Source organism: Myxococcus sp. AM009 (genome assembly GCF_013372605.1).
Taxonomy (GTDB): Bacteria; Myxococcota; Myxococcia; order Myxococcales; family Myxococcaceae; genus Myxococcus; species Myxococcus vastator.
In genome coordinates, this window is sequence record NZ_JABXEP010000030.1 from 1 (window position 1) to 55,235 (window position 55,235).

General features: G+C 70.1%; 52 protein-coding genes and 1 pseudogene (1 of these 53 running past the window's edge). 26 read left to right on the forward strand and 27 right to left on the reverse strand.

The features are described from left to right. The 3 genes and pseudogenes from HV824_RS10235 to HV824_RS10245 all read left to right on the forward strand — a co-directional run. A pseudogene (locus HV824_RS10235) lies at window positions 1–230 on the forward strand (hypothetical protein); the annotation flags it as partial. Between the two features lie 40 nt (window positions 231–270). After that, a complete protein-coding gene (locus HV824_RS10240) occupies window positions 271–1,230 on the forward strand; it encodes a ParA family protein (RefSeq protein WP_176416674.1) in 960 nt (319 codons plus the stop codon). A 5-nt stretch (window positions 1,231–1,235) separates the two neighbouring features. After that, window positions 1,236–2,492, forward strand: a complete 1,257-nt coding sequence (locus HV824_RS10245; protein WP_176423185.1) for an extensin-like protein — start codon at window positions 1,236–1,238, stop codon at window positions 2,490–2,492. A gap of 10 nt (window positions 2,493–2,502) precedes the next feature. Here the strand turns inward: HV824_RS10245 and HV824_RS10250 are convergent, their stop codons facing one another. The 3 genes from HV824_RS10250 to HV824_RS10260 are packed head-to-tail and all read right to left on the reverse strand — an operon-like array spanning window position 2,503 to window position 6,430. Beyond that, entirely contained in the window at window positions 2,503–3,471 is a 969-nt protein-coding gene (locus tag HV824_RS10250) for a M48 family metalloprotease (protein ID WP_176416672.1), read from the reverse strand. Further along, the gene (locus HV824_RS10255; RefSeq protein WP_255207912.1) at window positions 3,468–4,046 is read right to left on the reverse strand and encodes an SH3 domain-containing protein; all 579 of its coding nucleotides are present in this window, start codon (window positions 4,044–4,046) and stop codon (window positions 3,468–3,470) included. Before HV824_RS10255 ends, HV824_RS10250 begins: the two co-directional genes overlap by 4 nt. A gap of 26 nt (window positions 4,047–4,072) precedes the next feature. Then, a complete protein-coding gene (locus tag HV824_RS10260; protein WP_176416670.1) occupies window positions 4,073–6,430 on the reverse strand; it encodes an adenylate/guanylate cyclase domain-containing protein in 2,358 nt (785 codons plus the stop codon). Between the two features lie 264 nt (window positions 6,431–6,694). Between HV824_RS10260 and HV824_RS10265 the strand changes: the two genes are divergently transcribed. Together HV824_RS10265 and HV824_RS10270 are read left to right on the forward strand one after the other, a co-directional pair. After that, the gene (locus HV824_RS10265) at window positions 6,695–7,900 is read left to right on the forward strand and encodes a hypothetical protein (RefSeq protein ID WP_176423187.1); all 1,206 of its coding nucleotides are present in this window, start codon (window positions 6,695–6,697) and stop codon (window positions 7,898–7,900) included. Between the two features lies 1 nt (window position 7,901). Next, the gene (locus tag HV824_RS10270; protein WP_176416668.1) at window positions 7,902–8,675 is read left to right on the forward strand and encodes a ferritin-like domain-containing protein; all 774 of its coding nucleotides are present in this window, start codon (window positions 7,902–7,904) and stop codon (window positions 8,673–8,675) included. Window positions 8,676–8,682: 7 nt separating this feature from the next. On the opposite strand, the gene HV824_RS10275 is transcribed toward HV824_RS10270, so the two are convergent. Beyond that, entirely contained in the window at window positions 8,683–9,237 is a 555-nt protein-coding gene (locus HV824_RS10275) for a DUF924 family protein (RefSeq protein WP_176416667.1), read from the reverse strand. Between the two features lie 159 nt (window positions 9,238–9,396). On the opposite strand from HV824_RS10275, the gene HV824_RS10280 reads away from it, so the two are divergent. Further along, the gene (locus HV824_RS10280) at window positions 9,397–9,909 is read left to right on the forward strand and encodes a TspO/MBR family protein (protein ID WP_217917279.1); all 513 of its coding nucleotides are present in this window, start codon (window positions 9,397–9,399) and stop codon (window positions 9,907–9,909) included. A gap of 14 nt (window positions 9,910–9,923) precedes the next feature. Here HV824_RS10280 and HV824_RS10285 read toward each other — a convergent pair whose 3' ends face one another. From HV824_RS10285 to HV824_RS10295, 3 genes are all read right to left on the reverse strand, one after another. Continuing rightward, complete coding sequence (locus tag HV824_RS10285; RefSeq protein ID WP_176416576.1) at window positions 9,924–10,091, reverse strand: hypothetical protein; 168 nt, start codon at window positions 10,089–10,091, stop codon at window positions 9,924–9,926. A 154-nt stretch (window positions 10,092–10,245) separates the two neighbouring features. Next, window positions 10,246–11,793 (reverse strand): ATP-binding protein, encoded by a 1,548-nt coding sequence (locus HV824_RS10290; protein WP_176416665.1) that lies wholly within the window; start codon window positions 11,791–11,793, stop codon window positions 10,246–10,248. A 195-nt stretch (window positions 11,794–11,988) separates the two neighbouring features. Then, a complete protein-coding gene (locus HV824_RS10295) occupies window positions 11,989–14,589 on the reverse strand; it encodes a M1 family aminopeptidase (RefSeq protein ID WP_176416664.1) in 2,601 nt (866 codons plus the stop codon). A 187-nt stretch (window positions 14,590–14,776) separates the two neighbouring features. Here HV824_RS10295 and HV824_RS10300 point away from each other — a divergent pair, with 187 nt between their 5' ends. After that, the gene (locus HV824_RS10300) at window positions 14,777–15,562 is read left to right on the forward strand and encodes a J domain-containing protein (protein ID WP_176416663.1); all 786 of its coding nucleotides are present in this window, start codon (window positions 14,777–14,779) and stop codon (window positions 15,560–15,562) included. Window positions 15,563–15,570: 8 nt separating this feature from the next. Here the strand turns inward: HV824_RS10300 and HV824_RS10305 are convergent, their stop codons facing one another. Beyond that, window positions 15,571–16,563, reverse strand: coding sequence for an endonuclease/exonuclease/phosphatase family protein (locus tag HV824_RS10305; protein WP_176416662.1), 993 nt, complete (start codon window positions 16,561–16,563; stop codon window positions 15,571–15,573). Between the two features lie 313 nt (window positions 16,564–16,876). On the opposite strand from HV824_RS10305, the gene HV824_RS10310 reads away from it, so the two are divergent. Together HV824_RS10310 and HV824_RS10315 are read left to right on the forward strand one after the other, a co-directional pair. Continuing rightward, window positions 16,877–17,404, forward strand: coding sequence for a hypothetical protein (locus tag HV824_RS10310; RefSeq protein WP_368670879.1), 528 nt, complete (start codon window positions 16,877–16,879; stop codon window positions 17,402–17,404). 56 nt (window positions 17,405–17,460) lie between these two features. Beyond that, window positions 17,461–18,018, forward strand: a complete 558-nt coding sequence (locus HV824_RS10315) for a hypothetical protein (RefSeq protein WP_176416660.1) — start codon at window positions 17,461–17,463, stop codon at window positions 18,016–18,018. On the opposite strand, the gene HV824_RS10320 is transcribed toward HV824_RS10315, so the two are convergent. Together HV824_RS10320 and HV824_RS10325 are read right to left on the reverse strand one after the other, a co-directional pair. Continuing rightward, complete coding sequence (locus tag HV824_RS10320) at window positions 17,993–18,409, reverse strand: DUF3037 domain-containing protein (RefSeq protein ID WP_176416659.1); 417 nt, start codon at window positions 18,407–18,409, stop codon at window positions 17,993–17,995. The two genes, HV824_RS10315 and HV824_RS10320, sit on opposite strands and share 26 nt — an antisense overlap. After that, a complete protein-coding gene (locus HV824_RS10325; protein WP_176416658.1) occupies window positions 18,387–19,172 on the reverse strand; it encodes a HipA family kinase in 786 nt (261 codons plus the stop codon). Before HV824_RS10325 ends, HV824_RS10320 begins: the two co-directional genes overlap by 23 nt. Window positions 19,173–19,353: 181 nt before the next feature. Between HV824_RS10325 and HV824_RS10330 the strand changes: the two genes are divergently transcribed. From HV824_RS10330 to HV824_RS10345, 4 genes are all read left to right on the forward strand, one after another. Next, a complete protein-coding gene (locus HV824_RS10330; RefSeq protein WP_176416657.1) occupies window positions 19,354–20,976 on the forward strand; it encodes a S8 family serine peptidase in 1,623 nt (540 codons plus the stop codon). Window positions 20,977–21,083: 107 nt separating this feature from the next. Continuing rightward, window positions 21,084–21,539 (forward strand): MarR family winged helix-turn-helix transcriptional regulator, encoded by a 456-nt coding sequence (locus HV824_RS10335; protein WP_176416656.1) that lies wholly within the window; start codon window positions 21,084–21,086, stop codon window positions 21,537–21,539. Window positions 21,540–21,556: 17 nt separating this feature from the next. After that, a complete protein-coding gene (locus tag HV824_RS10340; protein ID WP_176416655.1) occupies window positions 21,557–21,994 on the forward strand; it encodes an organic hydroperoxide resistance protein in 438 nt (145 codons plus the stop codon). Window positions 21,995–22,045: 51 nt separating this feature from the next. Next, the gene (locus HV824_RS10345) at window positions 22,046–23,887 is read left to right on the forward strand and encodes a hypothetical protein (RefSeq protein ID WP_176416654.1); all 1,842 of its coding nucleotides are present in this window, start codon (window positions 22,046–22,048) and stop codon (window positions 23,885–23,887) included. An 11-nt stretch (window positions 23,888–23,898) separates the two neighbouring features. On the opposite strand, the gene HV824_RS10350 is transcribed toward HV824_RS10345, so the two are convergent. Beyond that, window positions 23,899–25,131 (reverse strand): DUF6068 family protein, encoded by a 1,233-nt coding sequence (locus HV824_RS10350; RefSeq protein WP_255207913.1) that lies wholly within the window; start codon window positions 25,129–25,131, stop codon window positions 23,899–23,901. A gap of 64 nt (window positions 25,132–25,195) precedes the next feature. Between HV824_RS10350 and HV824_RS10355 the strand changes: the two genes are divergently transcribed. Further along, on the forward strand, window positions 25,196–27,205 hold the full coding sequence (locus tag HV824_RS10355; protein ID WP_176416652.1) for a hypothetical protein: 2,010 nt from the start codon (window positions 25,196–25,198) through the stop codon (window positions 27,203–27,205). 39 nt (window positions 27,206–27,244) lie between these two features. Here the strand turns inward: HV824_RS10355 and HV824_RS10360 are convergent, their stop codons facing one another. From HV824_RS10360 to HV824_RS10370, 3 genes are all read right to left on the reverse strand, one after another. After that, complete coding sequence (locus HV824_RS10360; RefSeq protein ID WP_368670883.1) at window positions 27,245–27,793, reverse strand: hypothetical protein; 549 nt, start codon at window positions 27,791–27,793, stop codon at window positions 27,245–27,247. Window positions 27,794–27,944: 151 nt separating this feature from the next. Continuing rightward, on the reverse strand, window positions 27,945–29,747 hold the full coding sequence (locus HV824_RS10365) for an amidohydrolase (protein WP_176416650.1): 1,803 nt from the start codon (window positions 29,745–29,747) through the stop codon (window positions 27,945–27,947). Window positions 29,748–29,776: 29 nt separating this feature from the next. Then, entirely contained in the window at window positions 29,777–30,550 is a 774-nt protein-coding gene (locus HV824_RS10370; protein WP_176416649.1) for a rhomboid family intramembrane serine protease, read from the reverse strand. A 201-nt stretch (window positions 30,551–30,751) separates the two neighbouring features. On the opposite strand from HV824_RS10370, the gene HV824_RS10375 reads away from it, so the two are divergent. Continuing rightward, window positions 30,752–31,276, forward strand: coding sequence for a hypothetical protein (locus tag HV824_RS10375; RefSeq protein ID WP_176411131.1), 525 nt, complete (start codon window positions 30,752–30,754; stop codon window positions 31,274–31,276). Window positions 31,277–31,278: 2 nt separating this feature from the next. On the opposite strand, the gene rnz is transcribed toward HV824_RS10375, so the two are convergent. After that, window positions 31,279–32,202 (reverse strand): ribonuclease Z, encoded by a 924-nt coding sequence (gene rnz / locus HV824_RS10380; protein ID WP_176416648.1) that lies wholly within the window; start codon window positions 32,200–32,202, stop codon window positions 31,279–31,281. Between the two features lie 119 nt (window positions 32,203–32,321). Here rnz and HV824_RS10385 point away from each other — a divergent pair, with 119 nt between their 5' ends. The 4 genes from HV824_RS10385 to HV824_RS10400 all read left to right on the forward strand — a co-directional run bounded on the left by HV824_RS10385 (window position 32,322) and on the right by HV824_RS10400 (window position 38,112). After that, window positions 32,322–32,999, forward strand: a complete 678-nt coding sequence (locus tag HV824_RS10385) for a DUF2293 domain-containing protein (RefSeq protein ID WP_176416647.1) — start codon at window positions 32,322–32,324, stop codon at window positions 32,997–32,999. A 101-nt stretch (window positions 33,000–33,100) separates the two neighbouring features. After that, window positions 33,101–33,874 (forward strand): TetR/AcrR family transcriptional regulator, encoded by a 774-nt coding sequence (locus tag HV824_RS10390; RefSeq protein ID WP_176416646.1) that lies wholly within the window; start codon window positions 33,101–33,103, stop codon window positions 33,872–33,874. Then, the gene (locus tag HV824_RS10395; RefSeq protein ID WP_176416645.1) at window positions 33,871–34,980 is read left to right on the forward strand and encodes an efflux RND transporter periplasmic adaptor subunit; all 1,110 of its coding nucleotides are present in this window, start codon (window positions 33,871–33,873) and stop codon (window positions 34,978–34,980) included. The genes HV824_RS10390 and HV824_RS10395 overlap by 4 nt, the downstream gene beginning before the upstream one ends. A gap of 12 nt (window positions 34,981–34,992) precedes the next feature. Beyond that, window positions 34,993–38,112, forward strand: coding sequence for an efflux RND transporter permease subunit (locus HV824_RS10400; RefSeq protein ID WP_176416644.1), 3,120 nt, complete (start codon window positions 34,993–34,995; stop codon window positions 38,110–38,112). 22 nt (window positions 38,113–38,134) lie between these two features. On the opposite strand, the gene HV824_RS10405 is transcribed toward HV824_RS10400, so the two are convergent. Further along, the gene (locus tag HV824_RS10405) at window positions 38,135–38,887 is read right to left on the reverse strand and encodes a hypothetical protein (protein WP_176416643.1); all 753 of its coding nucleotides are present in this window, start codon (window positions 38,885–38,887) and stop codon (window positions 38,135–38,137) included. A gap of 55 nt (window positions 38,888–38,942) precedes the next feature. On the opposite strand from HV824_RS10405, the gene HV824_RS10410 reads away from it, so the two are divergent. Continuing rightward, window positions 38,943–39,500 (forward strand): DUF2378 family protein, encoded by a 558-nt coding sequence (locus HV824_RS10410; protein WP_176416642.1) that lies wholly within the window; start codon window positions 38,943–38,945, stop codon window positions 39,498–39,500. Between the two features lie 54 nt (window positions 39,501–39,554). Here HV824_RS10410 and HV824_RS10415 read toward each other — a convergent pair whose 3' ends face one another. The 3 genes from HV824_RS10415 to HV824_RS10425 all read right to left on the reverse strand — a co-directional run bounded on the left by HV824_RS10415 (window position 39,555) and on the right by HV824_RS10425 (window position 41,047). Further along, window positions 39,555–39,983, reverse strand: a complete 429-nt coding sequence (locus HV824_RS10415; RefSeq protein WP_176416641.1) for a hypothetical protein — start codon at window positions 39,981–39,983, stop codon at window positions 39,555–39,557. Window positions 39,984–40,182: 199 nt separating this feature from the next. Beyond that, the gene (locus tag HV824_RS10420) at window positions 40,183–40,749 is read right to left on the reverse strand and encodes a DUF99 family protein (RefSeq protein ID WP_176416640.1); all 567 of its coding nucleotides are present in this window, start codon (window positions 40,747–40,749) and stop codon (window positions 40,183–40,185) included. Between the two features lie 94 nt (window positions 40,750–40,843). Next, the gene (locus HV824_RS10425; RefSeq protein WP_002635980.1) at window positions 40,844–41,047 is read right to left on the reverse strand and encodes a cold-shock protein; all 204 of its coding nucleotides are present in this window, start codon (window positions 41,045–41,047) and stop codon (window positions 40,844–40,846) included. Between the two features lie 267 nt (window positions 41,048–41,314). Here HV824_RS10425 and HV824_RS10430 point away from each other — a divergent pair, with 267 nt between their 5' ends. The 3 genes from HV824_RS10430 (at window position 41,315) to HV824_RS10440 (ending at window position 43,150) form a co-directional block, all read left to right on the forward strand. After that, entirely contained in the window at window positions 41,315–41,872 is a 558-nt protein-coding gene (locus tag HV824_RS10430) for a hypothetical protein (protein WP_255207914.1), read from the forward strand. Between the two features lie 206 nt (window positions 41,873–42,078). Continuing rightward, window positions 42,079–42,567 carry an SRPBCC family protein gene (locus tag HV824_RS10435; RefSeq protein ID WP_176416639.1) on the forward strand — a complete coding sequence of 163 codons (489 nt, stop codon included), beginning with the start codon at window positions 42,079–42,081 and terminating at the stop codon, window positions 42,565–42,567. Between the two features lie 40 nt (window positions 42,568–42,607). Next, window positions 42,608–43,150 carry an SRPBCC family protein gene (locus HV824_RS10440; RefSeq protein WP_255207915.1) on the forward strand — a complete coding sequence of 181 codons (543 nt, stop codon included), beginning with the start codon at window positions 42,608–42,610 and terminating at the stop codon, window positions 43,148–43,150. A 78-nt stretch (window positions 43,151–43,228) separates the two neighbouring features. Here HV824_RS10440 and HV824_RS10445 read toward each other — a convergent pair whose 3' ends face one another. From HV824_RS10445 to HV824_RS10465, 5 genes are all read right to left on the reverse strand, one after another. Then, a complete protein-coding gene (locus tag HV824_RS10445; RefSeq protein WP_176416637.1) occupies window positions 43,229–43,606 on the reverse strand; it encodes a hypothetical protein in 378 nt (125 codons plus the stop codon). A 143-nt stretch (window positions 43,607–43,749) separates the two neighbouring features. After that, window positions 43,750–44,721, reverse strand: coding sequence for an aldo/keto reductase (locus HV824_RS10450; RefSeq protein WP_176416636.1), 972 nt, complete (start codon window positions 44,719–44,721; stop codon window positions 43,750–43,752). A gap of 244 nt (window positions 44,722–44,965) precedes the next feature. Then, the gene (locus HV824_RS10455; RefSeq protein ID WP_217917281.1) at window positions 44,966–45,775 is read right to left on the reverse strand and encodes a M57 family metalloprotease; all 810 of its coding nucleotides are present in this window, start codon (window positions 45,773–45,775) and stop codon (window positions 44,966–44,968) included. A gap of 157 nt (window positions 45,776–45,932) precedes the next feature. Then, window positions 45,933–49,517 (reverse strand): M1 family metallopeptidase, encoded by a 3,585-nt coding sequence (locus HV824_RS10460; RefSeq protein ID WP_176416634.1) that lies wholly within the window; start codon window positions 49,515–49,517, stop codon window positions 45,933–45,935. Further along, on the reverse strand, window positions 49,507–50,379 hold the full coding sequence (locus HV824_RS10465) for an ABC transporter ATP-binding protein (RefSeq protein ID WP_176416633.1): 873 nt from the start codon (window positions 50,377–50,379) through the stop codon (window positions 49,507–49,509). Before HV824_RS10465 ends, HV824_RS10460 begins: the two co-directional genes overlap by 11 nt. Before the next feature lie 142 nt (window positions 50,380–50,521). Between HV824_RS10465 and HV824_RS10470 the strand changes: the two genes are divergently transcribed. Both HV824_RS10470 and HV824_RS10475 read left to right on the forward strand, forming a co-directional pair. Beyond that, window positions 50,522–50,884, forward strand: a complete 363-nt coding sequence (locus HV824_RS10470; protein ID WP_176423188.1) for a YciI family protein — start codon at window positions 50,522–50,524, stop codon at window positions 50,882–50,884. An 18-nt stretch (window positions 50,885–50,902) separates the two neighbouring features. Continuing rightward, entirely contained in the window at window positions 50,903–52,138 is a 1,236-nt protein-coding gene (locus tag HV824_RS10475) for an RNA polymerase sigma factor (RefSeq protein WP_176423189.1), read from the forward strand. Between the two features lie 40 nt (window positions 52,139–52,178). On the opposite strand, the gene HV824_RS10480 is transcribed toward HV824_RS10475, so the two are convergent. Then, on the reverse strand, window positions 52,179–52,886 hold the full coding sequence (locus tag HV824_RS10480; protein ID WP_176423190.1) for a glutathione S-transferase family protein: 708 nt from the start codon (window positions 52,884–52,886) through the stop codon (window positions 52,179–52,181). 130 nt (window positions 52,887–53,016) lie between these two features. Here HV824_RS10480 and HV824_RS10485 point away from each other — a divergent pair, with 130 nt between their 5' ends. Further along, window positions 53,017–53,904, forward strand: coding sequence for a LysR substrate-binding domain-containing protein (locus tag HV824_RS10485; protein WP_255207916.1), 888 nt, complete (start codon window positions 53,017–53,019; stop codon window positions 53,902–53,904). A gap of 115 nt (window positions 53,905–54,019) precedes the next feature. On the opposite strand, the gene HV824_RS10490 is transcribed toward HV824_RS10485, so the two are convergent. Both HV824_RS10490 and HV824_RS10495 read right to left on the reverse strand, forming a co-directional pair. Then, the gene (locus HV824_RS10490) at window positions 54,020–54,616 is read right to left on the reverse strand and encodes a class I SAM-dependent methyltransferase (protein ID WP_176423191.1); all 597 of its coding nucleotides are present in this window, start codon (window positions 54,614–54,616) and stop codon (window positions 54,020–54,022) included. After that, on the reverse strand, window positions 54,600–55,235 hold the end of the coding sequence (locus HV824_RS10495; protein ID WP_176423192.1) for a cytochrome P450. It continues 717 nt past the right edge of the window; the window shows 636 of its 1,353 coding nt (coding positions 718–1,353); its start codon lies off the right edge, out of view; it ends in the stop codon at window positions 54,600–54,602. The genes HV824_RS10490 and HV824_RS10495 overlap by 17 nt, the downstream gene beginning before the upstream one ends.

Here is a 55,235-nt window from a genome sequence, read left to right on the forward strand (position 1 = left end):
GCGCGAGGGGGCCGCCCCGCCCGGCGGCCCCCTCGCGCCCCACTGCATCGCCGGTGGAGGCCCTCTGCACGCAGATGCTGACCGAAGTCCGCGTCGCCGTCCGGGGCCGCTCGCTCGTCGAGCTGGCGGTCGCGCTCTCGGCGCCCGCGGAGCTCGCCCAGGAGGCGCTCACCCTGTTGTCCGCCCGGGGAGCGGTGATTCGAAGGGGGCACAAATACTTCGCCGCTTGAGGCAAGGTAGCCGTCCCGCACGTCTTTCGAAGGGTCGTCCATGGAAGCGCCGACGTACAGCTCCAAGCAGGTCGCCGAGATGCTCGGCGTGTCCCCGAAGCAGATTCCGGAGGAATCGCGGAAGGACGCCTACACGCCGGACGACATCTGGGACCTGCGCACCACGCTCGACCGTTTCCCGGCGCGGCTGGGCCACCGCCGCCAGCTCTTCCTGAACTTCAAGGGCGGCACCGGCAAGACGTCGCTGTCCACGTCCTACGCCTGGCGCCTGGCGGAGCTGGGCTACGCGGTGCTCCTCATCGACCTGGACAGCCAGGGCCACGCCACCAAGTGCCTGGGCTACGAAGGCGAGGACTTCGAGAAGACGCTGCTGGACGTGCTCGTCCGCAAGACGCCGTTGTCCAAGGTCATCCAGAAGTCCTCGCTGCCCAACCTGGACTTCGTCCCGTCCAACCTGACCATGTCCACGGTGGACCTCGCGCTGATGCCCATGGCCGGCCGCGAGTTCAAGCTGCGCAACGCCCTCAAGGACGTGGAGGCCCAGTACGACGTCGTCGTCTTCGACGCGCCGCCGTCCTTCGGCCTGCTCAACCTCAACGCGCTGATGGCGGCGAACGACTTGTTCGTCCCCGTGCTCGCGGATTTCCTGTCCTTCCACGGCCTCAAGCTGCTGTTCGAAACGGTGCAGAGCCTGGAGGAGGACCTGAACCACGTGCTCGACCACGTCTTCATCGTGGTCAACTCCTTCAACGCCACCTTCAAGCTGGCGAAGGAGGCGCTGGAGGCGCTCCAGACGCACTATCCGGAGTTCCTGCTGCCCACCATCATCCGGCAGTGCACCAAGTTCGCGCAGGCCTCCAGCGAGGGCCGGCCGGTGTTCGTCGCGGACCCCTCGTCCAAGGGGGCCAACGACATCCAGGCCATGATTGACAACATCCTGCCCCGGCTGGTGGCCGCGGCAGCCGCCGCCCAGACGAAGGGCACCCAGCAGGCCGGCTGAGAACCATGAAGAAAGCCTTTGAACAGAACGTGTCCCGCGCCAAGCCGCGCCTCCGCCTGGGCGCGCTGACGGGCCTCGTCGACCCCGTCGAGCCCACGCCTCCCGAGCCCGAGGCCGAAGCGGCGCCCGAGCCCGTCGCCGAGTCCCCCGACCTCTCCGCCGAGGTGCGCGCCCGCATCGAGCGCGCCCGCACGCCGCGCCCCAGCGCCGCCCAGGCCATGGACGCCGCCCTGCACGAGCCGGAGCCCGAGCAGGACACCGTCGCCTACGCCGCGCCCGAGCCGGACGATGCGCCCGTCTACGAGGAGCCCCCGCCGGAGCCCGAAGCGGTCGCCGACGTGCCCGTGACGTACGGGGCTCCGCCGGAGGCCGAAGCGCTGCTCGACACCGAGCCGTCCGCCGGGCCCGTCACCTTCGCCGCGCCGCCCCCGGCGCCGCGCTTCGACGCCGTCAGTCCTCCTCCGGAGGCGCACCCCATGACGCAGGCCTCGGCTCCCGTATCCATGCCGCACGTCACCGCCACCGTCGCGGAGCCGGTGGCCCGTGTCGAAGCGCCGCCCACCGAGGTGGAGGTGCAGCGGCCGGCCCCGCCGCGCGAGGACGGGCAGGACTCCTCGGCCCGCCGTGAGCGGCTGAAGGCCCGGCTCAAGGCGGTGCGGGAGAATCCGCGCCCGGAGCCGCTGCCCGCCACCGTGGCGGAGGCGGGGCAGCGCGCCGTGGAGCGCATCACCCACCTCCAGGCGGAGCTGGTGAAGGTGAAGGCGCTCAACCTCTCCCTCACGCAGGACCTGGAGGTGTCGCGCCGTCAGGCGGAGAAGGCCACGGAAGAGGCCCGCCTGCGCATGGACGAGGCGCGCCGCCTGTCCTCGGAGATGGAGGGCCGGGTGAAGCTGCTGGCCGACCTGGAGCGCGAGCTGTCCGCGCTGGAGGGCGAGCGCGACGAGGCGCTGCTGTCGCTCCAGGAGACGCGGCAGGCGCTCCATGCCGCGGCCAAGGAGCGCGAGGCCCTGGAAGAAGAGGTCGCCCGCGGCAAGCAGGCCCTGGTGGACAGCCTGGCCGAGGAGGAGCGGCTCGCCGGTGAGCTGGAGTTCGCCAAGGACGAGTCCACGTCGCTGCACCGCGCGGTGGAAGCGCTCCAGGGAGAGCGTGACGTGCTGGCCCAGCAGGTGGCCTCGCTCACCGCCGAGCGCGCCGAGCTGCTGGAGGCGCGCAAGGCCCTGGAGTCGGTGCACCGGGCCCTGAGTCAGGCCACGGTGCGCTGAAGCCGCCTGGCTACTTCGTGACCTTCGCCGCCCCGCGCACGGCGGCGAAGGCGGGGCTGAGCGGCGGCGAGCGAAGGCCCTCGGTGGCCAGTCCACTGAAGCCCCCGGCGGGCTGCTTCAGCGCCTGGACGTGCGCGAGGATGTTGCTCCGGCGCTCGTCCTTGCCCGGGTGGTTGGCGAAGGTGCCGCCCCCGTCCTTCGTCTTGGCCAGCAGGGCGAGGTAGTCGTCCGGCGTGTAGCCCGCGGAGAGCATCAGCTCGACGGCGACCCGGTCCGCCTCCAGCTCCTGCTCCTTGGCGTGGCCCTTGTCGATGAGGTCGATGGTCTTCTCGCTCAGGTGGCCCAGCAGGCCCGGCTCCTTGTCCAAATCCAACGTCCCGTCGCCATCGCGGCCCGCGGAGAGCACCTTCACCGCGGCGGGGGAGAGCACGGCCTCGCCGTAGGTGACCAGCTCGCACGTCTTCACCTTCGCGTCGCCGTACTGGCGGATGGCGTGCTTGAGCGTGACGTGGGCGATTTCGTGCGCCAGCACGCCGGCCAGCTGGCCTTCGTTCTCCAGTCCCTGGAGCAGCTTCCGGGTGACGAAGACGTAGCCCCCGGGCGCGGACATCGCGTTGAACTGGGACGTGTCCTGGAGCACGCCGAAGGTCCACTCGAGCGTGGGCCGCGCGGACTGCGCCGCCAGGTTCTTCCCCACGACGTTGACGTAGCGGTGGAGCGCGTCGTCGGGGCCGCTCAGCAGCAGCCCGTCACCCCGCCGCACGAAGTTGATGGCCAGCGCTCCGCCCAGGGCGTACTCCTCCTGCACGCTGGGGTCGGCGCGCAGCTTCTGGCACGTCTTGGCCTCCTCCGTCGCGGCGCTCACCTTCCCCAGGATGTTCCCCCCTCGGGTGAGCGCGGACGCGTTGAAGCCCTTGCAGGACGTCGTCATCGCGCCCAGGCCCACCAGCGCGAGCACCTTCCAGCCCGTTCGCATCATCGCTTGCCGCTCCGCTTGTTCGTCCCGGCCTTCGCGACCGTGTCGCTGGCGCCCACCACCGGGAAGAGCCCCGCCGCCGTCACGTGCGCGGCGATGTCCGCCGTGGAGACGGACTTCGCCAGCGCCTCCAACGCCTGGATGTCCCGCACGGCCTCGCCGTGGTCTCCGCCCTTGTCCTTGCCGTACTGCTCCGCGCCGGGGCTGAGCGCCTTCACCGCGGCGCCGCTGGCGACGAACTTCTTCGGGTCCACCTGCCGGGTGCCCTTCCCCTGCGTCACCAGCTCCATGTTGGGCGGCGTGGTGGACAGGTTCGTCTGGAACACGAAGCCCTTCTTTCCGGTGGTCGTCGTCACCTTGTGCCACTGCTTGTGCTTCGCGTCCGCGCCGCCCCACGTCACCTGCTCTCCGGGCTGGAGCACCGCCACGGCGTTGACCGAACCGGACGGGCTCGCCTGCACGCGCGTGTTCTTCGCCTTCACGTACAGCGGCTCGCCGACCTTCACGGCCGACGCCCCCGCCGGAATCGCCAGCGCCAGCAGGGCGGTGGTCCACGCCACCCGCGTCTTCATCCCCATGTCTCCCCGACTCCTTTCCACACCGCTCATTTGTCCAGGTTCGCCACGCCGTCGAAGTCCGTCGGCGGCGCCTTCGCATATCGCTGACAGCGCTCCAGCAGCGCCTGCGTGGGCCCGTCCTCCGGGTCCTCCGCGCGGCGCGCCTCCAGCACCGCTGCTGCTTCCTCGAACCGCGCCGCGCGGTAGAGCGCCAGCGCCGCGTGGTAGCGCGCCACCGTCTCCCGCTTGCGCGCGTCCAGCCCGCCCTTGAGCGCGAGCAGCTCGTACACGGTGACGGCCTCCGTCTTGCCCGCCACGCGCACCCGGTCCAGCTCCCGCACCTCGATGTGCTCGCGCGCCAGCTCGTACGTGCGCGGGCCAATCATGATGACGGAGCCATAGGCCTTGTTCGCGCCCTCCAGCCGCGCGGCCAGGTTCATCCCGTCGCCAATCGCGGTGTAGCTGAAGAGCTGCTCGCTGCCGAAGTTGCCCACGAAGTTGACCGCGGTGTTCACGCCGATGCGCGTGTACATGTCCGGCAGCCCCTGGACGCGGAACTCGTCGCGAAGCCGGTCCACCGCCGCCTTCGCCGCGAGCGCGCCCTTGCAGCCGCGCAGCGCGTGGTCCACCTGTCGCATCGGCGCGCCGAAGAGACACACCACGGCGTCACCGATGTACTTGTCCAGGCACCCACCTTCCTTCAGCAGCGCCGCGCTCACCCGCGTCAGGTACGTGTTGAGCAGGCGCACCAGGTTGCGCGGGTCGTCCTTGAAGCGCTCGCTGAAGGTGGAGAAGCCCCGGATGTCGCTGAAGAAGGCGGTGATTTCGACATTCTCCCCATCCAGCCGAGGCAGCTCGCGCTGGGCAATCATCTGCTCCACCAGCTTGGGCTCCATGAAGCGGCTGAAGGCCTGCCGGATGAACGCTGTCTCCTCGTTGGCCACCAGGTGGTTGAAGGCCACCGCGCTGACGCTGGCCAGCACGCCCGCCAGCGCGGGCAGGGCGGTGAGCACGTAGGTGTTCGTCAGTCCGAGGACAGGGCCCGTCACCCAGCTCATGCCCGCGTAGAGCCCCAGCGGCCACGCAATCTCCAGCGGCGTCCAGCGCGTCGTCATCAGCAGCACCACCGACGCGAAGGCCACGCCGAAGACGAGCGCCAGGCTCACCCCCAGCGGCGCGCGGGTGATGAAGCGGCCGTTGCCCAGGAGCGTGTCCAGCACCGCCGCTTGTTTCACCACGCCGGGCTCATGCGACGAGAAGGACGTGGCCTTGACGTCGTTGAGCCCCACCGCGTTGCCGCCGATGACGACCACCTTGCCGCGAAAGACGTCCGGCGGCAGCCCCGTGGGCTGGCCCTGGCCCCGGTACACCCACGCGTCGAGCACGGAGATGAGCGGGACGCTCGTGAAGCGGTCATGCAGCTGCCCACCGAAGTCGATGCCCGCGCTGCCATCCGCATCCACGGCGTAGGTGCGCGAGCCCAGCCGCAGCGTGCGCCCGGCGAACTCGATGGCGCTGGCGCCCAGCAGGTCCGCCGCCACGCGCACGGGCAGCGTCGCGAAGGCATTGGGGCCATCCGAATAGACGAAGCGCGTGCGGCGCATGAAGCCGTCGGTGTCCGACTCCGGCTCCACCAGCCCGAAGCCATCCACCGCGCCCACCAGCACGGGAATGGGCGGCACCGGGTGACTGGGGAGCCGCTCCCCCGAGGACGTCGCGTAATCCAGCGCGGGCAGCGTCCGGCCGTTCGCGCGCACCGGAAACGCGATGGCCCGTGCCAGTTGCTCGGGGGCAACAGTGGGGAGGACCGCCTCCGGGGCGCCGTCCTCGAACGTCTCCGCGCCGGCTTCCTCCGGGAAGGTGTCCGCCGCCTGGATGGGGGTGTCCACCTCCACCACCGCCGCTCCGAAGTCCGCGGGAGGCAGCAGCGGCGCGTTCGCGTGGGTGGAGACCCCCAGGTAGAACGGCGTGGACGTCTCCCGGAGCACCTGCGCGAAGGTCAGGTCCATGGACTCGTCGGTGCCGCGCTCGTCCATGACGGCGTCGAACACGATGGCCCGGGCACCCTCGGCTTCCAGTTGTTCCACCACGCGCGCCCAGAGGTTGCGGCTGTAGGGCCAGCTCCCGAAGTTGAGCGCGTATTGTTCGTTGGCGCGGATGCGCTCCAGGCTCGGCTGGTCGATGGTGACCAGCACCACCTGGGATGACACCTCGCGCCGCTCGGTGAAGCGCGTGACGACGGTGTCGTAGGCGGAGCGCTCCGCTTCCTCCAGCAGGCCGCCCAGCTTCGCGTCGAAGTGAAGGCAGACGGCGGCCAGCGTGGTGGCCAGCACCGCCACGCCCAGCATCAGCCGCCAGTGGTTCTGCCACCGTGAACGGACCGTCTTCCAGCGCTCGCCTGCCACGTCCCCCTCTTGCGAAGCGTGCTGGAGTGAACACTACCCCAGCGGCGGAGGAGAAGGCAGCCACCTCGCGTATCTCGGTGTCTCGGCCGTGTATTCACGGGGAAACCTGAGTTTTCAGAGGGTGCCTGCGGCAGGCAGCCAGACGGGCCGCTGGAGCCTCCAACGTCGCCCTTCCGGAAACCCGTGGGTCGTTTGCCACCTGTCGGTGCCGTCCGGACCTTTGCACTCGGTTCGACACGGATTTTCGCAATCAAGGAGTCAGACGTGGCCCTGGATATCCTCCAAGAAAAAGGCGTCCCGCTCGACAAACAGGTCTTCACCTGGAAGGACCTGGTCCGGCGCCCCTTCAGCAAGCTGGATGACGACGCCTTCACCCGCGTGTGCGTCATCTACATGAACGGCATCATGGCGGACGCACTGCGGACCAAGCATGCCTTCGCGCGCATGAATCGCGAGCTGCGGGAGCCGCTGGCGATGATTCGCCGGCTGGAGCAGTACGAACAGACGCTCATCAACTGGCTCAACCCCCCCGACCAGACACCGCTGGAGACCACCCTGGGCTTCGAACAGGTGGCCATCGAGGTGACGGCCAGCGTGGCCCTGCGCGAGCCGGACCCCTATCTGGCCCAGACGTACCGGTTCGGCCTGCTCGAGGACTTCGACCACCTGTATCGCTACTCCGCGCTCTACGACCGGCTGGAGGGCAAGGACCCCAACACCATCACCCAGTCGTACACGGATATCATTCCCGGGCGGCCCACCTCGGTGGAGCATCGCCATCCGGTGGATGACCTGCGCCGCCCCTACGACAAGCGCACGGCCCACCCGCTGACGAAGCTTCACGCGATGAGCATCACCGCGGCGGAGAACCAGACGCACGACTACTACATGACGGTGGGCCCCTTCTTCAGCGACCCGGCGGCGCGGCAGCTCTACGCGGAGATTGCCTCCATCGAGGAGCAGCACACCTCCATGTACGAGTCGCTGCTGGACCCGGGCGAGTCCATGCTGGAGCGGTGGCTGCTGCACGAGGCCACGGAGGTCTACAACTTCTACTCGTGCGTGGCCTTCGAGAAGAACCCGCGCATCAAGGAGATATGGCAGCGCTTCCTGGACTACGAGCTGGGCCAGCTCCACTACGTGAAGGAAATCTTCCAGCGCGTGGAGAAGCGTGACGCGGCGGAGGTGCTCCCCAGCACGCTGCCGGAGCCCATCGGCTTCAAGGAGCACCGCGACTTCGTTCGCAAGACATTGAATCAGGAGGAGGACATGGCCTCCAACGGGCAGGACTACGTGCGGATGGCGGACCTGCCACGCGACCACCGCTCGTACATCTGGCGCGACCAGCTCAACTCCGACGGCTCACCGTCCGAGACAGTGGCCGCTGGCTACCAATGGATTCCGGGCACGGAGCTCGCCGCGCGCACGCCGCGCATGGGCTCCACGTTCGAGGGAAAGAAGGTTCACTGACATGAAGACGACCACCAGCGACATGGGGCGCAACCGGACCGGCGTGGCCACCTCGCCCATCGACAGCGCGGACATCATCCAGGAGGCGGAGAAGCATCAGCCCAGCCACCTGGGAGACGGCTCGCTCCTCCTCCAGGTCCGGCAACTCTACGCGCGGGAATCCGAAGGCCTGGGCAGCGTGCCTCCGCCGGCCAGCCTCAAGGGCGTGGCGAAGACGGCGGTGGATGCGCTCAAGGGCTCCAAGCCCACCGTCTTCATCGACAAGCTGGGCGAGCGGCTGGCCTTCGAGCGCAGCGGCACCCGGCTCTATGAGGGCGCGCTCGCCAAGTTCGACGTCTACGGCGGCTGGGAAGGCGGGCCCACGCGTGAGGGCCTTGAGAAAATCTACAACGACGAGCTGTCCCACTTCCTCATGCTCACCGAGGCCCTGAAGTCACTGGGCGCCGACCCCACGGCGATGACGCCCAGCGCGGACGTCACGGCGGTGGTGTCCCAAGGCCTTCCGCTGCTCATCGCGGACCCTCGCGCCAACCTGCGCCAGTCGTTGGAAGCGCTGCTGGTGGCGGAGCTGACGGACAACGCCTGCTGGGAGATGCTCATCGAGCTGGCCCGCGACCTGGGCCATGACACGCTGGCGGACCGCTTCCAGCTCGCGCTGGATTCAGAGGGGCAGCACCTCCTCTGGGTGCGTGGCTGGCTGGCCGCGGGCGTGAGCGTGGAGGCGCGCGGGGCGCCTGCCGGTGAGAAGCGCGCGGGCACGCAGCCGCGGGTGTAACCCACGCTCAGAACGACGAGCCCGGCTCCTGGAGGAAGACGGTTTCCTCCGGAGTCGTCGGCCGGCCCAGCGTCACGTTGCGATGCGGAAAGCGGCCGAAGCGCTGGATGACGTCCCGGTGCTGCCGGGCGTAGTCGAGCGCTTCCTGGCTGTCCGCGTGATACAGCGCGAGCACCTCGAAGAGGGCCACGGACAGCCGCTGGTCGTTGACGGACTCGCTGTGCTCGAAGGGCAGGTACATGAACCACCGCCACAGCGGCGGCAGGGACATGTCCAGGCCTCGCGCCAACCCATGCCGGGCCACCTCGCGCGCCCGCGCATCCGAGGCGAAGGCCCTGGGCGTGCCGCGGAAGAGGTTGCGCGGGAACTGGTCCAACAGCAGGAGCAGGGCCACGCAGCTGCGAGGCGCGTCCCGCCAGTCGTCCAGGTCGCCCTCGGCGGCGCGCTCGACGGCGGGCAGGAAGCGGCGCCGGCATTCATCATCGAAGTCTTCGTCTCGCAGGAACCACCGCTCGCGTGGCTGCCCGAACCAGAAGCCTAGGATTTCCTCTGCGCTCGCCATGAGACGCCTCTTCGTCAGCAAGGGGAATCCGCCTTGTACACCGGCCCCAGCCGGGGTGGCGGCCAGGGGTCTCCGGTACCACCTTCCATCCGACAATGGCGGGTGCTCCGCCAAGGGAGGACGCGGATGGACTGGACGCTGGAGCCGACGACACGAAGCATGCCTGACCCGGTGCTGCGCACGGCGCTCAACCCCACGCTGCGCAAGGAGTCCGTGGTGGCGCTGGGCGTCTTCGGCGCCCTGACGTTCGGCGCGGCGGCCCTGGGCGCTCGCGTCAGCTCGGCGGACACGCGCTGGTACCGGCGTCTGCGCAAGCCCTCGTTTCAGCCGCCACCGAAGGTCTTCGGCCCGGTGTGGACGGTGCTGTATGGCCTCATCGCCCTGTCGGGTTGGCGTGTCTGGACGGCGCCCGCGGGCGCGGCCCGCTCCCAGGCCTTGGGCTGGTGGGGCATCCAGATGGGATGCAACGCCGCCTGGTCCTGGCTCTTCTTCGGCAGGCATCAGCCTCGCCGCGCCCTGGCGGACAACCTGGCGCTGCTGGGCAGCGTGACGGCGTATGTCGCCGTCACCAAGGACGTGGACCGCCCCGCGGCCTGGATGGTGATGCCGTACCTGGGCTGGGTGGGCTTCGCCAACGTGCTCAACGCCGAAATCGTCCGCCTCAATCCCTGAACCCCGGACCCGCCCTAGTTGCGCAGCTTCGACGGCACGGGCGGGTTCATCGCCAGCACGGTGGCGAAGTAGCGGGCCTGGCTCTCCGTGGTGCAGCGCACCTCCTGGATGCGTCCGCCCACCTTCACGCGGACGAGCCAGCCTTCATTGTCACGAGTCCAAGCAGGCGTGTCGGTCATCATGGTCATCCTCCCTCGAAGTTCATCCTCCGCCTTTCGCTAGAGCAGCCGCCATGCCAGCGCTGGAAGCGTGCGAATCCAGGCGCTTCCCCTGGCCTGCTGGCCAATGGAAGACACCCACACCTGTCATTTTTGCGGAGGGCGGGGTGGCGGAGTTTCAGTGGATGAGCTGTCCGGGTTCCTCGACGTTCGGCTGCGCGGGGGTGCCCGCCATCAACGGCAGGGCGACATGGAAGGTGGAGCCATGGCCCGGCTCGCTCTCCACCCAGATGCGCCCGCCGTGACGCTCGACGATGTCTCGGCTGATGTAGAGCCCCAGTCCCAGGCCGCCGAAGGAGCGGGCGGAGGCGTTGCGCGCCCGGAAGTACCGGTCGAAGAGCAGCTTCTGCTGGTCCTCGGGGATGCCGATGCCTTCGTCGGAGACGGACAGGAGCGCCAGCCCGCCGCGCTGGCGCAAGCTCACGCGGACGGTGCCTCCGTGCGGGCTGTACTTGAAGGCGTTCTCCACCAGGTTGGCGAGCACCTGCTCCATCCGGAAAGGGTCCACGTTCACCTGCACGGGCTGCTCGGGCGCATCGAACCGCACGGTGTGGTCGCCGCGCTGGGGCTCGAGCTCGTGGAGGACGTGCTCCACCAGGCTTTCCAGCCGGGTAGCCTCCCGGTGCAGGGCCAGCCGTCCCGCCTCGATGCGTGAGGCATCCAGCAAGTCATTGATGAGGCTGGTGATGCGCAAGAGGTACAGGCGCGCCTGGCGCAGGGTGGAGGGCTCCACGCGCTCGCCGCGCGCCAGCCGGCGCTCCAGCGTGGCCAGCCGGAGGCTCAACGGGGTGAGGGGCGTCTTCAGCTCGTGCGAGGCGATGGACAGGAAGTCGTCGCGCACGCGGATGGCCTCCTGGGCCTCGCGGAACAGGCGCTCGCGCTCGCTCTCCGCGCGGCGGCGCTCGGTGATGTCCTCGACGATGCCAATGCCGCCCTCCACCTGTCCGGCCGCGTTGAAGCAGGGGGCGAAGCGAACGTGGACCGGCGTCTTCTTGCCGGAGGTGATGGCCCGGTACTCGCCTTCGTAGTCGCAGGTATGTCCCGCCAGCGTCTCACGGACGCAGTGGAGGATGCGCTCATCCCGGAGCGACAGCATGTTGAGGCCCACCAACAGGCGCTTGGGCGAGCCGATGATGCTCACGAACAGCTCGTTGCACGCGATGAGGATGGCGCTCCGGTCGAAGTAGATGATGCCCAGGGGCGCGTGCTCCACGACGGTGCGGAAGAGCGCGTCACCAGGAACGCTCTCCGAATCACGTCCGCGCAGCGCGCGCTCCACGGGTTCGGCCAGGATGTCGACGACCTCGTGCAGGCGGCGGAAGTTGAGGGCGATGCGCTCATCGCGGCCCTTGCCGGAGGCGCCCACCGTCAGCTCCACCATGATTTCAGCGCCGTCCTTGCGACGCGCGAGCACTCGGGTCGCTCGCCCTCCGAGCGCGGTCCGCCGGGAGAGCAGGTGGCGCAGCAGGCTCTCGCCTTCATGGCGGTGCAGCCGCTGGGGAAAGAGCCGGGACGCCGGCTGGCTGATGAGCTCGTCCCGCGTCCATCCCAGCAGGCGCTCCGCGGCGGCGTTGAGGAAGCAGACGTTCTCACCGGCGTCGCAGGCCACGAAGGGGTCCACGGCGGCATCCAGCCACGCGCTGAGCTCGTCGATGCCTGAGGCCATGCTCTCCTCGGAAACGCGCTGGCTGACATTGCCAGCGTCCCGGGACAGGGGCGCTCGAAACGCCTCGACGCGGAATGCGGAGGGCGTGTCCCTTTCTATACAAGTAGGCATTGGCGGCACGGCCCGCGCCTTCCTCGTCGGTGGTCGGCGCGCGGACGCCAGGTTCGACGGGCATGCGAGCGGGCAGGCCCCAGCCTAGCGGCGCGTGGCCTTGCGTGGCCGGCCGCTGGCCTTGCGAGCGACGGGCTTCGCGCCACCACGCGGCGGCTCGGGTGGCTTCAGCGAGAGCCCCTCCAGCCGCTCGCGCAGGGCTCGCGTCTCCTCCTTGAGGCGGTCCACCTCTTCGCGAAGCGACGCCACCTCGCGAGCTTGCGGTTCACCTTCGCGCAGGAACCGCACCGTCTCCCGCGCCGCGCGCCGGGCGACGGCCTCCAGCAGGGGCGTCTGCTCCAGCGCGGGCACCAGCCGCGAATCTCCCAGGTTGCGCGCCGCCTCGAAGACGCCCATGCGCACGCGGAAGAGGGGGTCGCGGAGCAGCTCCGCGAGCAGGTCCACGGCCTCGCGCTTTCGCCCCGCGACCTCCGCCAGCTTCGCCACCGCGAGCGTGGCGGCGCGGCGCAGCGGAGCCGCGTGGCCGTAGGCGGTGCGCGCCTGCACCACGGAGAAGGCCGCCGGGTCCTGAGACTCGGCGAGCCCATCCACCGCGCCCACTGCGATGACGTCCTGGTGCGACGGCCGGGTGCTCGCGGCCTCCAGGACGCCCAGCGCGTCCGGCGCGCGCACGCGGCCATAGCTGCGGGCGGCCTCCGCCTCCACGAAGTAGCTGGCGTCACCGCCGTTCACCAGGGCGCGCAGGCGGGAGGCCACCTCCGCGTCGCGGCGGAACTCGCCGAGCGAAGCCACCACGGCGCGGCGCACGCGGGGATGTTCGGTGGACAGCGCGGCCAGGAGGCGCGCGCGGGCCTCGGGGGTGCGGATACGGCCCAGGGACTTCGCGCACGCGGCGCGGGTGCCCCAGAACAGCCGCGCGTCCGCCAGCGCCGTGCCCAGCGCGTCCACCGCGCGGGGGCTGCCGTCGCGTCCCAGCGCCACGGCGGCCTCGGTGCGTGCGCGCATCTCCGGTGCGGCACGCAGCTCCTCCATCCAAAGGCCCGCGGACTTGTCCACCGCCAGCGTGCCGAGCACCCCGCGCCGAGGGTCCACCCGCACCTGCGAGGGCGCGCTGGCGCAGGGCAGGTGGAACGCGTGCTCCGCGCCCGTCACCTCCAGCCGGTGGACGGTGTCGCGGCCGTCCACGGTGAGCGCCACCTCCAGCGGCAGCCGGAAGAGGGGCACGCCGTCCGCCGTGGACTGCGTCTGGCGCACCTGGAGGCGCAGCCGCGCTTCCTCGGCGTCGTAGCGGACGTCGACCTTCAGCTCGGGGTGGCCGGGCGCGAAGACGTACTGGTCGAAGAAGGCGTCCAGGTTGTGGCCGGTGGCGTCCTCGAACGCGCGCGCCAGGTCCACCGTCTCCACGGAGCCGTGGCGGTGTCGCGCGACGTAGTGGCGCAGGCCCTTGAAGAACAGGTCGTCACCCAGCCGGCGGCGCAGCTCGTGGAGGACCAGCCCGCCCTTCTCGTAGAGGTGCCGGTCGAAGACATCCATGGGGGCGTGGAAGCGCCGCGCGACGATGGGGCGCGCGTAGCGCTCACGCACCTCGCCCAGGTAGGCCTCCAGGTCCACCAGCCGGTGCTGGTCGGCCTCGTCCTGCCCGTCGGCGCGCTCCTTCCAGAGCAGCTCGAACCAGGTGGCGAAGCCCTCGTTGAGCCAGCCGTGGGGCCAGTCTCGGCAGGTGAGCAAATCACCGAACCACTGGTGGGCCAGCTCGTGGGAGATGAGCGGCTCGGCGTTGTAGTCCGGCTGGGCGCGCGCGTCGTGGAGGACGGTGTCGGTGAGGCTGGTGGCGGAGGTGTTCTCCATGCCGCCCAGGATGAACTCGGTGACGAAGACCTGGGCGTAGCTGCTCCAGGGGTAGGGCTCGCCGGTGACTTCCTGGAAGACGCGCACCATCTCCGGCGTGCGGCGCACGCAGCGCAGCGCGTCCTCCTTGCGGCCCTTGGGGAAGAGGTAGCGCAGGGGCACCGTGCCCGCGGTGTCGGTGGCCTCCTCGAATTCACCCACCACGAGTGTGACGAGGTACGGCGCGTGCGGCTGCGCCATCCGGTAGTGCTGGGTGCGGCGCCCGTCGTGGACGCGGTCGCTCTCCAGCGTGCCGTTGGACAGGGACGTCATCGGCTCGGGGAAGGTGGCGATGACCTCGGACGTGGCCTTCTGGGCGGGCGTGTCCAGGCAGGGGAACCAGGCTCGCGCGTCGATGTCCTGGCCCTGCGTCCAGGCCTGACGGGGACGGTGGGGATAGGCGGCGTCTGGCGCCCAGAAGTAGAGGCCACGGCGAGGCTGGGCCGTGTAGCGGATGGCCACCTCGCAGGCCCGTCCGGCGGCGAGCGGCGCGGACAGCTCCACGCGGACATGGGCGCCGGAGTTGGAGAAGCGCGCGGCGCGGCCGTCGACCTGAACGTCCGACACGTCGAGGTCCACCGCGTCGAAGGTGACGGTGTGGACGGGACGGACGGCGGAGACGCGGGTGGTGCACAGGCCGTTGATGCGGTGCGTGTCGAAGTCGAGGTCGACCTCGATGCGGACGTGCTCGGCGCGAACCGGCCGCTCGGCGGCGTAGTGCTCGGTGGCGCCAGGAAGGGAGAACGGGCGGGGGCCGGAGGGGATGGACTCGGAGGCGTGACGGTGGCAGCAGCGCATGGGCACCGGAGACTCTTCCGCAAGCCCGCGCCACCGTCGAGGAGGAGTGCACCTGGGGGCTGACGAGCGTCGTGTATCGACGAAGTCATGAAGATGACGCCAGGGTCGCGCTCCGCCCCGCTGGGGCGGTCATGACATGCACCTGAACCCACGCGGAACGGCGGCGACCGGGTAGGCTCTGGCCACCGTGCAGTGGGTCCTCTTCTTCTCCGACAGGCAGGTGCGTGAGCAGCTCTTCGCCCGGGTGGACGCGACGCGTGGGTTGTTGCTGGTGACGGGCGTGCGTCACGGCGCGGCCATGCGTCCTCCGGAGACGCGCGAGCCCTTCGCCACGCTGGAGCGGCTCCACGGTGACGTGCTGTCGCAGGTGCTGGTGGCCGACGAGGGCACCACGGATGGCATGTGGAGAGACCCGCTGGGAGACCTGGGCGACCGGCTCCACCCTGGCAGCCGGGATGACGCCTACGCGGCGGCCACGGGCTACCTGCTGCTTCGGGACGGCCGTCCGGCGGCGGTCGTGCGCAAGCAGGGGACACCATTCGAGGACCTCTGGTTCCTGCAGGAGGCCCTGAGCAGGCTCAGCTCGCGCGTGCCCCCACCGGACCCGGCCCAGCGGCCGGGACGTCGCCGCGCGGAGCCCGCGCCCCGCTCGCCGCCCAGGCCCGCAAGCACGAACGCCCGCGCCACGGGCCCACGGGAGCGGACCGCCTGGGACGATGAGGCCACGCCGCCCCGTGGCACGCGCGTGCCTCCGCCCGAGCCGCCGAAGAAGGACCCGTGGACGGTGCTGGGCATCGCGCCCGGGACGCCCCTGGATGAGGCGCGCAAGGCCTTCCGGGCGCTCGTGGTGCAGTACCACCCGGACAAGGTGGCGCACCTGGCGCCGGAGTTCCACGCGCTCGCCGAGCTGCGCACGCGAGAGCTCCTGGACGCGTGGGCCGAGGTGGAGCGGGCACTGTCCGAAGGGACGTGAGCCCGCCGCTACAGTGGCATCGAGCCCGGCGGGGGCGTGATGAGCGTCCTGCCGCTGTCCAGGGCGAAGCGCGCGACGATGGGCATGTGGTCGGACAGCCCGTGGAAGCGGCTGCGGAGGTCCCCGAAAGGCGACGTCTCCTGCGTGTCGAGCCAGCGCACGCCGGCGCCGGAGAACACGTGGTCCAGGTGCATCCGCATGTGCATGAAGCCGGCGGTGGGAAAGCCGCGCGACACGTTCGGGTCAATCTGCCCCACGGCGGCCTGCGCGCAGGTGAGCCGGCCGTCGGTGGTGAGGTAGCGATACACGGGCGACGCGGGCGGTGAGTTGAAGTCGCCGCACACGATGGAGGGCTCGTCACCGGTGAGCCCGTGCATGAAGTCCGTCAGCTTGCGGGCTTCGTGGAGCTGGTTGACGCCGCAGCCCATCTTGTCGCGCGTGGCCCAGAACTCACGGGCGAAGGGCGTGGGCAGGCTGAGGTGGGTGTTGAAGATGTGGAAGGGGTGCCCGTCCTCGCGGCGCAGCAGGCGCATGTGCGCGCAGATGCGGCTCTGCTTGCGGTCCTTGAGCCGCTGGACGTGGTGGTGGGTGATGGCCTGGGGGGCGTCCACGTTGTGCGTGGCCACCTCCAGCCTGCGCGTGTTCACCAGCACCGCCAGGCCGGTGGTGTAGAGGGAGACCTCGCCGAGCTTGTAGTGGTGGGCGCGGAAGTAGAAGGCCTCGTAGGGCATCTCCCGTCCCAACATGCCGAACGTCTCCACCATCCGGCCCATGAAGGCGGTGAGCTGCGTCTCGCCCGGCTGCTTGGGCCGGTCGGCGATGTTGCTGCGCAGCGAGGACGTCTCCACCTCCTGGAGGCAGACGACATCCGGCAGCGGGTCCAGTGACGCCAACGCCGCGGCGACCCGTCGCTTCGGGCCCACGGTGCTCGCCAGGCCGCGGAGCATGTGGCCGAAGTAGCGGACGTTGTAGGTGACGATTCGCAGCGGGGATGGACTCATGGGCAGCGTGAAGGCTCCCTCCGGTGGGCCTTGGGAGGAAACTACTAACCGCCAGCCGCTCTGGCTTGGGACGGCGTCAGGCGGCCGACACTCCGAGGCCCTGCCTGCCCGGCCGTACTGTTCGTGCGGGGAGACGAGGACGCGGCGCCGAGATGCACGTCATCCGGCAACGAATGGAGCCAGGTTCCAGTCACCCTGTGGTTTTCTGCTGAGAGTTCCGGGCACGCGGCAGAAGGTGGTGCGCGGCAACCCGTAACGGGTCATCAGCGGTGTTACCGAGGGAAGGCTGTTCATGCGGGGATACACGTGGGGTGTGGCAATCGCATCCATGATGGGGCTCATGGGGTGCGGCGAGGACGACACGTACGTCTACGACGTGACGCTGGATGAAGCGGCCCTGAGCAACGTCCCGATTGAATGCTTCAGGCAGGCCGTCCCGGAAGAGCGGACTGTTGAAGGACTGGAGGCGCAGCAGCGGTGGCGTTTTCAGCGAGGCGAAGGGGAAGTGGAATCGATGTCGCTGGAGATTCCCGATGTCGAAATCTCCACCCGGGGTATCGGGTCGTTTGTCATCGACCGTCAGGATGACGCGCCAGACGTCATTCCCGGGGCGGCTGCCGCAGGTGGGGGATTTCAATTCGTCTACCTCACGGAAGGCTTCGACATGATGGGGCACCCGGGGACAGATCAGGCTTTCACCATCGTCATCGAGACCAAGACCCTGGATGACACCATTCAGGGATTCATGTGGGTTCGAAGCATGCTCAAGTTTCGAGCATGGAATACGAGTCCACAGTGCGCCATCACCATCCCGTTCACGGGCAAGCGCGTGACGGAGTAGGCTCCTCCGCTCGCGCCACAGTGGCGCGAGCCCTGTGCCGGAAGGAGCGGAGACCGATGCGTGGAGACCAGTGGGGCGCCATGGCCGCCGTGGTGATGGCGCTCACGGGGTGCGGCGAGGACGACACGTACCTCTACGACGTGACGCTGGACACGGAGACGCTGGCTAACGTGCCCACGGAGTGCTCCGAGTACGTCCAACCGGCGCAAGGCCCCGCGGTGGGCCTCGAGGCGCAGCAGCGGTGGACCCTCCGGAAGGGTGAGCTGGACTCGATGTTCCTCGAGGTCCCCGACATCGACTTCCAGACGCCGAACAACGCCTACGTCATCAACGGCGACGGCGCGCCGGACGTCCTCATGGGCTCGGTGGGCGCGGACGGCGGCTACCAGTTCCTCCACATCCAGACGCGCCTGGACGAGGAGCACGAGCTGTCCGCCCTGGGCAACGAGCACGCCTTCCGCATCGCCATCGACACCAAGAAGCTGGAAGACACCATCCAGGGCACCGTCTGGGTCCGCAACGAGCACGTCGAGCGGGACCCCGTCACCGGCTCCACGGTGGCCTCCGGCTGCGCCTCCGCCGTCCGCTTCACCGGCCGCCGGGCGCGGGAGTAGCGCGCTTCAGCCGCACCACCGTGTCCAGCAGGTGCTCCAGCGCCGCCTGGGGCTCGGTGCACAGCCCGGAGTGCACCGGCCCCGTCTGGATGATGGTGCTGCGCGGCGCCACCACCCAGTGCCAGCGCTCCTTCTGGGACAGCCGGCCAATGGGCCCCGAGCCCTTCCCGCCCTCGCACACGCGGCGGAAGCTCTCCAGGTGGCCGCGAATCATGTCCACGTCCACGTCGGGCCACAGCGCCTTCAGCCGCGCCGCGTCCGGCTCCACGCGCACGCCCAGGAAGCGCTGGGTGGCGCAGAAGAGGACGACGCCCGCGTTGATGAACTCCTCGCGCTCCACGCGCGGGACGACGCGGATGATGGCGTAGTCAAACGAGCTGGGCGCGGGCACGGTCCGCCTCCTCGATGAACGCGGGCACCGCTTCCAGCCGGCGCAGCAGCCAGGTGGCGTAGGCGGCGCGGTGGGCCTCGGCGGTGGGGAAGGGGGACTCGGTGCTCGTGAGCCACGCCTCCGGAATGGCCCCCACGATTCGCTCCACCCCGTCCCGGCTGATGCGCGCGCCCAGGTGCCTGCCGGCCTCCGTCAGCGCCGTGGCCCAGGGCAGCAGCACGTGGTCCTTGATGGGCGCGAAGCGGCCCTGGCTGCGCGCCTCCCAGTCGTCCCACGAATGGTGGAAGTACAGCGAGGCCCCGTGGTCGATGAGCCACAGGTTCCGGTGCCAGGTCAGCAGGTTGGGGTTGCGTGGGGTGCGGTCCACGTTGGTGATGTACGCGTCGAAGGCGACGATGCCGGACGCCTCCGCCGCGGTGGGCACGGGGTCCGCCACCGGGTCGAACGTCACCGACGCCGGGAGGTAGTCCAGCGCCAGGTTGAGGCCCGCGCTGGCCTTGAGCAGCTCACGAATCTCGGAGTCCGGCTCGTTGCGCCCCAGCGCCGGGTCCAACTCCACCAGTACGACCTCCGGCACGCGGAGTCCCAGCTCCCGGGCCAGCTCCCCGGCGATGAGCTCGGCGATGAGCGCCTTGGCGCCCTGGCCCGCGCCCCGGAACTTCACGACGTAGAGCCCCGCGTCGTCCGCTTCGATGATGGCGGGCAGCGAGCCGCCCTCCCTCAATGGCGTCACGTAGCGCGTGGCGGTGACCGTCCTTGGCATTCCAGACCTCCCGTCCTCTCTCCTGGCGTCGTCCCTGGGGGCCGCGTCGCGGCATGTAGCATGTCGGCCGGGGGTGGGAGGCACTGACGCGGCTAATGGCCGCCCACTGGAAACTTTGTCCGACACAATGCGACAATCATTTATCGGCGTTTTTTTCTGCCCCCCACGGAGCACCCCCACCATGGAAATCTCTCGCAAGCCGAAGTCGCCCGTGTCGCAGTCCACCCGCGCTGATGACACGGCCAAACCGGCCGCGGCCAGGCCGGTGGAGAAGACGCCGGTCCAGACGGCGAAGGACGGCTTCGACTCGGCGCCCACGGGTGGCGCGCGGGGCTCCAACTTCGTGGACCGCCCGAAGGGCAACTTCGTGGACCGCCCCACGGGCCTGCCCCCGGGCACCCCGTCGGCGCTGCCGGCCTCGGCCTTCACCTTCGGCTCCGGCCACGTCGCCGTGCGGCCCTTCGCGGAGAGCGCGGCCCGCGCGCCCGTGACGCTGCAGGCGTCCGCCACGCCCAACGCGAAGGTGAACGACCTCCAGACGACGACGTCCACCGTGTCCTTCGACCAGGACGTGAAGCTGGACTCGCTGAAGCTGAACCTGGACCTGGCGCACACCTACAAGGGTGACCTGGTCGTCAAGCTGACCAGCCCCTCCGGCAAGACGGAGACCCTCCACAACCGCACGGGCGGCAGCGCGGACAACATCCAGGGCAACTTCGACCTGGCCGCCTTCAAGGGCGAGTCCACCAAGGGCACCTGGACGCTCTCTGTCGAGGACAAGGCGCGCCGCGACACGGGCACCCTGAAGAGCTGGAGCCTGGACGCCGCGGGCCAGGCGACGGGCCCCATCGAGGAGCCGCAGAAGCCGCTCTCCGGCCCGCCGGTCATCGCCGTGTTCGACGGCGGCGTGGACTTCAAGCACTCCGACCTGGATGACGCGATGTGGGTCAACCCGAACGAGGTCGCGGGTGACGGCATCGACAACGACGGCAACGGCGTCAAGGACGACGTCTACGGCTACAACGTCGGCTACAACAGCGGCGACGTGATGCGCGGCAGCGGCACGGACCACGGCACGCACGTGGCCGGCATCATCGCCGCCGAGGACAACGGCGAGGGCAACACCGGCGTCGCCGCGGGCAAGGCGAAGATCATGAGCCTGGGCGGCCTGTACAACGGCGCGGACCTGCTCACGAACTTCGAGCGCGGCGTCGACTACATGGTGAAGATGAAGACCGAGCACGGCGTGAACATCCGCGCCGTCAACGCCAGCTTCGGCAACGAGTACCGCAACCCGGCGGATGTGAAGCGCTGGACGGACGCGGTGCAGAAGCTGGCCGACGCGGACATCCTCCTCGTCGCGGCCACGGCGAACGGCAACGGCAGCAACCTGAACGACGTGCCGGACATGCCCGCCAACATCGACCTGCCCAACGTCATCACCGTTGCGTCCATGGACAAGAACAACGACAAGCTCGCGAGGTTCTCCTCCCACGGGGACAAGGTCGTGGAGCTGGCCGCGGTGGGCGAGGACGTGCTGAGCACCGTCCCGGGCGGCGGCTGGGAGGAGATGAGCGGCACCTCCATGGCCACCCCGACGGTGGCGGGCGCCGCGGCGCTGATGTTCGCCGCCAACCCCGAACTGACGGCCGCGCAGGTGCGTGACCTGCTGGTCCAGACGGTGGAAGTGGACGCCGACCTCAAGGGCAAGGTGAGCACCAGCGGCAAGCTGGACATCGAGGCCGCCGTCGCCGCCGCCGAGGCCACCCTCAGCGAGGACGACACCACGGTCGCCGGGCGCTGAGCCAGCCCTGACGTGACGCAGCGAAGCGCTCCCGGTGCCCAGGCGCCGGGAGCTTTTTCGTGTCCGATTTGATTGCGCACAATTGAATTGCGCCCTATTCATCTCCCATGTCGATGGATGACCCGCTCAGCCTGGACCGGCAGCTCTGCTTCCCGCTCTACGCGGCGGCCCGGGCGATGACGCAGGCGTATGCGCCGCTGCTGTCACGGCTGGGCCTGACGTACCCGCAGTACCTGGTGTTGCTGGTGCTGTGGGAGACGGACGGGGAGACGGTGAAGGGGATGGGGGAGCGGCTGTACCTGGACTCGGGGACGCTCACGCCGCTGCTCAAGCGGATGGAGTCTCAGGGCCTGGTGCGGCGGGAGCGGAGCGCGGAGGACGCGCGCTCGGTGCGCATCCACCTGACGTCCGAAGGGCGGGCCCTGCGCCGCAAGGCCACGTCCATTCCCGAGGCGATGGCCTGCAAGTTGGGGCTGACGCTGGAGGAGGCGACCCGCCTGCGCCGCGACATCCAACGTCTTTTCGAAGTGCTTTCGCAGTCCCACGTTGATTCCTCGAAGTAACGCTCAAGGAGAACACCATGGCTCCCGTCGCTATCAGCCCGCTGTACAACACCTCCGCCACCACCCACGGCGGTCGCAACGGTCGCGTGAAGTCGGAGGACGGCGTCCTGGACCTGCCCCTGGCCATGCCCAAGGAGCTGGGGGGCGCGGGCGGCGCCGTCACCAACCCGGAGCAGCTCTTCGCGGCGGGCTACTCCGCCTGCTTCGAGAGCGCGCTGCGGCTGGTGGCGCGCATGCAGGGGAAGAACCTGGGCAACGACGCGGGCGTGCGCGCCACCGTCACCATCGGCAAGACGCCGGACGGCGGCTTCGGGCTCGCGGTGGAGCTCCAGGGGCTCCTTCCGGGCATCCCGAACGACGAGGCCCAGAAGTTGATGGAGGCGGCCCACGAGGTGTGCCCGTACTCGCGGGCCACGCGCGGCAACATCGACGTGAAGGTCTCCATCGCGGGCTAATCGCGGGTGGCGAATTCATGAGGACCGCGCGGGAGTTGGTATCGTGGCGTGATGCCTGATTCCAAGCTGCCCGCTCCCGCGCCTCGCGCATCCCTTTCACTTGTCTCCCGCGAAAAAGGGACGGAGCGGACCTGGTCCTTCGAGCGCAGCGGCACGGCCGTGACGCTGCGTGAGGGCCCGCTCGGCGGGAAGTCGAAGCAGACCGAAAAGGTGTTCGAGACTGAAGCCGAGGCGCTCGCTTTCTGCGACAAGAACCTCCGCGCGAAAGTGGAGAAGGGCTTCTTCTCCGCCGAGCTGGGGCTCCGCGCGGTTCCTTTCTCGGAGCTGCAAGCCGAGCTGAAGGTCGCTGCCAGCGCGGAGAGCGCCACCGCTCGCGTGCTCGTGCACGACGGTGACCTGGTTGTTCCTCACGACCTCATCCTCGATGACGGGTTCGGGCTGCTGTCACCGGAGAAGGATGCGCCGTCTCCCCTGGTGGGGCTCCTGGTGCGGGGAACGCTCACCATCGAGGGGTGCCTGCTCAACTTCGAGGACGACACCGGGCCCTTCCTTCAGGTCGAAGGCTCCCTCGCCGCCAGCGGCGTCGGCGTCGGCGGCTCGCAGATTCGGGTCAACGGGAGCGTTCGCACGAACGAACTGGTCGGCGTCTACAACCACGGCCACCTCGACGTGGGCGGCGACCTCGACGCTCGCATCGTGGCCACCGAGCACGCGGTGACCGTCGCGGGGAAGACGAACGCGCTGCGCTACCTCGGCTGGGGCGCCAGCATCTTCCCGGTGGCGGACGGCGTGGAAGACGCGAGCGACCCGCACGACGCCAAGGGTGTCTTCGTCTCCGGTGTCCTCAAGAAGCCCGAAGGCCAGGTGGACCTCTCGCTCGCGCGCGAGCGGCTGGCGGAGCGGAAGCCCAATCTGCTGGAGACGCCGGTGAGCGTCCGCGCGGAGTTCCGCAAGCAGATGGCCAAGAAGCTGGAGGCGCCCGACACGCTCAAGAGCCTGGCGCTGACCCACAAGAATCTCGGCACCCTGCCCGCGGAGTTGTTTCACTTCCGCCGGCTGGAGAAGCTCGACCTGACGGGGAACAAGCTGCGCACGCTCCCCGAGGAGCTGGGGCAGCTCACGGAGCTGCGAGAGCTTCGGCTGGGCGGCAACGGCCTGCGGGAGCTGCCGGAGTCGGTGGGCAACCTCGAGAAGCTCGTCCACCTCGACCTGGAGGCCAACTGCCTCTGGCGGCTTCCGGAGTCGCTGGCGCGCTGCACCGAGCTGCGCACCCTCAACCTCATCAACAACCCCTACTCGTACGTGCGCGCCGCCTTCGGAGGCTGGCGCAAGGTGAAGGTGCTCCGGGACTTCCCAGAGGTCCTCACGCGCTTGCCGAAGCTGGAGGTGGTGGAGTTCAAGGGCACCTTCTTGCGCTCGCTGCCGACGCGCGCCTTCGACAGCAAGGCCTTGCAGCGGGTGAGCATCAAGGACTCGCTCATCACCGACGTCGACAGGGCGCTGCACCCGTTGGTCGAGGTCGACCTGGAGCACGCGAAGCAGACCGCCGCGGACTTCGTGCGCTTCTGGTTCGCGCACGACACCGTCCACCTCGCGGACTTCTTCGACGCGACGACGCGGCGGTACGACTTCACCGACGTCATCGCGCTGGCCGGGCTCCTGCTCGAGAGCGCCGTCCCTGTCCCCGCGTCATACGAAGGCGTGCTGGCCACCTGGAAGCAGCAGATTGACCGGGTGGGCCATGTCATCGACCGGAGCGAAAGGAATCCGGAGCACTCCCGCGCGCTGTTCGGCGCGCTCCGGGACGCGCTCGACACGCTGGGCGAGCCGTATGGCGCCAACGCGCTCGTGGACGGCTTGCGCGCGCTGTTCGACGCGCGCGCGCGAGCCTAGACACAAGGCGCCTACGGCGTGCTGCCCGGCACCCACACGCCCCAGTCCGTGAGCTGCGCGCCTCCACCGCTGGGCGTGGTGCGGTCGCTCAGCGGCTGGAAGCGGGCCTCGTGGGCCAGCCCGGAGAGTTCATCCTCCCAGGGGTCGGCGGCATAGACCTGGACGCGGACGTTGTTCGCCTGGGGCTGCGCGGTCTCGAACTGGAGCGCCGGGACGCGGTGCGCGCCCACCGTCATCGTCTCGCGCTTCATCGGTGCGAGGCCCGTGGGCGCCGGGGGCCACTGGCGTGTGTCCAGGGACTCCCAGATGCGCGCCAGCACCGCCTCCTCCAGGGGCACGGCTTCCGCCTGCGCGAAGTCCGGGCACGCCGCGCCTGTCGTGGGCGGCGTCACCTGTTGACGCAGGATGAAGCCTCGCTCCGCGGCCTGGCAGGTGCGCAGCACGGACGTGGCGCCGTCCGTCTCCATCCGCACGTCGAACCAGGTGCCCGGGCCCCAAGGGCGGTCGAGCGCCGGAGGCTGGCCGGTGCCACCCTCCTGTCCCTGGCGCGCCTCCACCAGGGTGAGCTGGGCGCCGCCGCCCGTTCCGAAGCCCGCCAGCGTGGTGCTCGCGTCGAGCAGGCCATGGGTGAGGTACAGCGGGCCCGGCGTCGCCGCGTAGAGCCGGTTCTCCAGGGGACCATCCATCATCCGCTTGTCGTTGAGGTAGCGCTTCGCCTCCCAGTGGCGGCCCGCGGCGGTGAGCTGCTCGGTGCTCTGCTTGCCCTCACGGGGGACCTCCAGCGCACGTGACTCATCGGCTCGCACGGGCACCACCAGCGGCCGCGCCAGCATCGGCTGCCGTGAAGGCGCGCCGCCATCCTCGGTGAAGTAGATCGTCACCCAGACCCAAGGCAGCTCCACCGCCACGACCTCCAGCGTCACCACGCCGGCCACCGCGGACGCGGGCGCGGTGCCGGGCTGCTGGCGGCCCATGGCCTTGCGGTTGGCGGAGAAGGAATACGCCACGCGGTCGCCCACGCGAGCCCGCAGCCAGGGCGAGTTGCCGCGACGCGTTGGCGTCTCCGTCTCCGTCTCCGTCTCCGTCTCCGTCACAGGCGCCTGGGTGGAAACTTCCGGCGGTGCGGTGGTGCCGTCGGAGGGTGTGGTGTGGGGCTCCACGCTCTTGCAGCTCGTGCCAAGGGTCAGGGCCGCGCACAACAGCATCGCGGGGCGGGACAGGGAGGAGGCGACAGGCTTTCGCATTCGAACGACCTCGGCGGTGAGGGGCATTGCGTCACCCCTGTCGGACCTTGATACACCGGGTCGCATGACCACGAACCTGTCCATCCGCCGCGTCGTTCTCTACAAGCATGGCGTCGGCTACTTCGAGCGCCGGGGGAAGGTGCGTGGCAATGACACGCTCAACCTCGACTTCAAGGCGCGCGACATGAACGACGTGCTGAAGTCGCTGACGGTGCTCGACTTGTCGGGCGGCTCGGTGTCGGCGGTGAGCTACGACTCCACGAAGCCGCTGGAGCAGCTCCTGGCGGAGGCCACCATCCGCATCCCGGAGGACGGCAGCCTCACGGCGCTGCTGGGGCAGATTAAAGGCGCGCGCGTGCGGGTGCGCGTGGGCGGCGCGCAGGTGGAGGGCTCCATCATCGGCCTGGACTCGCTGGCCGTGGCGGCGGGCGAGACGAGCCTGGTGCGCCCGTTCCTGTCGCTGCTGGTGGGCGCCTCGCTGCGGACCTTCGACATCCTGGACGTGTCCGAGCTGGAGTTCCTGGACGAGGCGGTGCGCAAGGACTTGGAGTTCTACCTGGCCACGGTGCTGTCCTCGTACAAGAAGGACTCCAAGCGGATGGCCATCCTCACGTCGGGCGAGGGCGAGCGCGAGCTGTTCGTCAGCTACGTGGTGGAGTCGCCGGTGTGGAAGACGAGCTACCGCATCCTCCTGGATGAGGGGGAGCCGCCGCTGCTCCAGGGCTGGGCGCTGGTGGACAACACCGGGGACGAGGACTGGGTGGACGTGAAGCTGTCGCTCATCGCCGGGCTGCCGGTGTCCTTCGTGCATGACCTCTACAACCCCCGGTACATGAAGCGGCCGGTGGTGGAGGTGAAGACGGAGGCCGCCGCCGCGCCGGTGATTCCGGAGGAGAGCTTCGGGGGCGCCGCGGACATGTTGCGGGACGCGGAGATGGCCGCGCCGATGATGTCCGCGATGCCTGCCCCGGCGCCCGCGTCCGCGCCGCGCCGCTCGCGCGCGGAGCGAGGGGGGCCGGTGTCCGTGGGAGGCCCTGGCGGCCCGAAGCTGCGCGAGGTGATGGCGCAGAGCGCCCCGGTGACGACGCTCACGAAAGAAGTCGGAGACCTCTTCGAGTACGGCGTGGACCGGCCGGTGACGGTGCACCGCAACCAGAGCGCGCTGGTGCCGATTCTGCACAAGCCCTTCGAGGGCAAGCGGGTGCTCCTCTACAACCGGTCCACGCGGGAGAAGAACCCCATGGCGTGCATCGAGCTGAAGAACACCACGGGCCTCACGCTGGAGGGCGGCCCGGTGACGGTGACGGAGGACGAGCGCTACGTGGGCGAGGCGATGCTCGACACGATGAAGCCCAACGACCGGCGCTTCGTGCCCTACGCGGTGGAGCTGGGCTGCGTGGTGTCGATTGAGGACCGCACGGAGGACGGGCCGGTGTTCCGCGTGGTGGTCAACGCCGGGATGCTGATGGCGGAGTACTTCCACCTGCGCCGCACGACGTACCTGTCGCGCAACAAGGCGCCGCGGGCGCAGGTGCTGTACGTGGAGCACCCGCGCCAGGGCTGGGAGCTGGCCAAGGACAGCCCGGAGGCGGCGGAGACGACGGAGGGCTACTGGCGCTTCAAGCGGGAGCTGGCCGCCGGGGCGCAGGACTCGTTCACCGTCACCGAGCGCACGCGCGGACAGCGTCAGTACCTCGTCTCCAGCATGGGGGTGGACGAGGTCTCCTACTTCGTGTCGCAGCGCTTCATCGACGAGAAGATGGCGGGCGCGCTGAAGGAGGTCGTCGCGCAGCGGGAGCAGGTGGACGCGCTGGCGAAGGAGGAGCAGCGCCTGCTGGAGGAGCGCAACCAGCTCTTCCGGGACCAGGAGCGCATCCGCTCCAACATCGAATCGCTGAAGAGCGGCGCGTCGCAGCGCGAGCTGGCGGACCGCTTCGTTTCCAAGCTCAACGAGCAGGAGGACCGGCTGGAGGCCATCGCCGCCGAGCTGACGAAGCTGTCCAACCAGCGGCAGGAGGCGCAGAAGGCGCTCAACCGCCGCATCCAGGCGCTCAGCTACACGGCGGACCTGTAACCCGCGGTGGGCTGCCCGGACCGCACCGGGCAGCCTTCGCTACCCGGAGACGATGCGCCAGCGCAGCGTCCCGTCCGGGTCCGGCGCGATGATTTCCACGCGCGGATTCTTGGCGCTGGAGCATTCCAGGTACGCCTTGAAGCCCCCCGCCATCTCATGGAGGGCCACCGGCGTCTGGTAGGTGAACTGGCGCAGCAGCAGCATGCCCGTGCCGTTCTCCTCCTGGTGCACCAGCTCCCCCTGGTCGCAGTAGGAGCGCCACATGCGCCGCGCCATCCCCAGCACCATGTTGGGCGTGGTGAAGCGCAGCACCATCTTGAAGATGGAGTGGATGTCTCGCAGGGTGACTTCGTAGCCCACCGTGTGAGCCCCTTCCGGCTTCCCGTCGAAGTGCCGGTCCACCACGTGCTGGATGATGCCGAAGTACGTCTCCACCGGCACCCAGCCCACCGCCAGCGTCGTGCGCGGGTCCGCGTGGGGTTGCAGCTCGGGGAGCAGCGACTCCACGGCCGTGCGCGCGGTGTCCTCGCCGAAGCGCTCGTGCACGTAGGCCAGCAGGTTCTGGACGGTGAAGCCCTTGTAATTCACACCAGACAATGAGGCTGTCACGCTTGCGATACCCCCCGCTCCAACCTGTGAGCCGGCCTTGGCTCACAGGAGGCTTGCGGCAAAGCCGTATGCTAGAGCACTCCACGACACGGCGGAAATACCAGCCCGCACCAATTCCCAGCCGCTCCGCTCAACGCTGGAAGGCCCGGAACACCTCGACACCCGCGACCACCGTCATCCGGACCTCGGCGACGGGGAGCGCGGTGACGGGCCCATCCACCGGGTCCACCGACAGCGCGACGAAGTCCGCGTCCATGCCGGGCTGGAGCCGGCCGCGCCGGGTCTCCGCGAAGGACGCGTGCGCCGCGCCCACGGTGAAGCCCTCCAGCGCCTCCTGTCCGCTGAGCCGCTGCTCGCCGTACCAGCCGCCTTCCGGCAGGCCCTGGAGGTCCTGGCGCGTGCGCGCCGCGTACAGGCCCGCCAGCACGTTGGGCCGCTCCACGGGGAAGTCGCTGCCCAGCGCCAGCACCGCGCCGGACGCCTTCAGCCGCTGCCACGCGTAGGCCCCGCGGATGCGCTCCGGCCCCACGCGCGTCTGTGCCCAGGGCATGTCACTGGTGGCGTGCGTGGGCTGCACGCTGGCGATGAAGCCGCTCCGGCCCAGCCGTTCAATGTCCTCGGGGCGCATGATTTGCGCGTGCTCCACGCGGTGCCGGCCGGACTGGAGCGTGCCGGTGGCCTCGGCCGCGCGCGCGAGCACGTCCAGCACCACCGTGTTGGCCCGGTCTCCAATCGCGTGCGTGCACACCTGGAAGCCCCGCGCCATGAAGGCGCGCACGCGCGCTTCGTACTCCTCGGGCGACAGCAGCAGCAGGCCGCGGTGGCCGGGCTCATCGCTGTAGTCCTGGTGCAGCGCCGCGCCGCGGCTGCCCAGCGCGCCATCCAGGGTGAGCTTCACCGCGCGCATCGTGAGCATGCGCCCCTCATGGGGGCCGTCCTTCAGGTATGTCTCCCGGTCGCCCGTCTGTCCATCCGCCATGGCGTAGACGCGCAGCGGCAGCTTGCCTTCCTTGTCCCAGCGCTGGAGCAGGCGGAAGGTGCGCAGGTCCATGCCCGCGTCGTGGACGCCGGTGAGGCCCACCTGCGCGGCGCGTTGGAGCGCCGCGGTCAACTGCGCCGCGTGTTGCGCGTCCGTGGCGGGCGGCAGCACGGCCTCCACCAGCGTCATGGCGTTGTCCACCAGGATGCCGGTGGGCGCTCCGCCCTCGCCCCGGAGGATGCGCCCGCCCGCCGGGTCCTTCGTGTCACGGGTGATGCCGGCGCGGCGCAGCGCCTCTCCGTTGACCCACAGCGCGTGGCCGTCCACGCGGCTCAGCGCCACCGGCCGCGTGGGAAAGCGCGTGTCCAGGTCCGCGCGCGACGGGAAGGTCTTCTCCGGCCAGTCGTTCTGGTCCCAGCCGCGGCCCAGCAGCCACTCGCCCTGGAACGCGGAGGAGGGCGCCGAGGCGAGCCGCTCCAGGGCCTCCGCCTTCGTGTCCACGCCCTCCAGGTCCACCGTCACCAGGCCGCGGCCCAGGCCCGCCAGGTGACCGTGCGCGTCGGTGAGGCCCGGCACCACCGTGGCGCTGCCCAGGTCCACCACGCGCGCGTCCTTGCCGGCGGCGGCGAGCACCTCGTCCTTCGTGCCGGTGGCCAGCACCTTGCCGTCCTTCACCGCGAGCGCCTGCACCTGGGGCTTCGCCGGGTCCAGCGTCCGGATGCGCTGGGCCACGTACACCGTCGTGGTGGCGGTGGGCTCCGGCACGGGGGCCGGGTTGTCATCCGCGGGCGGCACACGCCGGGTGCAGCCCGAAAGGCTTGTCAGAAGGAGTACCGCCCCGAGGAGTCCACCACCGAGTCGTCGCAGCGTCATGTCTGGCACCTGTCTGGAAGCCCGCGCCAATTCCTGGCGCGTCCGGCGCGACACTCTGGCGCACCTGGAAGGAGAGGCCAAGCAGGGGCCGCGCCTGCCGGTCGCGTGGGTCACGGATGGTTGGGATGGAGCCGGTGGCGCATCGACGTGCGCTGGTTCGTGTAGCGCGGGTTCTGGAACAATTTGATGAGCGCCATGCCCGCCACGAAGCCGCCGATGTGCGCCCAGAAGGCGACGCCGCCGGACGCCTCCGCGCTCACCGTGTTGAGCTGGGGCAGGCCGCTGAAGAGCTGCACGCCGAACCACCACAGCAGCACCGCCCACGCGGGCACGGGGAAGACACGGATGAAGATGACGATGATGAACAGCATGTTCACCCGCACCCGCGGATAGAGCAGCAGGTACGCGCCCATGACGCCGGAGATGGCGCCGGACGCGCCCACCGTGGGTACCGGCGAGCCCGGGTCCACCAGGAGATGCGCCGCCGCCGCCGCCAGTCCGCACAGCAGGTAGAACACCACGAAGCGCAGGCGGCCCATGCTGTCCTCGACGTTGTTGCCGAAGACCCAGAAGAAGAGGCAGTTGCCCAGCAGGTGTCCCCAGCCGCCGTGCAGGAACATGGAGGTGATGGGGGTGAGGAGGTTGATGGACTCGTTGTCCACCACGCACGCCAGCCCGTCTCCCAGGGGAACGTACTGGCCCAGCGCCGCCTCGCCCGTCAGCTCGCCGGGCACCATGCCCAGGTTGCAGACGCTGGCCGCCAGCCGGTAGGCGTCCAGGCCCGCGCCCTGGATGAAGACCCAGACGAAGCCGATGGTGCCGAGCAGCAGGTACGTCACGACGGGAGTGCGGAGGGTGGGGTTGTCGTCGCTGATGGGAATCATGTGGGAGGCCCATCATGTGCATCTCCCTGGCCGGGCGCGGCGGCGGAAGGTGCCTGGATGTGCGGCGCTGGACGCATGGGCACCCATACGGACGGAGCGGGTGGAATGCTTGCCCTGGGAAACCATCCCCGGGGAGACTTGGCTGCGGGAAGCGGGTTGAGGGATGTTGAGCCGCCTCACACTCCCGTGGAGTCCTGAGAAATGAACCTGTCGATGCTGTCGCGCGGCGCCGCCGCGCTCCTCGTGGTCGCCGCGCTGTCCCTCACCACCGCGGGTTGCGCCGGCCGCCGCCGTGAAGCCTTCTTGCTGGAGAAGGCGCGCAACCACGTCTACCGCAAGCCCGTGGCGGAGGTGTATCCGCAGGCGCTCGCCCTGCTGAAGGAGAAGGGCTACTCCTTCAAGGCGGGCCAGAGCGGCTTCGAGGCCACCACCGAGTGGTTGATGCAGGGCGCCCCGTCGTCGCTGGGCACCACCCAGGTGCGCTACCTGGTGCGCGGCATCGAGAAGGGCCCGGGCCAGTGCTCGGTGGAGCTCACCCGGCAGCTCGTCACGGAGTCCGCGGGTGCTTCCAACACGTCCGGCCGCGCCAGCGACATCTCCGAGCCCGCCGTCCGGGCCGACGGCGGCAACATCACCCGGGACGAGGCGCTGGAGTGGGAGCTGGTCCAGCGCGTGGACGCCGAGTCCGCTTCCTCCCTGCGCGCCGAGTCCGAGAAGATTCAGTAGCCTCAGTCCCGGAGGGGCAGCTCGACGGTGAACCCGTCGAAGGCCACCTCCACCGGCCCCTGGTACTCCTCACGCGCCTGCGTGAGCAGCTTCGAGGGGTCGGTGTCGTGCCGGCTGGAGAGGTGGGTGAGCACCAGCCGCCGTGCGCCCGCCTCCCGCGCCACGCGCGCCGCTTCCCGCGCGGTGGAGTGCCGGGTCTCCACGGCCCGCTCCTGTTCGTCGTCGGAGAAGGTGGACTCGTGGACCAGCAGGTCCGCGTCCTTCGCGGCCTTCACCAGCGACGGGCACGGGCGCGTGTCCCCGGAGATGACCAGCCGGCGCCCGGGGCGCGGCGCGCCGAGCACGTCCTCCGGCTTCACCGTCCGCCCGTCCTCCAGCGTCACCGGCTCGCCCCGCTGGAGCTGTCCGAAGCTGGGGCCCTCCGGCACGCCCAGCGCGCGCGCCGTGTCCAGGTTGAAGCGCCCGGGGCGGCCGTCCTCCACCAACGCGTAGCCCAGGGCGTTGATGCGGTGGTCCACGCCCACCGCGTGGACCGCGTAGCCCTTGCGCGGCACCACGTCACCGTCCTTCAGCTCGTGAATCTCCACCGGGAAGGACATGGACTCCACGCCCAGGTGGACGGCCTGGTGGAGCAGGCGCTTCGCGGAGGTCGGGCCGTACAGGTGCATGGGCTCGGAGCGCCCCGTCATGCCCAGCGTGCGCAAGAAGCCGATGATGCCCAGGTAGTGGTCCGCGTGGAAGTGCGTGAAGAACACCGCGTCCACGGTGAAGCCGGTGCCATAGCGCACCATCTGCCGCTGGCTGCCCTCTCCACAGTCGAAGAGCAGCAGGTCCGCGTGCGCCTTCACCGCGAGTCCGGACAGGTTCCGGTGCAGCGTGGGCTGCGCGGCGGAGGTACCGAGGAACGTGAGCCTGAGGAGGGACATGCCGGCACTTCCCACGCGTTGAGGGCCTCCCGCGCCAGTCAACCGCCGACGCGAGGGGGCCATTTACCAGGGTTGGAGGCACCCATGCTATGTGGCCGCCCCCGACCTCGGACTTCACCATGCCTGAATCCCTGACCTTCGCGCCGACTTCGGACCCTCGCCGTGTGCGCGCGCCAGATGGCCGCGTGCTCACCGTGCCGGACGGCTGGGCCCTGCTCCCCCCCGGTGACGCCGGGCTCACCCGCCGCGTGAAGGCGGCGGGGCCCTCCTGGACCGTGGCGGAGAAGGTGGGCCGCAAGCTCTTCTCCCGGGGCGTGTGGGCGCCGGAAGCGCACATCCTCCACGCCCGCGCCGCCCTCGAGGCCGAGCGCGCCACCCCCGCCTACGAGAAGAAGCTGGCCGCGGGACGCGAGCGCCGCGCCCGCGAGCAGGAGGCCTACGAGGTCGACTTCGCCAACGCGGTGCTGCGCTTCCTCGCCTTCTCCCCGGCGTGGCTGCCGCACGCCAAGCGCATGGCGGTGCTCGTCGCCACCCATGCCACCCCCGTGGGCAGCGGCACCGTGGCCCGCACCGAGCGCATCCCCCTGGAGCGCCGCGCCGAGGCCGCCGTCATCGCGTGGATGCGACACCAGACCACGAGCTACGACGACATGCGCATCGCCCGGGTGAAGGGCGCCCGCAGGGAGGTGCGCCGGGAGCTGGCGGACATCTCCCGCGCCGTGCTGGACCTGCACCGCCGCGATGTCCCCCACGGGCCCGCCGCGTGCCCGCTGTGCACCGCGCTGACGCGGACCTGAGCGGCGGCGGCGCGCACCCACAGCCGCGGACCTTGGATGACTGACCCGGTGTTCAGAAACCTTGCACGGTTAATGACCGGCGGGTTAGGAATCCGGCGAGCATGGCCCGCCCCGCCGACCCTCACGCGCGCAGTTCGCTGGTATCCGCGGCCCGGCGAGAGTTCGTTCGCCGGGGGCTGAAGGGCGCGCGCATCGAAGACATCACCGCCGCGTGCGGGCTGTCCAAGGGCGCCTTCTACCTGCACTTCCCATCCAAGGAGGCGCTGTTCGGGGAGGTGGTGGGCGCGTTCGAGTCCGGGCTGATGGAGATGAACGGGCGGCGCATGGCCCACATGGAGCGCTTCTTCCAGACGCACGGCATCCCGGGCGCGCGGGACCGCATCGAGCGCAGCGAGCGCTACCTGCGCTTTCTCCAACTGGAGAAGGAGCATGACCTGGAGGCCCTGGACTGGGTGTGGGAGTTCCGGGACGTGTCCCTGGTGCTCACCAGCGGCAGCCAGGGCACGGCGTTCGAGTCCCTGCTGTGGCGCATGACGGACGCCCAGGTGGAGCGCGTCTCCCACGACTTCCGGCGGCTGCAGGAGGCTGGCGCCATGGACCCGGAGCTGGACGCGCACATCTTCGCCTCCATCATCGTCGGGTCCTTCCTGCTGCTCTCCACGCAGATGGCGCGGCTGGATGAGAAGCCGGACCTGAACGCGTGGGCGAACACGCTCCAGCGGCTGTGTCAGGAGGGCACCCGTCCGGCGCAGCCGTCCTCGGTGGAGGCGCCTCCATCCCCCGCGCGTACGCCGCGCGCCCCTTCCACGCGTGTCGCGCGCCGGCCCCGGGCCGCCGCCCAGAAACCCCGAAAGACCCCGAGGAAACGCTCGTGAAACCCAACCTGAAGCCGTCCGCCGTCCGCGTGCTCGCCGCGGCGGGCCTGGCCACCGCCGTGCTGTCGCTGACCGCATGTGAGAAGGCGGATGCCTCGTCGGCGCCGCCCGCCAAGGCCCCGGCGAAGGAGGTGGTGCCCACGGTGAAGGTCGTCTCCGCGCGGACGGTGCGGGCCGCGCCGAGCGAGTCGGTGACGGGCACGCTGTTTCCCGCGCAGGCCTTGAGGGTGGGCTTCGAGGTGGGCGGCCGCCTGTCGGCCGTCCGGGTGAAGAAGGGGCAGGGGGTGAAGAAGGGCGACGTGCTGGCGCAACTGGACCCGGAGATTTCCGACGCGCAGGTGGCCCAGGCGGAGGCCGCGGTGGCCGCCGCCGAGGCCGCCTCCACCATGGCCGCCGACGTGGCCGCCCGCAACGAGAAGCTCCAGCAGCAGGGCGGGGTGAGCGAGGTGGCGCACCGCACCGCCAGCGCCAATGCCGCGCAGGCGCAGGCGCAGTGGATGGCCGCCAAGGCGCAGCTGGCCCAGGCGCGCGCGTCCCGCCGCCGGCACGAACTTCGTGCGCCCTTCGACGGCACCATCATCGACGCGCCGGAGCAGACGGGCGCGACGGTGGCGCCGGGCACGCCGCTGTTCAACCTGGAGCGCCTGGACACGCTGCTCTTGAAGACGACGGTGTCGGAGGCCCTGCGCTCGCAGCTGGAGCCCGGCGCCAAGGTGCGCGTGGAGTCGGTGGGCGCGCGCGTGTCCTCGGACGAGGCGGTGGTGCGCACCATCCTCCCCTCCGCGGACCCCGCAACGCGCCGCGTCCCCGTGGAGCTGTCCGTCCCCAACGCGGACGGCCGCTTCGTGGCGCACACGCTGGCGCGGGCCGAGCTTTCACTGGGGCAGGCGCGGGACGCCCAGGTGCTGCCGGGCAGCGCGCTGTCGGCCCTGGACGGGGACCATGTCTGGGTGGTGGCGTCCGGCCAGGTACGCCGCGTGGACGTGCGGGTGCTGGAGCGGCGCGAGCAGGGCGAGGTGGTGGTGCTGGCGTCCTCGCCGCTCGACGCTGTCGTTGACCACCCCACTCCGGGCCTGTCGCAGGGCGCCCGCGTCTCCGTGAAGTAGGGAGCCCTCCCCATGCTGCTCAGCGACGTCTCCATCCGCAGGCCTGTCTTCACCGCGATGTTGTCGCTGTGCCTCGTCGTGCTCGGCCTCATGGGCCTGGGCCGCCTGGGCACCGACCTCTATCCGGATGTGTCGTTCCCGGTGGTCATCATCAACACCGTCTACAAGGGCGCGGGTCCGGGCGAAATCGAAACGCAGGTCATCAAGCCCCTTGAAGACGCCGTCGCCGGCATCAGCGGCGTGGACAAGATTCACTCCTTCAGCCGGGAGAACGTGGGCATCGTGGTGGTGCAGTTCAAGATGACCGCCCCGCTGGACCGGGCGGTGCAGGACGTGCGCGACAAGGTCGCCGGCATCGCCAGCCGCCTGCCCCAGGACGCGGACGCGCCCGTCATCGGCCGCGTGGACCTGGGGGCCACGCCCATCCTCACCTACGCCGTCTCCGCGGAGCTGCCCTCGCAGGAGCTGCGCCGGCTCATCGACGACCGCGTGAAGCCCGCGCTCGCGCAGTTGGAGGGCGCCGCCGAGGTGCGCGTCACGGGCGGTGACACGCGCGAGGTGCAAATCGACATCGACCTGGACAAGGCGCGCGCGGCGGGCGTGTCCCCGCTGAGCATCGCCCAGCGCGTGGCGGCGGAGAACCTGGACCTGCCCGCGGGCCGGCTCCAACTGGGCGCCTCCGAGATGACGGTGCGCTCGCTGGGGCAGTTCCAGAACGTGGAGGAAATCCGCGACCTGCCGGTGGCGCGCAGCGCGACGGGCGCGCAGGTGCGGTTGGGTGAAATCGCCAGCGTGACGGACGGCGTGGCCGAGCGGCGCACCCTGGCGCGCCTCAACGGGCAGGACGCCGTCATCCTGGAAATCGTCAAGCAGCCGGGCTCCAACACCGTCGCGGTGAGCGAGGCGGTGCGGCGGGTGATGTCGCAGATGGACTCGGTGGTGGGGCATGGCTTCCAGGCCACGCTGCTCATCAACCAGTCGGACCTCATCCAGGAGAACGCGCACGAGGTCTGGGTGGCGCTCGTCTTCGGTGGCGCGATGGCGGTGCTCATCATCCTCATCTTCCTGCTGGACGTGCGCGGCACCTTCATCTCGGCGCTGGCGCTGCCCACCTCCGTGCTGGGCACCTTCTTCGTGATGTACGTGCTGGACTACACGCTCAACCAGATGACGCTGCTGGGCCTGTCGCTGGCCATCGGTCTGCTCATCGACGACGCGGTGGTGGTGCGCGAGGCGATTACCCACCGGCTGGAGAAGGGTGAGGACCCGGTGAGCGCCGCGTCCAACGGCACCCGGGACGTGGGCCTGGCGGTGCTCGCCACCACGCTGTCGCTGGTGGCGGTGTTCGTGCCGGTGGCCTTCATGCCCGGCATCGTCGGCCAGTTCTTCCGGCAGTTCGGCATCACCATCTCCGTGGCGGTGCTGATTTCCCTGTTCATCTCCTTCACGCTGGACCCGATGATGTCGGCGCGGCTGGCGAAGCGGCGCGTGCCGGGCGAAATCCGCCAGGAGAACGCGGTGGCCGCGGCGCTGCGCCGCTTCCTGGACGGCACCGAGCGCGTCTACGAGTCCATCCTCCGCTGGGTGCTGGCGCACAAGTGGACGACGATGGGGCTCACGCTGGTGCTGCTGGTGGTGTCCTTCGGAGGCGCCAGCCGCCTGGGCATGGAGTTCATGCCCGCGGAGGACCGCTCGCAGTTCTTCGTGGACCTGACGCTGCCGGACTCGGCCAGCATCCGGGAGACGGAGGCCCGCACCGCCAGCGCGGAGGCGCTGCTGCGCCAGCTCCCGGAGGTGACGGACGTCTACTCCATCGTCGGCAAGGACGGCGACGTGAACAAGTCCCGCATGCGCGTGCTGACCGTGGGCAAGGACGCGCGCACCAAGGGCATCCAACTGCTGAAGGAGGACGCGCGCGCGCTGCTGGAGCCGGGGCTGGTGGGCACGCGGGTGAACCTGAGCGACCCGCCCATCCTGGAGGGCATGGGCGACTTCTACCCCATCATGGTGCGCATCACCGGGCCGGACCTGGTGCGCGTCAACGAGGAGGCCGAGCGCGTCGCGGACATCCTCCGTGAGCTGCCGGGCACCGCGGACGTGCGCGTGGAGTCCAACCCGCCCAAGCCGGAGATGCAGGTGCTCATCGACCGGGCGCGCGCCAGCGACGTGGACCTGCACGCGGGCGCGCTGGCCACGCAGCTCCGGCTGGCCATTGGTGGTGACGTGGTGGCGAAGCTGCGTGAGGGCATCACCGAGACGGACATCCGCGTGCGCCTGTCGGAGAAGGACCGCGCCACGCCGGAGCGCGTGCGTCAGCTGGAGGTGTACACGCCTGGCGGCCTGCGCCCGCTGACGGACGTGGCCCGGGTGGAGCTGAAGAACGGCCCCAGCCTCATCGAGCATGAGAACCGCGAGCGGCAGATCGCCGTGTACTCGCAGCTGGGCCCGGGCGCGGCGCTGGGCGACATCGCCCAGGAGCTGAAGGCGCGGGTGGCGGCCCAGCCGCTGCCCCCGGGCTACGCGCTCATCTATGACGGGCAGATGAAGAGCCTGGACGAGCAGAACGACGCCTTCGGCGCGGCGTTCGGGCTGGCCTTCGTGTTCATCTACATGGTGCTCGCCAGCCAGTTCGAATCCTACAAGCACCCGCTCACCATCATGGCGTCGCTGCCGCTGGCCCTGGTGGGCGCGCTGCTGGGCCTGGTGGTGACGGGCTTCCACCTGTCCATGGGCGCCATGATTGGCATCATCCTGCTGATGGGGCTGGTGACGAAGAACGCGATTCTGCTCATCGACGGCGCGCTCCAGAACCTGCGGGACGGCGACACGGTGGATGAGGCGCTGCTGAAGGCGGGCCCGCGCCGGCTGCGGCCCATCCTGATGACGAGCGCGGCCATGGCCATCGCCATGGTGCCCACGGCGGTGGGCACGGGCACGGGCTCGGAGTTCCGCGCGCCCATGGCCATCTCCGTGATTGGTGGCGTCATCACCTCCACCTTCCTCACGCTGCTGGTGGTGCCGGTGGTGTTCGCCGGCATGGAGCGCCTGGGCTTCAAGCGCCGCCGCCCGCGGAGTGACGACGCCGCCTCCGCTCCGCGCCAGGTGGAGCCCAAGCCCGGCCAGGCGGCCTGAGGTCCGCGGGCCTTGGGGGCGCTCAGCGCCCCGCGTACAGCGGCGCCATCGCATCCACGATGGCGCCCATCAGCCGCTGACCGTCAGGCGTGTCCGGGCAGAGGCCGCCCCAGACGAGCGTGAGGCGTTCGGCGACTGGGCGGAAGTACATGCGCCCGCGCATACGGACCGGCTCGTAGCTCTCCCGGCCGCCGACGAGGTAGTCCTCCTCCGGCACGCCGAAAACGGCGTAATACGTGAGGTCCGGCGCCTGCGCGTCCTGCACCCGGTGCAGCCCGCTGGGGATGATGCAGCTCACCTCCGCCAGGTGCCACGGGCCTTCACGGCCCTGGCGCACGTCCAGCACCTCGAAGCACATCTTCGACGCGGGGCAGCCCAGCTCGCCGGCCGTGAGGAAGTTGTAGTCGAGCCGCGGAATCTCCAGCATCTCCTCCAGGTCCGGCCGGCCGTCGCGGGTGAAGCCCCACGGGCCGCCATCCCGCTTGTACGAGCGGATGCCGTAGGCACCGTAGAAGACGTTGTACCAGGGGCTGTGCGGGTTGAAGTAGTTGGAGCACCCGGTCCGCTCCGGGAAGTCTCCAATGGTGAAGGCCACCAGCAGGTCCATCAACCGCTTGGTGTCGAAGGCCATGAAGGGCTCATGCGCCACCGCGCCAATCGACCCGCGGATGGCGGGCACCGGTGTGGCGATACCGGCCTCCGCCAGGAAGTTCTTCTTCCCCGGCAGCGGCGTGGCCTTCATGGCCAGGATGGCGAGCTCTCGTTGCAGACCCATGGAATTCCTACCCCCTCGCCGCACATCCTAGCGGAGGCAGGGTACACTGCTGAACATGCCGGAGAAGCTCGTCTTCGAGCACACCTTGGAGGGGCTCTTCGTGCGAGGGCTGGGCGCCCGCGTCACCCCCGTGCTCCGCGAGCGGCTGCGGGAGGTGGGCGTGGACCTGGAGCGCAAGCTGCAGCCCGCCTACTCATTTGAAACATGGTGCTCCGCCGTGCGCGTGGCCGCGCGCGAGCTGCACCCGGACGTGCCCGACGACGTGGGCTACGCGCTGCTGGGTGAGCGCATGGTGGACGGCTACCGGGAGACGGTGCTGGGCCGCGCCGCCTTCGGCGTGATTCAGCTCCTGGGCCCCCGCCGGTGCGTGAGCCGGGCCCGGCAGATGTTCCGCTCCGGGAACAACTACACGGAGACACGCCTGGACGACGTGTCCCTCACCGAAGTGGACCTGTGGATGAACGAGGCCGGCGCCATCCGCTACTTCACGCAAGGCGCGCTGCGCGCGGGCCTGCGCGCGGTGGGAGCGCCGCATGCCGACGTGCAGGTGCGCGCCTTCACCGACGAAGGCGTCACCTACCGGCTCATGTGGCGCAACGGCCACGAGGCCTGAGCCTCCTGGGGGTCCACGGGCTGGAGCCATCCTGCTCCAACCCGGAGGGGTGTCTCAGCGCGCCGCCTGCTCCACCGCGCCTTCCGGAGCCGCGCCCAGGAAGTAGCGCGAGCGCGCCTTGGCGAGCTGCGAGTGCGCTTCCTCCAGCGACACGCAGTCCACCGTGATGTCGTTGTCCGCCGCCGCCGCCGAGGCCACCCGCGCCGTCTGCAGCCGGGCGATGGTGGAGTCCGAGACGTGCGCGCACATGACGCAGCCCATCTGCCGGCCGTAGGCCACCACCTCTCCGAAGATGTTGGCGGACTCCGGCTCCAGGGTCCTGAGCCCACGCATGTCCGCGAGCACCAGGTGACGTCCCCCTCCGTAGGAGTCTGTCTCGTTGCGGTACCGGCTGGCGAAGTCCCGCATCTCGTTCGGCCTGACGAACCCACTCAACCGCACGGTGACGGTACGGCGATTCTTGTCATTGATGACTTCGAACATGTGTGCGCCCTCCTCGCGAGGCAAAGATTAACATGAAGACAAACGGAGTTCCATGCGGCCCGCCATGGCAGGTTCATGGCTGGAAGGGTGTGCGAGCGTGTCTGGATTGTCTGGCGTCGGTGGAAGTTTCCGCGCGCCGGCGCACGCATGTGGTGGCGGCGCAATCCTCTGCCAGGAGGCGAAGCCGTCTGGGCGCGGCTCAGGCGCGCTGACTGCTCTGGCCCGTGACGACGGCGGAGCCGATGAGGTGCGCCAGCCGCAGGGCCTCGGGGACGAGGCCGCGGTCCGTCACGCGCGCCAGCGCCTCGGCCACCCATGAGGGCTCCGCGCCCTGCACCTGGAAGGTGAAGCCTCCCAACTGGTGGATGGCCCCCGCGCGCTTCAGCTTCGTCCAGCGCGCCTCCGCGCGAGGCAGGCGCCGCAGCGCGCGCTCCACCGCGTCCAGGTCCGGAGGCCGCCGCATCACCGCCACGCACGGCCGCTTCAGCCGGCTTGCCAGCAGGGGCAGGTCCACGACGTTGAAGCCGCCGAAGGCAATGCCATCCAGCAGCACCAGGTGGAGCTGTGGGAGGAACTTCCCACCTTCCAGCAGCCGGCAGACCTCCTGTGTGGCGTTCCAGCCGTCGCGGCGCACCCGTCCCCAGACGAGCCCTTCGAAGCGCGTGCCTCCGCAGACAACGCCCGCCAGGGGCACGGCGGCGCCCGGGCGGCGCGCGAAGGGGCCGTCGTCGAAGCCGATGACACGCGGGAAGCGGGGCAGGCGCATGGTGACGTGCAGCCTCTCAAGTGGCGCCCGCAAAGAGAAAGCCCGGACTCGCCATTCGCGAGACCGGGCTTTCATGGCTTCGCCGGACCGCCGTTCAGGCCGCGCGAACGTTCTGCGCCTGCAGGCCCTTGGGGCCCCGGCCTACCTCGAACTCCACCTTCTGGCCTTCCTGCAGGGTGCGGAAGCCATCCATGTTGATGGCGCTGTGATGGACGAACACGTCCTCACCGCCGCCGTCCTGCACGATGAACCCAAAACCCTTCGCATCGTTGAACCACTTGACGGTACCGGTTGCCATGAATCGCGTTCTTTCGTTCCAAGGCGGCTGGGGTGGCCGCGGATATCGCCCTCTCAGAAACTGAAGGGCCGTACTGCGAGACATAGTCTGCCCGGGGCGGGCCTCCGAGTGGAAGCCCCCCTGGTTGCCCGGCAGCCAGGAAGTCGCGGGTGGACAGGCTTCCTACCCCCGGTGCCCGGGCAGGCGAGGGGCGCATCGCCGTGCGTCATGGGCCGCGTGCCTACCCTAGTGACGGCTTCATGACGGCAAGACTGGAAGGAGCGCCACATGGCTGAACCGCAGACCCTGCATCCGTCCACCCCCAGCTTCGTCCCACCCCCGGTGCTCCCGGAAGGGCGCTTCCGGCGGGGCGTGCGCCGCGCCATGGACCGGAGCGCCGCCGCTGGAATCATCTCCCGTCCGCTCCTGGGACGCCTGCCGTTGCGCCGGTGGGTGCCCCAGGACCTGCACTCGCTCATGGACTACAAGGGCGGGGCGGCCGCGGTGGTGGCGGGCGTATTGTCCGCAGACGCCGTGGCGAAGTCCGCGGGCATTGCCCTGGGGTCCACCGTCATCGGTGTGTCATTGTTGACGGATTACCGCCTCAGCTTGACCAAGCTCATCCCCATTGAGGCGCATGAAATCGCTGACTATGCCTTTGGCGCCGCGTCCATCCTCGCGCCCTTCGTGTTGGGCTATGCGAAGCGCAGCCCGCTGGCGGCGGCCATCCACGTGGCGGTGGGCGTGACGACCGTGCTCGCGTCGCTGGTGACGGACTACCGGTGCCAGACGGGCATGCACCTGGGCGGCGAGCTGGCGACGGACCCGGGGGCGATTGGCGCGTGAGCGCCCCTGTTCCTCCAGTGCCGCGCCACGCGCATCGACCCACCGGCCTTCCGCGTCATCGGGTGATGGCGCCTGGGACGGTCCCGGGCGCGGGGTGATTTCACCATTCGGTTGACAATCGAGCGGTGATGGCCGAGATATTAAACCAACTGGATGAATGTTGGTCGCCTCGGCCGCGCGCCTCGGTGCGCCCATGGGAGCAGGCAATGGCCTCGACAGGGAATGACAGGAGCGCGCCGGTCGCCACGGCGATGATGATGATTCGCCGTCCCGTGGAAGACGTCTTCGCGGCGCTCGTGGACCCCGCAATCACGACGAAGTTCTGGTTCAGCCGGGGCAGCGCGCGGCTCCAGCCCGGTGGCACGGCGCAGTGGTTCTGGGACACCTACGGTGCGTCGGCCACCGTGAACGTGTTGGACTTCAAGCCCGGCGCCCGCCTGCGCATCGAGTGGGGCGACCCGGGTGAGATGACCTTCGTCGAGTGGACCTTCACGGCGCTTTCGCCGGACCGCACGTATGTCCGCGTCGTCGAGTCCGGCTTCCGGGGGGACGACGCGGCCGTCGTGGCGCGAGCGTTGGACAGCACCGGAGGCTTCAACCTGCTCCTCGCCGGGGCCAAGGCCTGGCTGGAGCACGGCATCGAGCTCGCGCTCGTTCCGGACCATGTCCCCGAGGACGCGCGGCACCTCGCCTGACGCCCGGTATCCCCCACCCCCACGAATGTCTGAAGGCGCCATGAAACGAGACTCGCACGCCCACCTGTTGTCCTCCGACACCGTCCGTATCGAGCGCCTGCTGCCCGGCCCCATCGAGCGCGTCTGGGCCTTCCTCACCGAGCCGGAGAAGCGCCGGCTGTGGCTCGCGGGCGGCCCCACGGAGACGAAGGTCGGTGGCAAGGTGGAGCTGCTGTTCCGCCACGCTGAACTGTCAGATGAAGGCGGCGCCCCGCCGCCGCATGCGGACACGGGGCAGGGCCACGTCAACGCGGGGCGCGTGACGGCGTGTGAGCCGCCCCACCTGTTCGCCTATACGTGGGCGGAGAACCACGGCGACCCGTCGGAGGTCCGCTTCGAGCTGACCGAGCGCGAGGACGGGGTCCTGCTGACCGTCACCCACGAGCGCCTCAACGGCCGGGACTCCCTGCGCAGCGTGGCGGGCGGCTGGCATACGCACCTGGACCTCCTGGTCGACCGCCTGAATGGACAGCGCTCGCCCGACTTCTGGGAGGCCTACAAGCGCGCTCATGCCGCGTACGTCACTCGCCCGGGCTTTGACTGAGCCACACCCCGGGGCAAGAAGACGCGTGCCTCGCGGGAGGCCTGGTGCGGCAGCCGCGCCGCACCAGGCGTTCAGCGCCTACGGCAGGTGCGGCGCCGGGTCGTCGGGAAGGATGAGGCAGTCAGGGTCCATGGTGAGGCACCGCGAGTTGCAGCAGCCGTCCGCGCGGCAGCTGCAGACGGGCTGAATGATGGGCGAGCAGGACGAGGAGACGCCGTTGCACGTCACCGTGCCGTTGTTGGCGCCGCTGGCGGAACACGCGAACCCCGTTCCGGTGCACGTCTTCATCGTGCCGTTCGCGCACTCAATCTGCACGGAACAGTCACCCGCCAGCGCGGCCTCCTGAGAGACGAAGTGCTCCTCGGCACCGACCTGGGCCTGCTCCTCGGAGGGCATGGGCCCGCAGGACGTCAGCATCACCAGCGTCATGACGACAATTCCGGCCATCGACTTCATGTGAACCTCTCTTCGATTGGGGGACTCCATGACAGGGAATATGAAAGGAATTTCCTGTCGTCAAGAGAGGCGCTCCACGATGGATGGGTGTCTTTTCCAGCCGATTGAGAGGATTTGTAGCCTTTTATGTCTCACCCGGCGCGTCACCAGGCATAGTCCTCCGGTGCGGGCTTGTGGCCGGGGAAGAGGTCATCCAGGCGTGACAATGCTTTCGCATCCAGCGTGACGTCGACCGCGCGGAGGGCGGCGTCGAGCTGCGCGGACGTCCGCGGTCCGATGATGGGCGCGGTGACGGCGGGCTGGTGGAGGAGCCATGCCAGCGCGACGTCGCCGGGTTCATGCCCGAGCTCCTCCGCGAGCGCCTCGTACCGCTCGATGCGCTCACGGTGCTTCTGGAGGGACTCCTTGGCGCGTCCTTCCAGACGGCGCTTGCCCTCGCGCTCCTTGCGGAGCACGCCGCCCAGCAGGCCGCCCTGGAGGGGAGACCAGGGGAGGATGCCCACGCCGTGGTACTGCGCGGAGGGAATCACCTCCAGCTCCACGGTGCGCGCCATCAGGTTGTAGAGGGACTGCTCGCTGATCAGCCCGGTGAAGTCGCGGCGGGCCGCCACGGCCTGCGCCTGGGCGATGTGCCAGCCCGCGAAGTTGCTGCTGCCCGTGTAGAGCACCTTGCCCTGGGCCACGGCCACCTCCATGGCCTGCCAGATTTCCTCCCACGGCGTGGCGCGGTCGACGTGGTGGAACTGGTAGAGGTCCACGTAGTCCGTGCGCAGCCGCTTCAAGCTGGCATCCAGCGCGCGGCGGATGTTGAGCGCGGACAGCTTGCCCTCGTTGGGCCAGTCCCCCATGGGGGCGTAGAGCTTGGTCGCGAGCACGGTGCGCTCGCGCCGCTTGCCGCCCTTGGAGAACCAGTTGCCGATGACCTCCTCGGTGCGGCCCTTGTTCTCCCCGAAGCCGTAGACGTTGGCGGTGTCGAAGAAGTTGATGCCGTGCTCGTGCGCGGAATCCATGATGGCGTGGGACTCCGGCTCCTCGGCCGTCCAGCCGAAGTTCATGGTGCCCAGGCACAGCCGGCTGACGGAGAGCCCCGAGCGGCCCAGTTGCGTGTACTTCATGGCGACTCCTCAATGGCCGGAGGCAGGCTCCTTCCGCCGAGGACGGCCCGGCCGTTCGCCGCCCCCCCGGATGCGGTGCATTCAGGGCATCCGCGGCGGAGGCTGGCCAGGGATTTGCGGTGGGCTCCGCGCCGGGTGTCGGGCAGCCAACCGGGACGCCGCGATGAGGCAGGGCGCTCGAAACGAAAAATGGGCCACCGCCATGAAGGCAGTGGCCCACCGGTACGGCGGACGAACGTGGCGCTTACGGGTACAGCGCGCGGGCGCCGCTGCGGTCGTTGCTGGTCAGCACCAGGTCACCCGTCTGGGTGCCATTGCACTGGGGGTAGTGCATGACGGAGCTGGCGTCATACGGCGTCAGCGCGCGCCAGGCGCTGTCCTCGTAGCAGCCCGTGGTGGTGAGGCGGGTGTGCTCGTGGCGGAAGCCCAGCACGTGACCCAGTTCGTGGCGAATCACGCCCTCCAGCGTCCAGGGGGAGATGTTCTGGAACGACGTCGTCGAGATGAGGACGTTGGCGCTGCGGCGGGCGCTGTTGGGGAAGAAGGCGCGCGCCAGGTACTGGGACGTCTTGGTCTGGTTCACGTCGAACACGACGTTGTTGTTGCGGTTGGTGCAGTTCGAATCCTGCGCGCTGACGTGGACGAACTTGACGTTGGAGGCTGCCTCCCACTCCGCCGCGGCGCTCTTCATCGCGTTGACCACGCGCGTGTAGTTGCCGCCGAACTTGGTGCTCACGCAGTACGTGAGGTTCAGCGCCTGGCTGGCGCTCCACTTGATGTCCTGGCCGCCGCTGTAATACACGGCCAGCGCGCCCCGCTGGGTGCCGAGGCCGCTGACGGACTGCTCGTAGAACTCACGCAGCTCCGACTCCGTCGGCAGGAAGATGTCACCGTCGACGACGAAGCCGCCCGACTCCGGCTCCTGGTAGGCGCTGGCGCGGAACTCCTCGAAGGAGACCTGCTGCGTGTCCTGCGCCTCGGACTCGGGGGCGCCGCACGCGGAGCCCAGGACGGAGATGCCAGCCAGTAGCGCAACGGAGTGAAACTTGATCATGGTGGACCCTCGGGGTGGATTCTCTGAATTGCAGCGAAAAGCGAGAAGAAGACCCCGACACCGAAGCATCGGACACACAGTGCTATACGAATTTTGAACCTAGAGCTTCGAGCCCCACCGAGGCTGGCGCGGTCTGCTTTGACTCATGGGGAGGTGTTCAGGGCTGTTTCAGCTTCCAGCGGGTGCCGGCCCGCTCCCGTGAGATGCGCCGGAGGAATGGGTCGACGCTGATGTACGCGGGGCGTTCGTCCACGGTGAGAGAGACTTCGGTGATACCGTCTGTGAAGCGGTGTTTCGCCGCGTACAGCGGCGCATCGTCGGACGACGCGTCTGGGGGGCCGGCGAACACCGCCACGTCCAGGGACTCGTCCAGGGGCAGGGGGACGCCCTGCCCGTTCCGGCGCGCGTGCTTCGACGCGGACATCCGCGCGGTGACGCGGTAGCGGCCATCCGCCAGGGGCTCGCAGGTCGCGGACTCCACCTTCAGGTCATACAGCACGACCTCCGTCAGCCACTGGTCGACGAGCGGGCGTGTCGCCTCGGTGGTCTCGTCATGCAGCAAGGCGAGCAGGTCGCGCGCGGTGGGTTGGGGCCGCGGGTGGGCATGCCGCTGGACGAGCTCGCGCAGGGCCCGGTCGAGCGCGGCCTCACCGAGAAGGTCCTCCAGCGCACGCATCACCACCGCGCCCTTGCCGTAATAGAGGTAGGGCTCATCCCTTGTCTGGAGGAGTGGAGGTTCCTCGCCGTCCTCCTCCGCGCGGCCTCGCAGGTAGCGGTCCAGGTCGAAGGCCAGCACCTGACGCACCTGCGCCTCGCCGTGGAGGGCTTTCAGCACGCGCTGCTCCGCGTACTTCGCCAGGGACTCGGTGATGAGCAGTCCGCCGGGGCCGCTCACCGGGTCCACCTGATGTCCCCACCACTGGTGCGCCACTTCGTGCGCGATGCGCCGGGTGATGAGGTCCACGGTGCCCTGCTCGCCAGGGGCCGTGAGGAAGCCCCGGTGCTCGGGGTAGTAGATGGTGTTCGACAGCGCGAGCGCGCCGAAGCCCCAGGTGGCGGGCACCTCCACGATGCGAAGCTGGGGGTGTGGATAGGGGCCGAGCTGCGCCCCGAGCAGGTCCAGGGAGCGCGTCGCCGCGCGCAGCATCCGCTCCACGTTGTGGGCGTGCCCGGGGTGGTAGTACACCTCCACGTCCACGCCCAGGTGCCGCGCCTTCCTCACCGCGTAGCGCGCGGAGACGATGGCGAACCAGTTGAGCATGGGGCGCTCCATGACGTAGCGGAAGACGCGCCGGTCCCCCTCGTGCCACGTCTGCCGCAGCGCGCCTGGGGCCACCGCGAGCTGGGTGTCCGAGGTCGACACCGTCAGGTCCAGGGTGGTCCAGGTGCGCTGTCCCCCGCCGCCCTCCGCGAGCCCCAGGTCGCCTTCGGCTTCCGCTTCCACCCGAGGCGTCTCCGGAAGCCCTCGCTGGCGCCGCTCCCGAGCGTCGACGAGCTCGTAGCCCTTGCGGTATCCAATGGCGGGAAAGGCCTCCAGGTTGGAGATGAACGAGCCGTTCGCGGCGATGGAGGTGTCGCGTGCCCCGTCGCGAATGCCTCGCCGCGCCAGCTCGAGCGCGAAGGTGAGCTCGGTTTTCGCGCCGGGCGGCAGGGGCGTGTCCAGCTCGAACGCGGCCATGCCGAAGCGGCTGTCGTGATGGACCTGCCGGGCCCCCGGCAACGCCAGTGTGGCGTGGTGTACGTCGCGGCGCACGGAGAGCCACACCCGTTGGATGGGCGCTCGCGTCCGGTTCTCCAGCACGTAGCTGCCGGTCGTGCGGTAGCGCGCTTCCTCGGGGTACAGGTCGACGCGGGCCTTCACGGCGACGATGCTGGGTTGGGGGAGGGATTCGTGGCGCTGATAGGCCTTCTCATAGTCGGCCTTCCAATCCGCGAGCTGGGCGCGCGTCTCGTAGCGGTTGAGCACGTTCGTGCCGTGGAAGATGAAGCCCCCCGCCAGGACGAAGAGGCCCAGGCACGCCGCCACCGCCGTCACGCCTCGCCGTCCCCACACCCGAGGGAGGGCCGCGAAGCGCGCACGCAGCGGAGGGCTGACGCCGCGCCGCCACAGGCCACAGGTGAGCAGCCCCAGCACCCCCGCCAGGGCGCTCCAATACACCATGTACGCGTTGAAGCCGTGGACCCCGGCCCCAAGGCCATTCATGTCCGAGTAGCGGAGCGGCGGCCCGCTGGCATAGCGCAGCAGCCCGTGCTCCAGCCCCACCAGGCCGCCCTGCCGCATGGCCAATGCCAGGAGCAGGCCCAGGAACATCCCCACATAGCGGTGGGGGCTCAGCGTCTGGAGCCACAGCACCGCCACCGCGAACAGCAGCAGCGGCAGCCCGGCGAAGTACAGCAGCGACAGGTACAGCTCCGGCTCCAGGTGCCGGTAGCCTCGCGAGAGCTGGAACAGCACCGCGATGCCCACCGCGGAGCCGGTCAGCGCGAGCACCTGCAGGCCCAGCACCGCCAGCTTCGACAGGTAGAACACGGCGCTGGAGGCGGGCGTCGCGTCCAGGAGGTCGCTCAGGCGGACGACGCGCTCCCGCCAGACGAGCTCGGCGCCGAAGTAGACCAGGCACAGCGCGCCAAAGAGGAACAGGGGCGGATGGATGGCCTGCAGCAGCAGCCCCGTGGTGGGCAGCAGCCGTGTGCCGTATTCCGCCTGCGTGGCGCTGGCGGCGACCTCCATGCCGAGCACGAACACCCAGAGCGCCATCAACGCCAGGAAGGCCCGGCCCTTGAGGATGGCGCCTGCTTCCACCTTCAGCGTGGACACCAGGGCGGCCCGGAACCGGGTGCCCTCGTCGCGGTCGCCCTCCACCGGGCGGTAGGGGACGCGGCCTGGGGCCGCCGCCTCGGGCTCGATGCGCCGGGGCTTCGCGCCGGACGCCGCGCGGAAGGCGAAGCGTTGGTAGACGAAGGCCAGCACCCCGGCGGAGACGCCCAGCCACAGGAGCCGGTTGTGCAGGAAGGCACCTTCCAGTCCGAGCAGGCGGGTGTTGCGCTCGTGTTCGGTCCAGTAGCGCGTCTGGGCGAAGAAGGCGGACAGGCCGAACGGGTCCAGCAGGGCGGCGCGCGCCACGGCCTCCGGCGTCTGCGGCGCGGCGCCCGCCATCAAGGGGGAGTCCCCCAGCAGCGCGCCCACGAAGTAGAGCGCGTAGAGGAAGACGGCGCCGACGTAGGTGGCCAGCGCGCTGCGCGTCAGCGTGGCGACGGCGAACAGCAGCGACGCGGCGAAGAGCAGGTTGGGCAGCACCATGACGGCGAGCGCCCAGGCGTAGCGGAGGACCTCCCAGCTCGCGCGCCGCTCCGGGTCCACGTCGAGGACCCATGGCGCCAGCATCAGCCCCAGCGCGGCGACGGTGAACACGGCGAGCGCCGCCAGCAGCGCGCCCGCGAGCCGGACGGACAGGTACGTGAGCTTGGAGATGGGCGTCGCGTAGACGAGCGCCTCCATCCGGTGCTCGCTGTCGCGCAGGGCGGCGTTCGCGCAGGAGGCGCTGAGCACGAAGCTGGAGAACAGCGACAGGAACCCCAGCGACTGCATGACGGACGCCGGGGAGTTGATGTGGGCGTTGTCCGGGCCGTAGCCCGTGCCGACGAACACGAACGCCATTCCCAGGAAGGCGGCGACGGCCACGAGGAAGGCGGCCTGGCGCGTCTGGAAGCGCCACTCGAAGCGAAGCAGCTCACCAGCCATGTCCGACCAGGGCGGCGAAGTAGACGTCTTCCAGGTCCGGCGGCACGGACTCGAAGCCCGGCGCGGGCGCTTCGTCCGCCAGCACCCGGAGCACCGTCCTGCCACCCGACAGTTGCGTGGAGAGCACCGTTCGGGAAGCGCGGAGGGCGGCCACCTCGTGCTTCTCCACCGTCTTGCGCCACACGCGGCCCGACAGCTCGCCGACGAGCTGGTCGGGAATGCCTTCGCGCAGCACCCGGCCTCCGGACAGGATGGCCATGCGGGGACAGAGCTGGCGGACGTCCTCGACGATGTGGGTGGACAGCAGCACCACGACGTCCTCCGCCACCTCGCTGAGGAGGTTGTGGAACCGGTTGCGCTCCTCCGGGTCCAGCCCCGCGGTGGGCTCGTCGACGATGAGCATCCGGGGCTGGCCCAGCAGCGCCTGCGCGATGCCGAAGCGCTGCCGCATGCCTCCGGAGAAGCCGCTGACGGCCTTCTTCCGGTGCGCGTGGAGGTTGGTCTGTTGGAGCAGCGCGTCCACCTGCTCGCGGCGCTGGCGCGCGTTCGTCAGGCCCTTGAGCACGCCCAGGTGGTCCAGCAGCTCCACGGCGGACACGCCGGGGTACACGCCGAACTCCTGGGGCAGGTAGCCCAGGTGCCGCCGGTGCGCTTGTGGGTCCGCGAGCACGTCGACACCGTCGAAGCGGAGCTGTCCCGTGTCTGGCGCCTGGAGCGTGGCCAGGATGCGCATGAGCGTGGACTTCCCCGCGCCGTTGGGGCCCAGCAGTCCGAAGAGCCCCTTGCCGATGGTGAGGTCGATGTCCTGGAGCGCTCGGACGCCATGGGGGTAGGTCTTCGAGACGGCGGAGATGCGGAGCATGGGGCCCGGAGTGTCGAGAGGTCCACCAGCTACGGTCCGTCCGAAGCGCGATTGCGCCGTGCGGTAATTTGGGTGCGGCCGGAAAAAGGCGGTCGATTCACGGGGGTTCCGTTCGACCATGGAAGAAAGGAGGCACGGACCCATGAAGTACCTGCTGATGATTTACGAGAACGAGAAGGCCGCCGAGGCGCTGTCGGAGGCGGAGGTCCAGCGCTTGCTGGGTGAGTACGGCACCTTCACGGAGGCCATCCAGCAGAGCGGGCACTTCCTCTCGGGCGAGGAGCTGGAGCCCACGGCGGCGGCCACCACGGTGCGCATCCGCGACGGCAAGCGCCTGACGACCGACGGCCCCTTCGCGGAGACGCGGGAGCAACTGGGCGGCTTCTTTCTCGTGGAGGCCAGGGACCTCGACGAGGCCATTGGCATCGCGTCCCGCATTCCCAGCGCGCGCAGCGGCTCCATCGAGGTGCGGCCGGTGCGTGAATTCACCATGCCCCAGGATTGACACCGGGCTCCGCGCGGCATGATGGATACCACCTCTATTCTTGAACGGGCGCACCGTGAGGATTACGGGCGCATCGTGGCCACGCTCATCCGCGTGCTGGGCGGGGACTTCGGCGCGGCGGAGGAGGTGGTGCAGGACGCGTTCGCCTCCGCCCTGACGCAGTGGCCGCGCGAGGGCGTGCCGCGCGAGCCGGCCGGTTGGCTGATGCGCGTCGCGCGCAACAAGGCAGTGGACCGCATGCGGCGGTCCGCTCGCCTGGAGGCGCGCGTGGGCGAGCTGGAGGCGGCGGCGTCACCCGTGGACGGCGCCGACTGGCAGGCGCTGCCGGACGACTCGCTGCGACTGCTCTTCACCTGCTGTCATCCCGCCTTGTCGCCCGAGGCCCAGGTGGCGCTCGCGCTGCGTTGCCTGGGCGGGCTGACGACGGAGCAGATTGCTCGCGCCTTCCTCGTGTCACCCGCCACGCTGGCCCAGCGGCTGGTGCGCGCGCAGCGGAAGATACGCACCGCGCGCATCCCCTACGTCATCCCGGAGCCCGAGGCGCTGGCGGAGCGCACCGCGGGCGTGCTGCACACGCTCTACCTCGTCTTCTCGGAGGGCTACGCGGCCACGGACGGGCCGGCGCTGCTGCGGGTGGACCTCTGCGAGGAGGCCCTGCGCCTGGCCCGGCTGGCGCGCGCGCTGCTCCCGGACGACGCGGAGGTGGCGTCCCTGCGGGCGCTGATGCTGCTCCACCATTCCCGCCGCCGGGCGCGCGTGGCGGAGGATGGCGGGCTGGTGCTGCTGGACCGGCAGGACCGCTCGCGCTGGGACGGCGCGCAGCGGGACGAAGGGCTGGCGGAGCTGGGAGCCGCGCTCGCCATGGGCGCCCGGGGGGCGTACACGGTGCAGGCGGCCATCGCGGCGCTGCATGCCCAGGCGCCGCGCGCCGAGGACACCGACTGGGCGCAGATTGCCGCGCTGTATGCGCGGCTGGTGGTGCTGACGCCGGGGCCCGTGGTGGCGCTCAACCACGCCGCCGCCGTGGCGATGGCTCGCGGCCCCGAGCACGGGCTGGCCCTGGTGGACGACCTGGAGGCCTCTGGACGGCTGGCGGACTACCACCTGCTGCCGGCCGCGCGCGCGGACCTGCTCCGGCGCCTGGGGCGCGAGGACGAGGCCGTGAGTGCCTACCGGCGGGCGCTCGCGTTGGTCCGCACCGCGCCCGAGCGGCACTTCCTGGAGGCGCGGCTGCGCGAGCTGCTGGTGGAGTGAAGGGCCTGGCACCTGAAGGTGTCGCGGCCACCGTCGCGGCTCAGTTGGGCAGGCGTCGCAGGGCCTCCGCGAGGCGGAGGTGCCCCTGGAAGGCGCCACTGCCCCGAGGCGTCTCGCCCTTTTCAATCGCGTGGGCGAAGCGCACGCCTTCGTCGGCCTCCAGCCGCTCGAAGAGGGCCTGGAGCTTCGGATTGTCGCGGCGGTCCAGCACCTCGTGGTACCGGGTCCACCGGGCGATGCCGATGAAGTAGGCGTCCGCCAGCGTGCGCTGGTCGCCCAGCAGCCACGGCTGGTCGCCCAGCATCGCCTCCAGCTTCGCGTGCGCGGTGACCACGCTGCGGGCTCCGTAGGTGCGCAGGGCCTGCTTGTCGGGCTCCGGAAGGTCGGCGTGCTCCAGCGCGTACCAGAGCGGCGAGAAGGCGCCGAAGAAGGTCGTGTTCAGGTACGCGAGCATCTGGTTCAGGCGGTCGAAGCCCTCGGTGCCCTGCGCGAATGAGAGGCCCGTGTCCACGCCGCGCGCGCCCAGGTGGTTGAGGATGGCCATGCTCTCGCTGATGCGCGCGCCTGTCTCCGTCATCAGGGTAGGCGTCTCCGCGACGGGGTTGATGCGGCGGTAGTCCGCGGTGGTGACGTCCTCCGGCATGGCGATGCGGCACAGCTGGTAGGGCCGGCCCAGCCACTCCAGCGCGACGATGGAGCCGAACGAGCAGCCAGAGGGGATGCCGTAGAAGAGGGTGGGTGATTCCATGGTGAAGCTCCTGTCCGAAGGGGAAGGCGCGCTGCCTTCGATGAGGACAAGATGGCCGTGGAAACGCGCGCCGTGTAGACAGCGGAACGCGAACGCAAGGTCCACATCCGTGGACGATGAGGCGCGGCCCTTGAATCTCAACGACCTCCAGCTCTTCGTCCAGGCCGTGGAGAGCGGTGGCTTCGCCGCGGCGGCGCGGCGGCTGGGCATTCCCAAGTCCACGGTGAGCAAGCGGGTGGCGGAGCTGGAGGACGGGCTGGGCGCCCGGTTGATTCAGCGCACGTCGCGGAGCTTCACGTTGACGGACGTGGGGCGGGACTTCCTGGACCATGCCCGCGCTGTCGTGATTGAGGCGGAGGCCGCGGAGAGCGTGGTGCGCCGCCGGCAAGTGGAGCCCCGGGGCGTGGTGAAAATCACCACGTCGGTGCCAACGGCGCAGTTCCAGCTCGCGGACCGGCTGCCGCTGCTGGCGCTCGCCCATCCCAAGGTGCGCGTCGAGCTTCACGCGACGGACCGCTTCGTGGACATGGTGCAGGAGGGCTTCGACATCGCGGTGCGCAGCCACTTCGCGCCATTGCCCGCCTCGGGGTTGGTACAGCGCCGGCTGTCAGGGGAGCCCATCATCCTGGTGGCTTCGCCCGGCTACCTGTCCGGACGCGGCAAGCCTCGCCGGCCGGAGGACCTGGGCGAACACGATGGCCTCCTGACCAGCGCCATGGCCACCCAGTGGCGGCTGCGCGGACGCGCCGGTGAGGCCGTCACGGTGGTGCCTCGGGTGCGCATGAGCGCCGACGAGTCGCTGGTGCTGCTGAAGGCGGCCACTGCCGGGCTGGGCATCGTCTGCCTGCCGGAGTCCTTCACGCGCGCGGACGTGGAGGCGCAACGGCTGATGCGCGTGCTGCCGGCGTGGACCGCTGGCGCGGTGACGACGACGATTCTGACGCCACACCGCAGAGGCCAGTTGCCCGCCGTGCGCGCCGTCATCGACTTCCTGATGGCGAAGGCCGACGAGGCGTGAGCTTCAGCACCGGGAGCGCGCAGCGGCCACCGCTGGGCGCGGCGAACCGGTACGCGGACCGCCCGGTCGCTCCTGGTGCCAGACGCACTTGCCGCGCGCCCCCGCGCCGCCTGGCCTACGTCGCCACCCGCTCGATGGTGGCGAGCCAGGCCAGCGCGCCCTCCGGGTCGGTCTGCTCGTAGTGCGCCTCCCGGAGGGACTTCACGCGCCAGCCTTCCGCGAAGCTCGCGTGCAGGGCCTCCGGTGGAACGGCGCGCGGCCCGTCGCGGAAGTACAGCGCATGGTAGTGCCCGCCGGGCCGGAGCACGCTCGCGAGGCTGGCGGCGAACGCGGGCCGGTCCCCAGGCTCGAAGACGTGGAGCAGGGCCGAATCGAGGAGGGTGTCGAAGCGCCGGCCCAGCGTGCCCAGCTCCAGGGCGTTGCCCACGCGCAGGTCCACGTCGAGCCCGCGCAGGCGGGCCGTCTCGCGCGCCCGCTGGATGGCCGGCTCCATCATGTCCACGCCGCACACCGTCAGGCCCTTGGCCGCCAGGAAGAGCGTGTTCTCCGCGAAGCCGCAGCCCACGTCGAGCACCTCGCCGGAAATCTCGCCGGCCTCCCACAGGTCGACGAAGGCCCGCTGGGGCCGTCCGATGTCCCAGGGCGCGCCCAGCAGGTATGCCGAGCGGAAGAACTCGCGCCGGACCGCTGCCCCTTCAGGCACCCGCCGCATGCCGCACCTCGCCTTCCTGTGACTTGTGAGCGCGACGCCGCGGAGTCAGCCGGACCCCGAGCGGCTGGAGCGCGAGCGCCGGCCGGGGCCGCACCACGCAGCCGGGTGCCAGCTCCAGCCGGAACCGCCGCGCCACGCACGCGGTGATGAGCACCGTCTCCATCATGGCCAGCGCCGAGCCGATGCAGAACCGGGGGCCGCCGCCGAACGGGAAGTAGACGTACCGGTGCATGCGCTGGGCGTCCTCGGACAGCCAGCGCTCCGGACGGAAGGACTCAGGGGCGTCGAAGTAGCGCGCGTCGCGGTGGGTGACCCACTGGCTCACCGCCAGCAGGGTGCCCGCCGGGACGTGGAACCCACCGAGCTCACAGTCGCGCAGCGCCTCCCGGCTGGTCATCCACGCGGGGGAGTAGAGGCGCATGGCCTCCTTCATCACGGCCTCCGTGTAGCGCAGGCGCGGAAGGTCCTCGGCGCCAGGGAGCCGGCCCCCGAGCACCGTCTCCAGCTCCGCCACCAGCCGGCCTTCCGCCTCCGGGTGCTGGGCCAGCAGGTACCAGGCCCACACGAGCGCGTCCGCCGTCGTCTCGTGTCCGGACATGATCATCGTCGCCAGCTCGTC

Coding starts and splice junctions, on each gene's coding strand:
- HV824_RS10240 (WP_176416674.1), top strand. CDS start 271: ATGGAAGCGCCGACGTACAGCTCCAAGCAGGTCGCCGAGATGCTCGGC.
- HV824_RS10245 (WP_176423185.1), top strand. CDS start 1,236: ATGAAGAAAGCCTTTGAACAGAACGTGTCCCGCGCCAAGCCGCGCCTC.
- HV824_RS10250 (WP_176416672.1), bottom strand. CDS start 3,471: ATGATGCGAACGGGCTGGAAGGTGCTCGCGCTGGTGGGCCTGGGCGCG.
- HV824_RS10255 (WP_255207912.1), bottom strand. CDS start 4,046: ATGGGGATGAAGACGCGGGTGGCGTGGACCACCGCCCTGCTGGCGCTG.
- HV824_RS10270 (WP_176416668.1), top strand. CDS start 7,902: ATGAAGACGACCACCAGCGACATGGGGCGCAACCGGACCGGCGTGGCC.
- HV824_RS10275 (WP_176416667.1), bottom strand. CDS start 9,237: ATGGCGAGCGCAGAGGAAATCCTAGGCTTCTGGTTCGGGCAGCCACGC.
- HV824_RS10280 (WP_217917279.1), top strand. CDS start 9,397: ATGCCTGACCCGGTGCTGCGCACGGCGCTCAACCCCACGCTGCGCAAG.
- HV824_RS10285 (WP_176416576.1), bottom strand. CDS start 10,091: ATGATGACCGACACGCCTGCTTGGACTCGTGACAATGAAGGCTGGCTC.
- HV824_RS10290 (WP_176416665.1), bottom strand. CDS start 11,793: ATGGCCTCAGGCATCGACGAGCTCAGCGCGTGGCTGGATGCCGCCGTG.
- HV824_RS10295 (WP_176416664.1), bottom strand. CDS start 14,589: ATGCGCTGCTGCCACCGTCACGCCTCCGAGTCCATCCCCTCCGGCCCC.
- HV824_RS10305 (WP_176416662.1), bottom strand. CDS start 16,563: ATGAGTCCATCCCCGCTGCGAATCGTCACCTACAACGTCCGCTACTTC.
- HV824_RS10315 (WP_176416660.1), top strand. CDS start 17,461: ATGCGTGGAGACCAGTGGGGCGCCATGGCCGCCGTGGTGATGGCGCTC.
- HV824_RS10325 (WP_176416658.1), bottom strand. CDS start 19,172: ATGCCAAGGACGGTCACCGCCACGCGCTACGTGACGCCATTGAGGGAG.
- HV824_RS10330 (WP_176416657.1), top strand. CDS start 19,354: ATGGAAATCTCTCGCAAGCCGAAGTCGCCCGTGTCGCAGTCCACCCGC.
- HV824_RS10335 (WP_176416656.1), top strand. CDS start 21,084: ATGTCGATGGATGACCCGCTCAGCCTGGACCGGCAGCTCTGCTTCCCG.
- HV824_RS10340 (WP_176416655.1), top strand. CDS start 21,557: ATGGCTCCCGTCGCTATCAGCCCGCTGTACAACACCTCCGCCACCACC.
- HV824_RS10345 (WP_176416654.1), top strand. CDS start 22,046: ATGCCTGATTCCAAGCTGCCCGCTCCCGCGCCTCGCGCATCCCTTTCA.
- HV824_RS10350 (WP_255207913.1), bottom strand. CDS start 25,131: ATGCGAAAGCCTGTCGCCTCCTCCCTGTCCCGCCCCGCGATGCTGTTG.
- HV824_RS10355 (WP_176416652.1), top strand. CDS start 25,196: ATGACCACGAACCTGTCCATCCGCCGCGTCGTTCTCTACAAGCATGGC.
- HV824_RS10370 (WP_176416649.1), bottom strand. CDS start 30,550: ATGATTCCCATCAGCGACGACAACCCCACCCTCCGCACTCCCGTCGTG.
- HV824_RS10375 (WP_176411131.1), top strand. CDS start 30,752: ATGAACCTGTCGATGCTGTCGCGCGGCGCCGCCGCGCTCCTCGTGGTC.
- rnz (WP_176416648.1), bottom strand. CDS start 32,202: ATGTCCCTCCTCAGGCTCACGTTCCTCGGTACCTCCGCCGCGCAGCCC.
- HV824_RS10385 (WP_176416647.1), top strand. CDS start 32,322: ATGCCTGAATCCCTGACCTTCGCGCCGACTTCGGACCCTCGCCGTGTG.
- HV824_RS10390 (WP_176416646.1), top strand. CDS start 33,101: ATGGCCCGCCCCGCCGACCCTCACGCGCGCAGTTCGCTGGTATCCGCG.
- HV824_RS10400 (WP_176416644.1), top strand. CDS start 34,993: ATGCTGCTCAGCGACGTCTCCATCCGCAGGCCTGTCTTCACCGCGATG.
- HV824_RS10405 (WP_176416643.1), bottom strand. CDS start 38,887: ATGGGTCTGCAACGAGAGCTCGCCATCCTGGCCATGAAGGCCACGCCG.
- HV824_RS10410 (WP_176416642.1), top strand. CDS start 38,943: ATGCCGGAGAAGCTCGTCTTCGAGCACACCTTGGAGGGGCTCTTCGTG.
- HV824_RS10415 (WP_176416641.1), bottom strand. CDS start 39,983: ATGTTCGAAGTCATCAATGACAAGAATCGCCGTACCGTCACCGTGCGG.
- HV824_RS10420 (WP_176416640.1), bottom strand. CDS start 40,749: ATGCGCCTGCCCCGCTTCCCGCGTGTCATCGGCTTCGACGACGGCCCC.
- HV824_RS10425 (WP_002635980.1), bottom strand. CDS start 41,047: ATGGCAACCGGTACCGTCAAGTGGTTCAACGATGCGAAGGGTTTTGGG.
- HV824_RS10430 (WP_255207914.1), top strand. CDS start 41,315: ATGGCTGAACCGCAGACCCTGCATCCGTCCACCCCCAGCTTCGTCCCA.
- HV824_RS10435 (WP_176416639.1), top strand. CDS start 42,079: ATGGCCTCGACAGGGAATGACAGGAGCGCGCCGGTCGCCACGGCGATG.
- HV824_RS10440 (WP_255207915.1), top strand. CDS start 42,608: ATGAAACGAGACTCGCACGCCCACCTGTTGTCCTCCGACACCGTCCGT.
- HV824_RS10445 (WP_176416637.1), bottom strand. CDS start 43,606: ATGAAGTCGATGGCCGGAATTGTCGTCATGACGCTGGTGATGCTGACG.
- HV824_RS10450 (WP_176416636.1), bottom strand. CDS start 44,721: ATGAAGTACACGCAACTGGGCCGCTCGGGGCTCTCCGTCAGCCGGCTG.
- HV824_RS10455 (WP_217917281.1), bottom strand. CDS start 45,775: ATGATCAAGTTTCACTCCGTTGCGCTACTGGCTGGCATCTCCGTCCTG.
- HV824_RS10460 (WP_176416634.1), bottom strand. CDS start 49,517: ATGGCTGGTGAGCTGCTTCGCTTCGAGTGGCGCTTCCAGACGCGCCAG.
- HV824_RS10465 (WP_176416633.1), bottom strand. CDS start 50,379: ATGCTCCGCATCTCCGCCGTCTCGAAGACCTACCCCCATGGCGTCCGA.
- HV824_RS10470 (WP_176423188.1), top strand. CDS start 50,522: ATGAAGTACCTGCTGATGATTTACGAGAACGAGAAGGCCGCCGAGGCG.
- HV824_RS10475 (WP_176423189.1), top strand. CDS start 50,903: ATGATGGATACCACCTCTATTCTTGAACGGGCGCACCGTGAGGATTAC.
- HV824_RS10480 (WP_176423190.1), bottom strand. CDS start 52,886: ATGGAATCACCCACCCTCTTCTACGGCATCCCCTCTGGCTGCTCGTTC.
- HV824_RS10490 (WP_176423191.1), bottom strand. CDS start 54,616: ATGCGGCGGGTGCCTGAAGGGGCAGCGGTCCGGCGCGAGTTCTTCCGC.